Source organism: Azospirillum sp., from assembly GCF_050789165.1.
The window spans coordinates 1-56,310 of the sequence record NZ_JBOZRT010000005.1 but is presented as its reverse complement, the minus strand read 5'-3'; the positions used below and the strand labels follow the sequence as shown (position 1 = coordinate 56,310).

The window sequence follows — 56,310 nt, the reverse complement described above, 5'->3', positions numbered from 1 at the left end:
GGCGCGTCGTGCCGGATGTCCGGAAGCCCATGGCGCAGTTCGCTTTCCAGGAGCGCCACCTGCTCCGCGTGCTGGCACAGGCGCTGGCCCGCCGGCGTGCCGGTGCAGGGGCTGCCCCGCACCACCAGGATCGTCCCCAGCCGCTCCTCCAGGAGCTTCACGCGCTGGGACACCGCCGAGGGGGTGACGTGGAGCTGCTGCGCGGCCCGTTCGAAGCTGCCGGTGCGGATGACGGCCGCCAGCGCGGCGAGCAGCGCGTAATCCAGCATGGATTGAATCGGCTTTCTGTTCGGCGTGAACGTTTTGTTCCGTCATCCCCGCGAAGGCGGGGATCCATAATTTTCAATGCGTTATGCCATGGCAGTTATGGATCCCCGCCTTCGCGGGGATGACGATGAAGGACGTTGCGGCGGCTTGGGAAAGCTCATTAGCGTTCCTTAACTCAGGAAAGGACCTTTAATTATTCTAATCCAGGCGGCCGTGCTAGCGGAAGGACATCGCCACCGGAAGGGTCCGCCATGCTGTCCGCCTTCGTTCCCGGCCTGCTGCTGGGCCTCAGCCTGATCGTCGCCATCGGCGCGCAGAACGCCTTCGTGCTCCGCCAGGGCCTGCGTGGCGAACACATCCTGGCGGTCTGCCTGACCTGCGCGGTGTCCGACGCCGTGCTGATCGTGGCGGGGGTCGGCGGCTTCGCCCAGGCCAACGCCTGGGTGCCCTGGCTGGAGACGGCGACGCGGTACGCCGGTGCGGCCTTCCTGCTGGCCTACGGCCTGCGCAGCTTCCGGGCGGCGGTCCGCGCGGACGGCGCGCTGACGCCGGCGGCGGCGGTTCCGCCCGGCCTCGGCGCGACGCTGGCGACCTGCCTCGCGCTGACGTGGCTGAATCCGCACGTCTACCTGGACACGGTGGTGCTGGTCGGCTCGGTGTCCACGCAGTTCGCGGCGGGCAAGCACGCCTTCGCGCTCGGGGCGATGACGGCGTCCTTCCTGTTCTTCTTCGCGCTGGGCTACGGCGCGCGCCTGCTGCGGCCCGTCTTCGCCCGGCCGGGGGCGTGGCGGGTGCTGGATGCCGGCATCGGCACCGTCATGTGCGCGATCGCCGCAACGCTGGTGGTGCGGGCCTGACGGTTGCGGCTGCGCGCCGGCTGCGCTATAGGGGGCACCGCGTTTCATCCGAGTTCGGATATTTTGCCATGACCACAGACACTTTGGCGGCCGATCGGGCCCACGTCCGCCGCGCCACCGCCATCGGCGGCTTCGCGATCCTCCTGTGGTCGACGCTGGCGCTGCTGACCACGCTGTCGGGGGACATCCCGCCGTTCCAGCTGGTCGCCATGTCCTTCGTCCTCGCCTTCCTGGTCGGCACCGCGGCGGCGGCGGCGCGCGGGCGCAGCGTGGTGGCGCCGCTGCGCCAGCCCTGGCCGGTGTGGCTGCTGGGGGTGGGCGGGCTGTTCGGCTACCACTTCTTCTACTTCCTGGCCTTCCGTCTGGCGCCGGACGCGGCGGTCGAGGTCAACCTGCTGAACTACCTGTGGCCGCTGCTGATCGTGCTGTTCTCGGCGCTGCTGCCGGGGCACCGGCTGACCGCGGGGCACGTGCTGGGCGGGCTGCTCGGGCTGGCCGGGACGGCGCTGCTGGTGACCGGCAAGGGGCGCGGCCTGAGCATCGAGGCGGCCTACCTGCCCGGCTACGCGTCGGCGGCGGCGTGCGCGGTGGTGTGGTCGGCCTATTCGGTGCTGTCGCGCCGCTTCGGCCACGTGCCGACCGAGGCGGTGGGCGGCTTCTGCCTCGCCACCGCGGTGCTGGCGGGGCTGTGCCACCTGGCGTTCGAGGCGACCGTGGTGCCGGGGGCCATGGAATGGCTGGCGGTGCTGCTGCTCGGCACCGGGCCGGTGGGCGCGGCGTTCTTCGTCTGGGACCACGGGGTGAAGCGCGGCGACATCCGGGCGCTGGGCGCCCTGTCCTACGCGACGCCGCTGCTGTCCACCTTTCTGCTGATCCTGTTCGGCCGCGCCGAGGCGGGCTGGACCGTGTGGGCGGCCTGCGGGCTGATCGTCGGCGGCGCGGTGATGGCGAGCTGGGACATGCTGCGGCCGCGGGGATGATGGGGAGCGACGGAGGACTCCGGCGCCAACCGCATCCCGACGGTCAGGGGCATTTCACGTTCAGGAAGTTCTCCGGGAAACGGGCCTGCGGATAGCATCTTTTGTCGATCTTCGCGCGAGCCAGATTCCTGGCCTTCCGGAAATCCGCGCGGCTGAGGTCGGCTCCGCCGAAATCTGCTCCGGCGACGTCCGCGTCGTCGAAGATCGCCCCGCTCAGCCCGGCGCTCTTGAAGCTGGCTTTTCTGAGATTCGCGCCGGTAAAGTTCGCCACGTGATCGTAGCGCATCCAATCCCACCAGCAATCCTTCGAGGTCAATTCTTCCGACCAGCCGTGCTCCTTCTCGTCGTCGCATGAGCTGTTCGGGTCGGCATGGTGATTGCCGCTCTTGGATTGTCCGAAAGCCATCCAGTCGCCAAAGGACGTCCCGTCGAAAAAGGCACCTTCGAAGTTCGCATAACGCATATCGGCACCCAGCAGCACCGCTCCGGAAAACCACGCGCGCTGGTATCCGGTGCTGCCATGAAAGTTCGGGCGAACGAGGGTGAGGTGCCTGAAGTCCACCACGCGGAAGCGGTTGTCGTCGCTCACGGTGCGCCAGCCAAGGACATTGATCGCGGCCTGCACGTCGGGCGTGATGTTCGCGTAATGCACGGCGTCCTGGCGTTGAACCAGAGGCGGTTCCTGTCCGGCGTGCTGCTGCACATACAAAAGGAGGGTTGGGAATACGGTTTGGTCGAGATCGGCCGAAACCGTGACGATGCTTCCCATGGAATATATGGCGGAGGTCTTGTCCACGACCGACTCATGGGAGAGCCTGGAGATATAGGAGTCCAGCTGAGATATGGAATCCTTCCTTAGCCGGTCTGCCCGGTCCTGCGATTCCTTGCTGGCCTTTTCCGATCCCTCATCAATGTCTTTGTAGACGCCATAGGAAAAGGCAATGACCGCCCCAACGGCTGTGGCCGTCGCGGAAAGGATGGTTCGATGGCGATCTTCCGCCTCGCCGCGCTCCTTGTCCGTCGCGTATGTCCTGTCTTTCGTCAATCGCGCGGGAACATACAGATACATGACCGCGTAAAGTGCGGAAAACACCGCCACGCCGATGAAGAGATAAACCACCATGGCGCTCTCGCTTGGCTCGTCGCGATCGCCAAGCTTTTCATGAATCAGGCGTGGTCGCAATAATACGCTGTATATTGGTCTTTAGGCGTGCCTTACGCATACGCCGCTGGGGCGGTGAATACTGTGGTATGTTTGCGAACTCTTGAGGAGCGTGGCCACGCGCCGTTACCCCGGCTCCCAGCCCTCCGGGGCCATCTCGAACCCGGCGAACTCGAACGCCGGGGAGACGGTGCAGCCGACCAGGACCCAGCCCTCCAGCGGGCGCGCCGCCTGCCAGGCGTGCGGCGGCACCACGGCCTGCGGGCGCTGGCCGCCCGGAAGGTCCATGCCCAGCACGTGCCGCGTCACCGTGCGGCCATCCTCGCTGACCGACAGCTCCAGGGCACCGCCGGCGTGCCAGTGCCACATCTCCACGGCGTCCACCCGGTGCCAGTGCGAGCGCTCGCCGGCGCGCAGCAGGAAGAAGATGCCGGTCTTCACGCCGCGCCCGCCGTCCCCGGCGGTGTGGCGGTAGGTCTCGACGTAGTGGCCGCCCTCGGGGTGCGGCTGCATCCCGAGGGTGGCGATGATGCGCTCCGGCGTCAGCGGCTCCGTCATGGTGTCGACCTGGGCGTCAGGCCGGCGGCATGGTGCGGCGGAAGCTGTCGCGGTCCGAGGCCTTGTCGAACCACGCCGTGAGCTTCGGCCGGCCGGGGCGCCAATCCTCGCTCGCGAAGCGGAAGTCGAGGTAGCCGAGCGCCGCCAGGATCGCCAGCGTGCCGATGGTCGGGTTCGGCGGCAGCATGTCGGCGAAGGAGTTCAGCGTGTCGCAGGCGCGGGCGACGGCGACGCGCTGCCGCTCCATCCAGGAGGGCGACTTCTCGCCGTCCGGGCGGTTGCCCTCCAGGCGGCGCAGGATGGCGGCGTCGCAGATGCCGTCGGCCAGCGCCTGCTGGCGCAGCGCCGACCAGCGCGCCGGGCCGGGGGCCGGGAACAGCCGCGGGCCGTCGTGCAGGGTGTCCAGGTACTCGCAGATCACCGGGCTGTCGTACAGCGTCGGGCCGGCCGGCAGGATCAGCGCCGGCACCTTGCCCAGCGGGTTGTCGTTCGGCAGGTCGGTCTCCGGCGACCAGGCGTCGGTGTTCTCCAGCTCGATCGCGGAGTCGAGGCCGCATTCGATGGCGACCATCATCACCTTGCGCACGTAGGGCGAGGTGGCGCTGTAGCGCAGCTTCATGGGGTGTGTCCCTCCCGTTGTCGGACGGGGATCTTAGAGCACGAGGGAAGCGGCGGAAACCCTCAGAACCGGTCCTTGCGGCCGCGGATCTCGGCGAACACCGCCACCGGGTCGGCGCCGGCCATGCCCACCGCCGCCTGCACGGCCGGATCGTCGGCGCGCAGGAACGGGTTGGTGCGCTTCTCCGCGCCCAGGTCGGCGGGAATCGTCGGCTCGCCGCGCTCGCGCTGCCCCGTGATCGTCGTGAGGCGGTCGGCCAGCTCGCGGTTGTCCGGATCGACGGTGACGGCGAAGCGGGCGTTGGACAGCGTGTACTCGTGCCCGCAGTACACGCGGGTGTCGTCGGGAAGCGCCCGCAGCCTGGACAGCGAGTTCCACATCTGCGCCGGGGTGCCCTCGAACAGCCGGCCGCAGCCCAGCGCGAACAGCGTGTCGCCGCAGAACAGCGCGCCGGCATCGGCGAAGTGGAAGGCGATGTGTCCGGAGGTGTGGCCGGGCACCGCGATGACGCGCGCCGCGTGCGAACCGAACGATGCGGTCTCGCCATCCTCCAGCGCGATGTCCATATCCTGGATGCGGTGGGAGTCGGCGCGCGCGCCGATGACCGGGCAGCCGAAGCGTTCCTTCAGCGTCCGGTTGCCGCCGACGTGGTCGGGGTGGTGGTGGGTGTTGAGGATGTGGGTGAGGCGCCAGCCGCGCCGCTCCAGCTCCCGCAGCACCGGGGCCGCGTCGCCGGGGTCCACGACGCCGACATTGTCGCCGTCGCGGATCAAATAGATGTAATTGTCGTTGAACGCCGGAACGAGGTGGATTTCCATGGTCCTGCTGTCCTCCCCTTGGATCTGCGCCAAACCGTGAGCGTCATGTACACCGATATTGTCGACCTCCGGGAGTTCTACGAGTCCAGCCTGGGCCAGGTGGCGCGGCGCATGGTGCGCCGGCGCATCCGCCAGATGTGGCCGGACCTCCGGGGGCAGATCGTGCTGGGCGTCGGCTACACCACGCCGTTCCTGCGCCCCTTCCGCGACGAGGCCGACCGGGTGCTGGCGGTGATGCCGGCCTCGCAGGGGATCAGCTTCTGGCCGCGGGAGGGGCCGAACGTCGTCTGCCTCAGCGACGAGGCGGAGCTTCCCTTCGGCGACATGTCGGTGGACCGCGTGCTGCTGGTGCACGGGTTGGAGGGCACCGAGCAGCTGCGCCCGATGATGCGCGAGATCTGGCGGGTGCTGGCCGGCGGCGGGCGGCTGCTGGCGGTGGTGCCGAACCGGCGCGGGCTGTGGGCGCGCGCCGACTGGACGCCGTTCGGCCACGGCTTCCCCTATTCGCCCTCGCAGCTCAAGCAGGTGCTGCGCGACACCATGTTCGTGCCGGAGCGCACCGGGCACGCGCTGTTCATCCCGCCGGTGCGCTCGCGCTTCCTGCTGCGCTCCGCCCCGGCGTGGGAGGAGGTCGGCGAGCGCTGGTTCAAGGCCTTCGCCGGCGTCACCATGATCGAGGCGTCCAAGCAGATCTTCGCCGGCGTGGCGCGCCGGGCGCAGCCGGTGAAGCGCCGCCTGATCGTGCCGCTGCCCGGCGGCGCCGCCCCGGCGGCCCGGCGCCTGCGGCCGGACGGCGCGTAGGCTCCCGTCCCGGTCGGCAGGTATGCCGTTTGCTGGCCCCGGCCATGAGCGTAGGTCCGCCGTGGCATCGCGCCCGTTTCACTAAAATTTAATTAGATGCCTAATTTATAGGCTGGGTGCGCAGTGACGGGCCTCCGGCCGGTTGGGAGAAGGGCGATGTCGTTGAACAACGTGCGGGTTGTGAACAAGATCCTGCTGACGCTTGCCTTGGTGGCGGTTCTCGCCCTGGGCTTGACCGGCGCGGCGCTTGTTGCGCTGAAGGGCATGGACCGGAACTACACCAAGCTCCTCGACGGCGAGGCCACGGCCTCGCTGTGGCTGGCGCGGTCCAATTCGCTGCTGAACGCCACCGCGCGCGACGTCTACCTCATGATCGCCGAACAGGACGAGGCGAAGGTGCGCAAGGCGGCCGAGGCGCTGGACAGCGACGCCCGGGGCACGATCGAGCGCATGGAGAAGGCCCTGGTGGCGCTGCCGGACCTCCGCGCCGACGCGCAGACCCTGCGCCAGAGCATCGAGGGGCTGAAGCGCGTCGCCGACGAGGTCAAGCTGGACGCCCTGAAGAACAACGACGCGGCGGCCCAGCGGGTCGTGGCGGAGCGCTTCGACCCGGCCTACATGGACGCCCGCCTGATGTTCCGCGCGCTGATCGACCGCGTCGACCGGCAGCTGCAGGCCGCGTCCGACCAGGTGACCGTCGACGCCAACGCCGCCAGCACCTGGATGCTGATCGTCGCCGGCGTCGGCGTGGTGGTCTGCTTCGGCGTGGCGATCCTGCTGGCGCGCCGGACCATCGCCGCGCCGATCGAGCGGATCACCGTGACCATGCACGACCTCGCCGCCGGCAAGCTGGACGTCGCGGTGGACGGCGCCGAGCGCGGCGACGAGATCGGCGGCATGGCCCGGGCCGTCCAGGTCTTCAAGGACAACGCGGTGGAACGCGTCCGCCTGGAGGCGGCGGCGGCCGAGGAGCGCCAGGGCAAGGAGCGGCGCGCCGCCGAGGTCGAGCGGCTGATCCGCTCCTTCGAGCAGAGCGTGAGCGGCATCCTCGCCACCGTGGCCTCCGCCACCACCGAGCTGGAGCGCACGGCCGAGAGCATGACGGACACGGCCCACCGCACCAACGAGCGCGCCACGGCGGCCGCGGCGGCGGCCGAGGAGGCCTCGACCAACGTGCAGACCGTGGCGTCGGCGACCGAGGAGCTGACCGCGTCCATCGGCGAGATCAGCGCCCAGGTGGCGCGCTCCACCTCCATCGCCAACCAGGCGGTGGGTGAGGCCGACCAGACCAACGCCCGCGTCCAGGGTCTGGTGGAGCAGGCGCAGCGGATCGGCGAGATCGTCCAGCTGATCAACGACATCGCCAGCCAGACCAACCTGCTGGCCCTCAACGCCACGATCGAGGCGGCGCGGGCCGGCGAGATGGGCAAGGGCTTCGCCGTGGTGGCGAGCGAGGTCAAGCACCTCGCCAACCAGACCGCCAAGGCGACCGAGGACATCGGCCAGCAGATCGCCGCCATGCAGGGCGCCACCAACGGCGCCGCGCAGGCGATCGGCGGCATCGGGCGGACCATCGCCACGGTCAGCGAGGTGGCGACCTCCATCGCCTCGGCCATCGAGGAGCAGGGGGCGGCGACCTCGGAGATCGCCCGCAACGTGCAGGAAGCCGCCGGCGGCACCCGCGCCGTCAGCACCAACGTCGCCGACGTCAGCGAGGCGGCGACGCACACCGGCGCGGCGGCCTCGCAGGTGCTCGGCGCGTCGGGCGAACTGGCCCGGCAGGCCGATCACCTGAAGGGCGAGATCGAGCGCTTCCTCTCCGGCATCCGCGCCGCGTGACCGGCTGTCCGGGACGCGCATGTATCCCTGCGCTCTCCTTAACCGTCATCCCCGCGAAAGCGGGGATCCAGCGAGTCCGGCAACTCCTTGATTGTGCAACGTTCCCTGGATCCCCGCTTTCGCGGGGATGACGGGAATGGTGACGTGGACGGGATTGCGCAAAGCCCCATCGGGGGAGGGGCCTTCACGTCTTACCCCCGCATCTGCCGCAGAACCTCGCCGACCCGGTCGCCGAGGCCGGTGACGCGGCTGGTCAGGCCCTGCGCCAGGGAGCCCAGCTGCTCCAGCGTGTCGGTAGCGCCGGCGACGGAGCGCTCGGCGTCGGCGATGCTGCGGCCGGCCCGCGCGGCGTCGTCGCGCGAGCGGCCCAGGTCGCTCGACACCGCGGCGGTCAGGCCGGCCTGCTCGCCGATGGCCGAGGCGACGGTGTCGTTGATGCCCTGGATCGACTGGATGGTGCCGTGGATGCGCGACAGCGCGTCGTCCACCGCCGCGGTCTCGCGCTGCAGGTTGGCGACCTGCTCGGCGATCTGCTTGGTGGCGTCGGCGGTCTGCCGCGACAGCGCCTTCACCTCGTTGGCGACCACCGCGAAGCCCTTGCCCGCCTCGCCCGCGCGGGCGGCCTCGATCGTGGCGTTGAGGGCCAGCAGGTTGGTCTGGCTGGCGATGGCGTTGATCAGCTTGACCACGCTGGCGATCTGCTCGGCCGCGGCGCGCAGCGAGGTCATCACCGTGGTCGCGCGCTCGGAATCGGTGGTGGCGGCGGCGCTGATCTCGCGGGCCTTGGCGGTGTCCTGGGCGATGCGGTCGGCGGTGGCGGTCAGCCGCTCGACGCTGGCGGCGATGCTGCCGACCGAGGTCTCCAGGGCCCGCGCCGCGGCGCCGGCCTCCGCCGACTGGCGGCGCACCTCGCCGTTGGCGCTGCGCACGCCGCCGACCGCCTGGTCCAGGCGCCGGGCGACGTCCGCCGCCTCGCCGACCACGCCGCCGACGTCGCGCTCCAGCCGGCCGGACAGTTCGCGCAGCAGCTGGCCGCGCTGCGCTTCGGCCACCTCGGCGCGGATCATCGAGGACGCCCACTGCCGGGCGATGCGGGCGTAGCGCTTGGCCTGCTCGACCGGGCCGGCGACGCCCAGGCTGCCGATGCGCTGCCCGTCGAGGTCGAGCGCGCAGTTGAAGCCTTCGCGCATGATGCCGCCGGAGCGCGCCGCCTCGTCCTTGCTGACCGCGCGCTCGTCGATGCGGCGCGCCATGATCTCCGCGGCGGTGGCGTGCGTCTGGCCGACGCGCTCGCGGGCCGAGGAGGCGATGATCGTCCCGCCCGGGCCCATGAAGGAGACGGTCACCTCCAGTTCGCGGGCGATGTGGTCGCAGATGTCCTGGGCGATCTTCGCGCTGAGTTCCACGGCGTTGCTCCCTATGCGTATCGTGGTGCTACTTTAGTCGGTGCGCGTTAACGGCGTGTTGCGGTTGTACGCAAAAGGAGCGGCGATGGGAAAGGTGCGTGTGCTGGTGCTGCCGGGCCTCGGAGGGTCGGGGCCGGACCACTGGCAGAGCCGGTTCGTGCGGGAGAATCCCGGCTTCCAGCGGGTCGAGCAGGCGGACTGGGACCGGCCCGACCGCGCCGCCTGGATCGCCGCGCTGGAGGACGCCGTGACCGCGGCGCCCGAACCCGTGGTGCTGGTGGCGCACAGCATGGCCTGCGCGCTGGTGGCGCACTGGGCGCGCGAGGGCTCGGCCGGCCGTGTCGCCGCCGCCATGCTGGTGGCGCCCTCCGACGTGGAGTCGGACACGCGGGTGCCGCCGGAGGTGCGCGTCTTCGCGCCGATCCCCACCGACCCGCTGCCCTTCCCGGCGGTGGTGCTGGCCGGCCGCAACGATCCCTATTGCGCCGTCGAGCGCGCCTGCGGTTTCGCGGCGCTGTGGGGGGCGGACTTCATTGACGCCGGCGACGTCGGCCACATCAACGTCGCCTCCGGGCACGGCCCCTGGCCGGAGGGCGAGCGGCTGCTGAAGGACCTGATCAAGCAGGCGGAGGGGTGACCCCCCTCTCCCCTCGAGGGAGAGGGGCTTTGGCTCACCCCGCGTTGCGTCTTCCCTGCGCCAGCAGCTGCCCGACCAGCGCCCGCAGCGCGCCCGGCCGCACCGGCTTGTAGAGCACCGGGCAGCCGGCGGCCTCGGCGGCGGCGCGCACGGCCGGGCTGCGGTCGGCGGTGACCAGGGCCGCGGGCACCGGCACGGCAAAGCCGGCGCGCAACGCCTCCAGCGACTCCAGCCCGGTGATGCCGCGGCCGAGGTGGTAGTCGGACAGGATCAGGTCCGGCACCCGGCCGTCCAGCGCGGCGCGCGCCTGTTCCGCCGTGGCGCCGGTGATCACGCGGCACGACCAGCCGGACAGCAGGTGCTCGGTCGCCTGGGCGATGGCGGGCTCGTTCTCCAGGCACAGCACCAGGGCGCCCTGCATGTCGCGCCCGCGGGCGCGGGGGGCCAAGGTGCGGACCACCGCCGGCTCGGCGCTGAGGGGCACCTGCACGGCGAACACGCTGCCCCGGCCGACCACCGAGCGCACGGTGACCCGGTGGCCGAGGATGGTGGACAGCCGCTCGACGATGGCGAGGCCGAGCCCGAGGCCGCGCCCGCGGTCGTCGGCGCCGTGGTCGATCTGGCGGAACTCGACGAAGATCTCCTCCAGCTTGTCCTCGGGAATGCCGGGGCCGGTGTCCCACACCTCGATGGACAGCGTGTTCCCCCGGCGCCGGCAGCCGAGCAGCACCTTGCCCCGCGCCGTGTAGCGCACCGCGTTGGACAGGAAGTTCAGGAGGATGCGGCGCAGCAGCGTCGGGTCGCTGCGCACCACGGCGCAGCACGGCACCGCGCGGAAGGCCAGTCCGTGCTGGCGCGCCATCACCGCGAACTCCTCGGAGAGCGGCTTCAGCAACTCGTCGATGCGCAGCGCCACCGGGGTGGGCGTCACCACGCCGCTGTCCAGCTTCGACACGTCCAGCAGGTCGCCCAGGATGTGCTCCACCGAGCGCAGGGACGCATCCACCTGCGCCACCGCCGGGTCGGCGCTGCGCTCGCCCAGCGCCGAGAGGAACAGCCGCGCCGCGTGCAGCGGCTGCAGCAGGTCGTGGCTGGCGGCGGCGAGGAAGCGCGTCTTGGAGCGGTTGGCGCGCTCCGCCTCGGCCTTGGCTTCGGAGAGGGCGGCGGTGCGCTCGGCGATGCGGCGTTCCAGGCTCTCGTTGGCTTCCTTCAGCGCGGCGGCGGCGCGGTGGCGCTCGGTGACGTCGGTGTAGACGGCGACGAAGCCGCCGTCCGGCATCGGGTTGGTGGCGATCTCCAGCACCGTGCCGTCCGGGCGCTCGCGGGTGTAGACGTCCGGCTTGCCGTGCCGGCGCGGGTCGGAACGGCGGGCGAGCAGCGTCTCGATCTCGCCGTTGCGGCCGTACTCGCCGCGCTGGGCGATGTAGGCGACGATCTCCTTCAGGCCGGTGCCGACCTGCACGCTGCCCTCCGGCAGGTCGAGCAGTTCGAGGAAGCGGCGGTTCCACATCGCCACCCGGAACTCGCCGTCGAAGGCGCAGATGCCCTGGCCGACGTTCTCCACCGTGGCGCGCAGCAGCTCGTGCTGCTTGAGGATGGCGCGCGAGGCGACGTCGATGATCGAGCGCGCGTCGGTGCGCGACAGCCGCCGGTCGGACAGCAGCCCCGCCACCACCACGCGCGCCGAGGCCGAGCCGATGGCGCCGGCCAGCAGCCGCTCGGTCATCTGGATCGCCTCGCCGTCGGTGCGCGACAGCAGGGCGGTGGAATCCTGATGGCGCGCCGCCAGCAGCGCGCGGAACGCCGCGTCCGCCTTGGGCGCGCCGACGTAGCGCACGGCGAGGTCGTGCAGGTCGGCCAGCGTGGCGCGCTTGGGCGTCGGCGCCTCCTCCTCCGGGGCGCGCTGCAGCGAGACGAAACGCGCCGCCTGCCGCGCCTCCAGCGCCGACTGGTGGGTGAGCAGCGACAGCACCACGAACAGCACGACGTTCGGCCCCAGGCTCCACAGCGCGGCGTGCGCCAGCGGCGTCAGGCCGTCCACCGCGGTCAGCGCCGCCGGGCTCAGCATCTCCAGGCCGAAGGGAACCGCGCGCAGGGCCTCCGGCGCGATCCAGCCGGCGGCGGCGAAGGAGGGCAGCAGCATGGTGTAGGCCCAGCCGAGGAAGCCCACGCAGATCCCGGCCACGGCGCCCGTGCGGTTGGCGCGCGTCCACAGCAGGCCGCCGAGCAGCGCCGGCCCGAACTGCGCCACCGCCATGAAGGACAGCATGCCGATCGCCGACAGCGGGAAGGCCGAGCCGATCAGCCGGTAGACGCCGTAGGCCAGCACCAGGATGGCGATCACCGCGGCGCGCCGCACCGCCAGCAGCACCGGCACCGGGTCGGCGCGCCAGCGGTTCTGGCCGACGCGCAGGCTCATCAGCAGCGGCAGCACCACGTCGTTGCAGATCATGGTGCTGAGCGCGACCATCTCCACCAGGATCATGCTGGTGGCCGCCGACAGGCCGCCGATGAAGGCGGCGAGCGCCAGCAGCGGCCAGCCTTCGTGCAGCGGGACCGAGACCAGGAAGCTGTCGGCGTTCACCCCGCCGGCCGGGAACAGCGTCACGCCGGCCAGCGCCACCGGCACCACGAACAGGTTGATGGCGACGAGGTACAGCGGCAGCAGCCGCGCCGCCCGGCGCACGTCGCCGGGGTGGGTGTTCTCCACCACCGCCACGTGGAACTGCCGCGGCAGGCAGAGGATGGCCAGCGCCGAGAGCGCGCAGGCCACCCACCAGTCGGCCTCGGCGAAGGGCTCCAGGCTGAGCAGCTGGTCGGCGACCGGGCTGTCGGCGGCCTCCAGCAGCCCGGCGAGGTCGCCGAACACCGCCAGCGTGACGCCCAGCCCGACCGCCATGGCGGTGGCCAGCTTGACCACGGATTCGGTGGCGATGGCCATCATCAGGCCGCGGTGGTGCTCGTTGGCGTGGATGCTGCGCACGCCGAACAGCACGGCGAAGGCGGCCATCAGCAGCGCCACCAACAGCGTCGTGCCGCCGGGCAGCGCGCGCAGCTCGACGCCCAGCGCCTTGCCGGCCAGCACGTCGAAGCTGATGGTGATGGCCTTGAGCTGAAGCGCGATGTAGGGCAGCAGCCCGATCACCGCGGTGACGGTGACCAGCGCCGCCAGTCCCTGGCTCTTGCCGTAGCGGGCGGCCAGGAAGTCGGAGATGGAGACGACGTTCTCCGCCTTGGCGATGCGCACGATGCGCGCCAGCAGCGGCCAGCCCAGCCCGATCAGCAGGATCGGGCCGACGTAGATCGGCAGGAAGTCGAAGCCGTCCGTCGCCGCCCGGCCGATGGCGCCGTAGAAGGTCCAGGACGTGCAGTAGACGCCGAGGCTGAGCGAGTAGAGCCACGGGTTGCTGCCCGCGCCGGCGCTGTCGGCGGTGCGGTCGCCGTACCAGGCGATGGCGAACAGCGACGCCAGGTAGGTCAGCGACAGGATGAGGACGATCGAGTGGTCCATGCGAGCACTATAGCTCAAAAACAAAAATCCCTCCCCCAGCCCCGCTGGGGGAGGTTAGGAGGGGGCGGCGGCTTCGCGGGAAGGCCGTTGCCCCCATCCTGACCCTCCCCCGCCGGAGGCGGGGGAGGGGAAAAATTCAATCGTTGGCGTAGATGTCTACGTCCTTGGTCTCGCGGACGAACAGCAGGCCGATGACCAGCGTCGCCGCGGCGATGATGATCGGGTACCAGAGGCCCGAGTAGATGTCGCCGGTGGCCGCCACGATGGCGAAGGAGGTCGTCGGCAGGAAGCCGCCGAACCAGCCGTTGCCGATGTGGTAGGGCAGCGACATCGAGGTGTAGCGGATGCGCGTCGGGAACAGCTCGACCAGCATCGCGGCGATCGGCGCGTACACCATGGTCACGTAGATGACCAGGACGGTCAGCAGGACGATCGTCATGAAGGTGTTGGTCTGCGCCGGGTCGGCCTTCGGCGGGTAGCCGGCGGCCTTCAGCGCGTCGCCGACGCTCTTCTCAAAGGTGGCACCCGCGGCCGGAGCGGCGGCGGCCGGAGCCGGGCCGTGGCCGACCGACACCGACGCCGGGGCGGCCGGCGCGGCCGAGGCGTTGAAGGACGGGATGACCGTGCTGCCGACCTTGACCTGCGCGACGGTGCCGGCCGGGGCGGTCTCGTTGGTGTACGGGATGCCGCGGCGGACCAGCGCGCTCTTGGCGATGTCGCACGAGCTGGTGAACTTCGAGGTGCCGACCGGGTTGAACTGGAACGAGCACTCGTTCGGGTCGGCGGTGACGACCACCGGCGCGGTGGCGATGGCCTGCTCCAGCGCCGGGTTGGCGTAGTGGGTGATCGCCTTGAAGATCGGGAAGTAGGTGACGATGGACAGCAGCAGGCCGGCCATGATGATCGGCTTGCGGCCGATGCGGTCGGACAGCGAGCCGAAGATCACGAAGAACGGCGTGCCCAGCAGCAGCGCCGCGGCGATCATCAGGTTGGCGGGCTGCGCGTCGACCTTCAGCGTCTGCGTCAGGAAGAACAGCGCGTAGAACTGGCCCGTGTACCACACCACGGCCTGGCCGGCGACGAGGCCGAACAGGGCGAGCAGCACGACCTTCAGGTTCTTCCACTGGCCGAAGGACTCGGTGAGCGGCGCCTTGGAGGTCTTGCCCTCCTCCTTCATGCGCTTGAAGGCCGGCGACTCGCTCAGCTTCATGCGGATCCACACGGACACGCCGAGCAGCACGATCGACAGCAGGAACGGGATGCGCCAGCCCCAGTCGTCGAAGGCTTCCGGCGACATGGAGACGCGGCAGCCCAGGATCACCAGCAGCGACAGGAACAGGCCCAGCGTCGCCGTGGTCTGGATCCACGAGGTGTAGGCGCCGCGGCGGCCGTGCGGGGCGTGCTCGGCCACGTAGGTGGCGGCGCCGCCGTACTCGCCGCCCAGCGCCAGGCCCTGCAGCAGGCGCAGGCCGATCAGGATGACCGGGGCGGCGATGCCGATGGAGGCGTAGCCGGGCAGGATGCCGACGATGAAGGTCGAGGCGCCCATGATCAGGATGGTCACCAGGAAGGTGTACTTGCGCCCGATCAGGTCGCCCAGGCGCCCGAACACCAGCGCGCCGAACGGACGCACCGCGAAGCCGGCGGCGAACGCCATCAGCGCGAAGATGAACGCCGCGGTCGGGTTCACGCCCGAGAAGAACTGCTTGCTGATCACCGCCGCGAGCGAGCCGTACAGGTAGAAGTCGTACCACTCGAACACGGTGCCGAGCGAGGAGGCGAAGATCACCTTCCGCTCCTCGGCGGCCATCGGCCGCGTGGCGTCGGCCGTGGTTGCTGCATAGGCCATTGCGTTGTCACTCCCTCACCGTTTGGTCGGGAACGCCGGTCCTTGTCCGCACGGCTTAAGCCGTGCGGCGGACGGTATTGTAGGCGTACGTTCCATCTATCAAACCATTTGCAGGAAATGCCCGGCGAATCATCCTGGACCTTGGTCGGGGGTGGTGGCGGGGTTGGCTCGGGCGATACTGCGCGGGTCAGGACAGAGCAGGGGTATCGTCCGGATCATGCGCATCGCGTTGCTTGCCGATCTCCACGCCAACCGGGAGGCCGTGGAGGCCTGCCTGGCGCACGCCGCGCGGGCGGGGGCGGAGCGGTACGTGTTCCTCGGCGACCTCGTGGGCTACGGGGCGGACCCCGGCTGGGTGGTGGACACGGTGATGGAACGGGTCGGGCGCGGCGACGCCGCGGTGTACGGCAACCACGACGAGGCGGCGCTGCTCGGTCCCTCCGAGCGGATGAGCGGCGACGCCCGCGCCTCGGCCGAGTGGACCGCCGCGCGGCTGACCGAGCCGCAGCGCGCCTTCCTCGCCGGCCTGCCGCTGAGCGTCGAGGACGGCCCCTGCCTGTACGTGCACGCCAACGCCTGGGACCCCGGGCGCTGGGCCTACGTCCGCGGCACGGCGGAGGCGCGGCGCAGCCTGGAGGCGACGGAGCGGCGCGTCACCCTGTGCGGCCACGTCCACCAGCCGGCGCTGTACCACCAGGCGCCCGGCGGCCCGGCGATCCGCTTCGAGCCGGCACCGGGCGCGCCGGTGCCGCTGGGCGGACGGCGGCGCTGGCTGGCGATCCCCGGCTCGGTCGGGCAGCCGCGCGACGGCAACCCGGCGGCCTGCTGCGCGGTGCTCGACGCCACCGCCGGCGTGCTCACCTTCCACCGCGTGCCGTACGACCACGAGGCGGCGGCCGACAAGGTGCGCCGCGCCGGCCTGCCGCCGCGGCTGGCGGCGCGCCTGCGCGAGGGAGGGTGACGTCATGGCCCCGGTCGTCCTGTCCCCCGGCTCCATCGTCGACGGCTACCGCCTGGAGGAGCGCCTGCACCAGGGCAGCATGGCGGCGCTGTGGCGGGTGACGCGCGTGGATGCCGGACAAGCCCCTCTCCCCTTGAGGGAGAGGGGTTGGGGAGAGGGGGGCGCCGGCGACAGCCGGCCCGAAACCCTTCCGCCGCCTCCGGCGGCTACGGCCCCTCATCCCAACCCTTCTCCCTCAAGGGGAGAAGGGCTTCAGAGCGGAGCGCCCGAACCGCTGGTCATGAAGGTGCCGCTGCTGCGCTACGGCGACGACCCGACGGCGATCCTCGGCTTCGAGGTGGAGCAGATGCTGCTGCCGCTGCTCGACGGGCCGCACGTGCCGCGCTACGTCGCCTCGGGCGGTTTCGAGACGCAGCCCTACATCGTCATGGAGCAGCTGCCCGGCGAGCCGCTGTCCGCCGCGCTGGCCGAGGCGCCGCTGCCGGCCGGGCGCGCCGCCGACCTGGGCGCGCGGGTCGCGGCGGCGCTGCACGACCTGCACCGCCAGCACCTCATCCACTTCGACGTCAAGCCGTCCAACATCATGTTCCGCCCGTCCGGCGAGGCGGTGCTGATCGATTTCGGCCTGTCGCGCCTCGACGGCCGACCCGACCTGATCGCCGAGGAGATGCACACCCCCGCCGGCACCGGCGCCTACATCGCGCCCGAGCAGGTGATGCGCGTGCGCGACGACCCGCGCAGCGACCTGTTCGCGCTGGGCGCCGTGCTGTACGAGCTGGTGACCGGCCGCATGCCGTTCGGCAGCCCGCAGACGGTGCGCGGCCTGCGCCGCCGCCTGTACCGCGCGCCGGTGCCGCCGCGCGCGCTGAACCCGGACTGCCCGCCCTGGCTGCAGGAAATCGTGCTGGGCTGCCTGGAGGTCGATCCGGCGGCGCGCTGGCAGTCGGCGGCGCAGGTGGCGTTCCTGCTGAAGAACCCCGACCAGGTGACGCTGACCGCGCGCGCCGAACGGACGCGGCGCGACGGCGCCTTCACGGTGGCGCGCAGCTGGCTGCGCTGGCTGGCGCGCACGCCGGCGATCCGCCCGTCGGTGTCGGAGCGGCTGTCGCGCGCGCCGATCATCGCGGTGGCGGTCGACCTGTCGGAGGGCGAATCGGACCTCAGCGAAGCGCAGCGGCGCACCGTCGGCATGCTGCTGGGCTGCGCGCCGGGGGCGCGGCTCGCCTGCCTGATGGTGCAGCGGGTGCCGCGGATCGGCATGGACATCAACGTCGACAAGGAGGGCAACAACCGCCACGTCGGCGCGCTGGTGCGCCTCAAGCACTGGGCCCGGCCGCTCGACGTGGCGCCGGAGCGCATCACCTACCACGTGCTGGAGGCGCCGGACGCGGCGGCGGCGATTCTCGACTACGTGCGCGGCAACCACGTCGACCATCTGGTGGTGGGCGCGCGCGGGCATTCGGCGCTGCGGCGCTATCTCGGCAGCGTGTCGTCGCCCCTGGTGGCGCAGGCGCCCTGCACGGTGACCGTGGTGCGCCCGGCCGAACGGCCCGGCGTCGCGGCGGCGGAGGAGGGCGGGCCGGGCACGGAATAGCCGCTTCCCCTCCCCAAGCCAGCGCCGGACAAAAAGAAAGCGGCGGGCCGCGAAGCCCGCCGCTCAGGCTGGTATGCGCTCTCTAGAACATTCGAGGCACCCCTAGCAGGCCACGAAGCGACGCGATTGGCAATCGGAGAAACGGACTATCTGCAACGCCAACGGTGCAACCGTGACCGTTGCCGGGTTGCGCTGTTGGAAGGAGGAACCGGATCCACGCGGGAGCTTCGTCCATGAACGCCTTCGGTTTCGCCGTGCTTTTCGTGCTGGCGCTGGCCATCGGCACCGGCGTCGTGCTGGAAACCGGCTTCAGCCGCAGCGCCGACGACACCTTCGCCCGCCAGAGCGCGCGGGTGGGCGAGGGCGGCTCGATCGAGGCGCGCCACTTCTCCGGCAGGTAGCCGCTACTCCGCGGGGTGCGGCCGGGCGGCCGGGGGCGGGTCGACTCGGCCCTTCCTGACCTGCTCGTCGTACCAGCCGCGGTGATGGTCCTTGGCCCAGTTCTCGTCCACGTGGCCGGTGCCCATGGCGTCGAAGGCGCCCTCCATGCCGACCGAGCCGATGTAGATGTGCGCCAGGATGATGGCGATCATCAGCGCCGCCAGGGCGCCATGGATGACGTGGATGATCTGCATGCCGCCGATGCCGGTGAACGCGAACGGCGCCAGCAGCAGGAACCCGGTCACCGCCAGCGACCCGCCGCCCAGCACAACGGCCCAGAAGATGCCCTTCTGCCCGGCGTTGAAGCGCCCGCATTCCGGATGCTCGCCCGACTTGGAGAACAGGCCGCCCAGGGTCTTCAGCCAGACGAGGTCGGCCTTCTCCGGGATGTTGTCGCGGACCCACAGCACGATCATCAGCAGGATGCCGAGCACGAACGGCACGCTGAGGAAGTTGTGGATCGCCTTGCCCGACTGGGCGAGCGTGGTGAACGCCGGGTGCCCGATCAGCGGGATCAGCAGCGGCCGGCCGAAGGTCACCACCAATCCGGTTAGCGCCAGCAGCAGGAAGCTCGTCGCCGTGGTCCAGTGGGCGAATCGGTCGATGGCGGCGAAGCGCGGCACGGTGCGCCCGGCGCGCCCTTTCCCGATCCGGATGGTGCCGCGCACGAGGTAGAACACCAGCAGCAGCCCCGCCATGCCGAGGATGGCGATGGCGGCGCCCCAGCGCAGGATCACCGTGCGGTACTCCCGCCATTCCCGCCCCTCCGGCTGCACCAGCACGGCGAGCTTGGAGTCGGGGATCGAGACGATGCCGACCTCCTTGTCCTGGTGCGGCGCGTACAGCTCCACCTGATCCTTGGAGGTCGGCGAGTTCGGGCCGGGAGCCTGGTTGAGCTGCGCCTGCACGGCCGGCGCCGCCAGCAGCAGCGCCGCGAGGAGCAGGAAATGCCTTAGGTGGCGCATGGTATCGTCTCCTCGCTCCGTTCCGTGTCCGCTTCATTCTCTTTCCGTCATCCCCGCGAAGGCGGGGATCCATAACCGCCAAGGCATGCCGCTTCGGGAATTATGGATCCCCGCCTTCGCGGGGATGACGGTGTGGGGGCGTTCTGGTTCGTTGTAAGGTCAAGTGGTTCAACCCATAGTGCCTATAACCCACTAGCTGCCGCCGGTACCGACCCGCCCCGGTGCCAGGGCGTCGTCGCGGTTCCGGGAGACGTAGGCGGTGGCCCAGCCGTGCGCGCCGGAGCCGTAGCCGCGGCGCACCACGCGCTCCTTGTAGATGTCGGCCAGCACGTCGCCGTCGCCGGCCATCAGCGCGCGGGTCGAGCACATCTCGGCGCACAGCGGCAGCTTGCCCTCGGCCAGACGGTTCTTGCCGTACTTCTGGAACTCCTCGGGGCTGCCGTCGGCCTCCGGGCCGCCAGCGCAGAAGGTGCACTTGTCCATCTTGCCGCGCCCGCCGAAGTTGGTGGTCTGCGGGAACTGCGGCGCGCCGAACGGGCAGGCGTAGAAGCAGTAGCCGCAGCCGATGCACAGGTCCTTGCTGTGCAGCACCACGCCGTCGGCGGTCTGGTAGAAGCAGTCCACCGGGCACACCGCGGCGCAGGGCGGGTCGGTGCAGTGCATGCAGGCCATGGATATCGAGCGCTCGCCCGGGTCGCCGTCCCTGAGCGTGACGACGCGGCGGCGGTTGATGCCCCAGGGCACCTCGTGCTCGTTCTTGCAGGCGGTGACGCAGGCGTTGCACTCGATGCAGCGTTCGGCGTCGCAGAGGAACTTCATGCGGGCCATGGACGGAACCCTCCCGTTACGCCGGTTCGACGCGGCACAGCGTCACCTTGGTTTCCTGCATGAACGTCACCGGGTCGTAGCCGTACGTCGTCACGCCGTTGCACGGCTCGCCCAGCACGATGGGGTCGGTGCCCGGCGGGTAGGCGCCGCGCAGGCTCTCGCCCTGCCAGTAGCCGGAGAAGTGGAAGGGCATGAACACGGTGCCCGGCCCGACGCGGTTGGTGACCAGCGCGCGCACCTTGGCCTTCGCGTTGTTCTCCGGTCCGTAGACCCAGACCCAGCCGTCGTTGCGGATGCCGAGGCGCTGGGCGTCGGCGGTGTTGATCTCGGCGAACATCGACTGCTGCAGCTCGGCCAGCCAGCGGTTGGAGCGCGTCTCCTCGCCGCCGCCCTCGTACTCGACGAGGCGGCCGGAGGTGAGGATGAACGGGAACTTCGCCGGGATGTCCTTGTCCTGCACGCTGGCCTGCAGCGACTTGGCGAGCTGCGGAAGGCGGAAGTCGCGGCGGTCGGGGATGGCCGGGTACTGCGCCACGAGGTCCTTGCGCGGGGTGTAGATCGGCTCGCGGTGGATCGGCACCGGGTCGGGCAGGTTCCAGGCGCTGGCGCGCGCCTTGGCGTTGCCGTGCGGCGAGCAGCCGTGCTTCAGCGCCACGCGGATGATGCCCATGGACAGGTCGGTCTGCCAGCTCACCTCATCGATCTTGTCGCCGCCGATGGCCTGGATGACGCGCATCTCCTCCGCCGTCAGGTCCTTGTCCCAGCCCAGCTTCTTCAAGACGGCCATGGTGAACTCGGGGTACCCGTCCTGGATCTCCGAGCCCTTGGAGTAGGAGCCATCGGCCAGCAGGCTGACGCCCTCGCGCTCGACGCCGAAGCGGGCGCGGAAGACGCCGCCGCCCTCCATGACGTGCTTGGAGGTGTCGTAGAGGATGGCCGAACCCGGGTGCTTCAGCTCCGGATGGCCCCAGCACGGCCAGGGCAGGCCATAGTACTCGCCCTTGCAGGGGCCGCTCTCGGCCCGCATGGAGATCTTGTCGAAGTCGGCCTGGTGCTTCATGTGCAGCTTCAGGCGCTCCGGCGACTGGCCGGTGTAGCCGGTGGACAGGCAGGACCGGTTGATCTCCCGCAGGATGTCCTCCGGCACCGGGCGGGTGCCCTCCACCGTGATGTGCTTGAACATGTCGTCGGCGAAGCCGAGCTTCTTCGCCAGCAGGTAGATGATCGTGTAGTCGTCCTTCGATTCGAAGATCGGCTCGACGAGCTTCTCGCCCCACTGCATGGAGCGGTTGGAGCAGGTGCGCGAGCCGTCCGTCTCGAACTGCGTGCAGGCCGGCAGGATGTAGGTGCCGCCGCGGCGGCTGGGGATCGCCGCGAAGGTGGTCGGGTGCGGGTCGGCGATGACCAGCAGCTCCAGCTTCTCCAGGCCCTTCACCATGTCCGGCATGCGGGTCACGGTGTTGCCGCCGTGGCCGAAGCACATCATGGCCTTGAGGGTGTCCGGCTGCTCCAGGTCCTTCCTGTCGATCAGCACCGCGTCGAACCAGCGGGTGGTCGGGATGCCCTTGGCCTCCATCAGCTCCTTGGAGGCGAAGCGGCCCTTCATCCACTCGTAGTCCACCTCCCACACCCGGCAGAAGTGCTTCCACGCCCCCTCCGCCAGCCCGTAGTAGGAGGGCAGGGTGGAGACGTCCAGACCGAAGTCGGTGGCCCCCTGCACGTTGCAGTGGCCGCGGTAGATGTTGGCGCCGCCGCCCTCGATGCCGATGTTGCCGAGCGCCAGCTGCAGGATCGAGAAGGCGCGGACGTTGGCGGTGCCGACCGTCTTCTGGGTGGCGCCCATGCACCAGATCAGCGTCGACGGCCGGTTCTTCGCCATCGCCTCGGCGACGCGCTTCAGCTGCTCGCCGGGGACGCCGGTGACGCGCTCGACCTCCTGGGGGGTCCACTTCTTCACCTCGGCGCGGACCTGGTCCATGCCGTAGACGCGCTGGCGGATGTACTCCTTGTCCTCCCACCCCTGCTCGAAGACGTGCCAGAGGATGCCCCACACCACCGGGATGTCGGTGCCCGGACGGATGCGCACGTACTCGGTGGCGTGCGCGGCGGTGCGGGTGAAGCGCGGGTCGATGACGATGAAGGGGGCGCGGTTGCGCTCCTTGCCGCGCAGCATGTGCTGCATGGACACCGGGTGCGCCTCGGCCGGGTTGCCGCCGATGATGACCAGGCACTTGGAGTTCTGGATGTCGTTGTAGGAGTTGGTCATCGCCCCGTACCCCCACGTGTTCGCCACGCCGGCGACCGTGGTGGAGTGGCAGATGCGCGCCTGATGGTCGACGTTGTTGGTGCCCCAGAACGCCGCCAGCTTGCGGAACAGGTACGACCCCTCGTTGGAGAACTTGGCCGAGCCCAGCCAGAACACGCTGTCCGGCCCGGACTTCTGCCGGATCTCCATGAGCTTGTTGCCGATCTCCTCGATAGCCTGGTCCCAGGAGATGCGCTTCCACTCGCCGTTCTCCAGCTTCAGCGGGTACTTCACCCGCCGCTCGCCGGTGGTCAGCTCGCGCACGGACGCGCCTTTCGCACAATGCGTGCCCTGGCTGATCGGGCTTTCCCAGCCCGGTTCCTGGCCGGTCCACACGCCGTTCTGGATCTCGGCGATCACCGTGCAGCCGACCGAGCAGTGCGTGCAGATGTTCTTGCGCGTCACCGTCTCGGCGCCGGGGATCGGCCCGGCGGCCTCCGCCTTGCGGATCATCGCCGCCGGCAGCGCCGAGAGCGCCGCCATGCCGCCGGCCGCGAGGCCGGAGCTGTGCAGGAAGCCGCGCCGGCTCACCCCCTCGCCGGTCCCGGCGGTCAGGGAGCGCTTGAGGTGCCCGCGCGGGGCGGTGCCGGAGGAGCGCTTGGTCAGCATGGCGGGCCTACAGGCGGTTGAGGGCGTAGAAGCGCTTGACGTGGTCGGTTTCGGCGTAGCGCGGCTTGACCTGCTTCTGCGGCGTCTCGGCGGCCTCGGCCGCCGGCGCCGCGCTCAGCGCCGCGGCTCCGGCGGCGCCGAGGCCCAGGCCCTTCAGGAGGTCGCGCCGGTCGATGCCGGTGGTCTTGCCGGTGGTCTCGGTGGTCATGGGGCGGTCCTCGGTGCCAGGGCGAAGGCATCGCGCTCGATGCCCAGGAACAGCCGGCCGACGGTGCCCACCGGCCGGTACAGGCGCGCCGCCCCGACGCTTTCTAGGTCGGCGAAGAAGTAGCCGGCCCAGGGGGCGAGGTGGCGGTCGAAGAAGCGCTGCTGGGTGGGCAGCGGCGCGCACTCGATCAGCGCCGCCATCACCTCGCACAGGGTGGCGATGTGGTCTTCCGGCTCGGCGACGCCGGGCGCGCGCTCGAAGCCCAGCACGCGCAGGTCGCCGCGCACCGCGGCCAGCGGCCGGTCGTTGAGGCAACCGGACAGGTAGTAGGAGCCGTAGGGAACGAGTTCGCCGCGCACCACGCCGATGAACAGCGCGTTGAACTCGCGCTCGGCGTCGTCGGCGCTGGTGAACCGTGCGGCGGCGGCCAGCGCGTCGAGCGCGCGGCCCAGCGGGGTGGAGTCGCCGCTCAGCCCGGCGAACGCCGTCAGCAGGGCACGCGACGGCGGCCGTGCCAGCACCTGGGCCAGCAGCGTGTAGGCCTGCGCCCGCAGGCGGTCGGCATCGTCGACCATGGTCCCTTGGGCAAGCGCCGCCATGTCTGCGCCGTTTCTGTTTTTCCTGAAACCGTCAACAGCGCTAAGTCTCTGATGTTTCGCTGTCCTTTTCGGGTGGGTCGCCGGCCGCGACCTCCTCTTCCGGCATATCGCCGAAGACGGCGTTCAGCAGGTCGGCGACCGTGTCGGTCGCCCGCAGCGCGCCGTAGCCGGGTGCGTTGCAGTCCCAGTCGTACTCGGCGAAGCCGCGGAAGTTGGCGATCGCCGGGTCGCTGACCCAGGCCCTGCGCAGCGCCAGCCGCGCCAGCTCCACCGGCACGTCGGGGGCGAGGAAGCGGGTGTAGTCGCTGTCCGCCCCCAGGCTGTCGATGGGCGGCAGGGGGGACGGCGGCTCGCGCTCCGGCTCCCCGGCGACGGGTTCGGGCAACGGCGGTTCGGGCGCGGCGGGCTCGGGCGGCGCGTCTTCGCCCTCGCGCTTCAGGCGCGACCAGCGGGACAGGAAGCCTTCCTCGTCAGCCATGTTCGCGCTCCAGACGGGGGCGGCGGGCCAGCGCCTCGGGGTCGGCGCGGTCGCGCGTGCGCTTGTGGAAGGGGCGGTCGACGTGGTGCCGCTCGACGAAGGCGCGCATCCAGGCGGCGAGGTCGGGCGGCAGCGGCAGCGCCTCGATCAGGTCGTCGCCGGCGTCCGAATGCGCGTCGATCTCGCCGGGGTCGACGGTGACGCCGAGCAGCCGCAACCCCGGCTCCCCGCCGTCGCGGCGCAGGATGACGAAGGCCGCCGGCCGCGGGCCGTCGAGGTTGTGCCGGTAGTTGTCGGTGTCGCTGGCGAACAGCGCGACGTCCGCCGCCCCGGCGTAGCAGCGCGCCCAGCCCTCGCCGGACTCCAGCACCGTCCACGGCGCCACGTCCGGCCGGCCGGGCAGCAGGGCGACGGCGCTCCAGCGCTCCGGCTGCCAGGGATTGCCGGTGCGCCGCCGCTCCACCACCACGCCGACGGTCCGCTGTTCGATGCTGTCCATGCTGGGGAAACAGCGGCGCGGGAAACTTGCTCCCTCCGCCTGTTGTTCAGGCGTGTGTTGGTCTTTCCCGAGGGAGTCCGTCCATGCGCGCCATCCTGCCCTTCAGCGCGGCCTGTCTGCTCCTGGCGTCCGTTGCCGCCGCCCAAGATGGCCAGAAGGACACTCTGGCCAAGGACCCCGCCGTCCGCGAAAGCCAGGAGCCGCAGCCCAACCCCCAGGGCATCCGCTCGCCCACCCACGAGACCAGGGGCGACACCCAGGCGGCCGAGCTGGCCGCCGCGCTGGCCGCGGTGCGCCGGGCGCCGCCGGATCTCCAGGGCACGCCGGTGCCGCGCCCGAACCCGCTGGCCAGCGAGCCCGACGACCCGCAGGAGCCGACGCGCTCGCAGAACCCGTCGGACCTCACCAGCCAGGAAACGAAATAGCGCCTATTCGGCGCGCACGGCTCCCACGAACAGGATGCGCTCGAAGGTGCGGTTCAGCACCTTGGAGTGGAAGTTCTGCATCTCCGCGCCCTGGCCGTGGTGCACGGTCTGCCCCGGCTTCACCGCCGTGCGCGGCGCCGCCAGCCAGCGCTGCGCGTTGCCGTCCTTCAGAAGGATGTAGGTGTAGGCGTTGGCGTCGAAGGTCTCGACCACCGTGCCCTTGTAGGGCATCGGCTCGCCCGGCGTCTGCGCCGGCACGCCGAGGATCTGGCCGGCGTCCTGCGGCGTCGGGTGGCCCGCCGGCGGCGCGGCGGCGGCCGGCAAGGCGCCAAGGACAAGGGCGGCGGTCAGGGCGGCAAGGGTACGGGTCATGGCGGTCTCCGCGGCGGTGGGGCGGACTGTAGGCGCGAAACGGCCGGCCCGCCATCATACTTCCGGGTGTGGCGCGGCTCACAGCGGCGCAGGCCGGCCCGGGCGCAGGCTGCGCGCTCCGCTTCACCCGACGGAGACGCCCCGTGGTCGCGGCCCGCACCGCCCTGTTGCTCGCCCTCCTGTTCGTCGCCACCGCCGCCTACTCCGGGGAGCGGCTGGAATGGCCCGACGGACGCGCCTACGACGGATCCCTGCGCCACGGTCGTCCCGACGGCGACGGCGTGCAGGTGTGGCCCGACGGCCGGCACTACCGCGGCACGTGGCGCGACGGCGTGCCGGAGGGCTTCGGCACGCTGACCCTGCCGGACGGCCGGCGCTACGTCGGCCGCTTCGCGCGCGGCCGGCCCACCGGCGAGGGCGAGTTCCTGTCGCCCACGGGCACCCGCTACCGCGCGCGGGTCGAGCCGGACGGCACCTTCGCGCCGGGCGCCATGCTGGGCGGGGCCAAGCCCGCGCCCAGGGCGGCGTCCAGGATGGCCTCCAGGCCCAGCCCCCCTGCCCAAGCCGACACCCTGGAGGCTTGGCTGCGCCGTCCCTGAATTCACGTCGTACCGATAATCGTTCGCGCACGCTTCGCTTGTGATCCGCAGTCACGATTATCCGAAGTCCATGTTGTCTCGGGCCACGCACCGTTTAGAATAGTGGTGTGGTGCGGCTATTTTGCAGTTGTGTTGCCGGCATGTTTTTACGCGCCTTGCCTTCCCCTGAAATTTTGCTGCGGTGCGTCTTGGCGGGCCTGCTGCTGGCCGGCGGCTATGGGGCCGCGTGGCTGGCGCTGTACGAGCTGGGGCAGTGGGGCGTGATGGTCGGCGGCTCCTGGCCGTGGTTCGTCCCGGCGGCGCTGCGGCTGGCGGCGTTCCTGGTGGCGCCGCTGCCGGCCCTGCCGCTGCTGATCGCGGTGGAGCTGCTGGTCGGCGCGCTGTGGGCGCACTGGTCGCTGGTCGCGCCCACCGCGGTCGTCGTGCTGCGCCACCTCGCCCTGCCGGCCGGCGCCGCGCTGGTCGCGGTGGTGTGGCGGGCCGGCACCGCCGGGCGGGTCGAGGGGATGCGCGGCGCGCTGTGGCTGCTCGCCGCCATGGTGCTGGCGCCGGCCGCCTCGGCGTTGTCCGGCACTCTGGCGGCGGCGGCCGAAGTGCCGTCGGTCGGGGTCAGCACCGGCCTGTTCGCCGTCTACTTCGTCGAGGAACTGGCCGCCGTGCTGAGCTTCACGCCGGCCCTGCTGGTGCTCGCCGGGCGGCTGCGGCCGCCCGACGCGCCGTTGTCCGAGAGGCTGATGCACGCCAGCGGCGTCCTCGCCGCGTGCGTCGCCGTGCTGGTGGCGACCGAGCTGTGGGCGCTGCCGACGGAAGCGGCGGTCGCCGCGTCGCTGCCGCCGGTGGCCTGGGCGGCGCTGCGCTTCGGCCTGCCCGGCGCGGCGCTGGCGGTGGCGGCGGCCAACAGCCTGCTGGTGGTGGCGGCGCAGGGCGGGCCGCCGGTGGCCAGCGATGGCCTGATCCTGGTGGCGGGCTTCGGCCTGGCCCTCGGCGCCGTGGGGCGGCGGATCCGGCGCGGGGGCTGGCTGGCGCCGCTGCTGCTGCTGCTGGCGGTCGTGCCGGCGCGGGCCGAGGAGCGCCCGTGGCGGGTGGTGACGCTGGCCTTCGAGTCCGACGATTACGACAGCTTCCGCGCCTTCCGCCGCCGCCTGCTGGAGGACGGGCGGCCGGTCGAGTTCCTCGCCCGCTCGCTGGGCGGCGACATCCGCCGCATGCCGGCGATGATCGAGGAGATCCGCGCGCTCAGGCCCGACCTCGTCTACACGCAGAACACCACCATGGTGACGGCGCTGGTCGGGCGCGGCGCCACGCCGGATCCGGCGCGCTATCTGACCGACGTGCCGGTGGTGTTCAGCTTCGTCTCCGACCCGGTGGGCGCCGGCCTCGTCGCCGCTCCGGCCGGGTCGGGGGAGCCGCTGCGGTCGCGCCGCAACGTCACCGGCACCATCCACGTGCTGGACGAGGCGACGCTGCTGCGCAGCCTGCTCGCCTACCGCGCCAGCGTCCGGGTCGCCGTGCTGTACGACGGGGTGGAGCCGAGCAACCTGTGGCGGGTCGAGGACCTGAAGATCGCCGCCAGGGGGCTGCGCACCACGCTGGACTTCGTGCCCTTCCGCACCGACCGGACCGCCGCGACGCCGGAGGGGCTGGCGCGGCTGCTGGAGGGGGTGGCGGCGCGCCGGCCGGACATGCTCTACGTGATTCCCAACGCCGGCCTCGCCCCGCACCTCCGCCCGCTGTTCCGGACCGCCGAGCGGCTGCGGTTGCCGACCTTCTGCGCGCTGGAGACCTTCATCGACGCCGGCTGCATGGCCGGCGTCATGCCGCCCCTGGCCGAGTTGGGCCGGCAGACGGCGGAGATGGCGCTGGCCATCCTGCACGGACGGGCGCGGCCGGGCGACATGGCGATCATGGTGCCGCAGCGCTTCAGCTTTTTCGTCAACCTGCCGGTGGCGCAGCGGCTGGGCGCCTTCCCGTCGATCCAGATCCTCACCTTCGCGCGTCTGGTCGATCACCCGCCCGGCGATTCCCGTTAACGCCCAAGTAAGGCTGCGCGTGCTCGTCTGTGTACGGGAGAACGATGCACAGCGACAGGACGCGATGATTCCGATGGCCATGCCCAACGCCGAAACCTACCGGCAACGCTTCGTCGCGTTCTACGAGGGACTGGCGCTGGTCTATCCCGAGGTGTTCAATGGCGGCACGCAGCGCATTGGCTCCACCTTCCCGATCGCCGGGGCCGGCGGGCTGGACGCGCAGACCTTCTACATGAAGCCGATCCTGTCGCTGCTGTTCGACGACGAGGTGGTCGTCGACCTGATGGCGCTGGCCCGCGCCGTGCAGCGCCAGGGCACCCTGCCCGACGCGCCGCGCCGCCGGCTGGAGCGGGTGCCGAACCTGCGCCGGATGCTGATGACGGCGACCGAGGCGGCGATGACGCTGACCGTCCAGGTCGGCCGCTGGGAGAGCGGCACCGACCTGTTCGCCAACGTGCTGGTCAACACCGAGGCGATCCTGCAGATCTGCGGCCTCACTGGCGCGGTGTTCTCCGCCGAGGCGCTGGAGGCGGAGCCGGACGCCGGCCTGATGGACCAGTCGGCGATCGACGCCCTGTTCGCGTGAAGGAACGGGCGCCCCGCGGGCGGCGGTGATCCCCAAAGACCCGGATCCCACACGCGACGGGACCGGCGCGCGGACGCGCGCCGACCTCTGCCACTGGATGGCCGATCCCTTCGGCAAGACGTTCCACCCGTTCAGTCTGAGCTGGGTGGCATCGCGTGTCCTCACCGCTGAGCCAGGCCGCGTCCGTTCCCCGTGCGCCTACCCCCGGATCACAAAGGTCAGCTCATAACCTTGCCGGAATTGCGGATCGAAGGTCCGCGCTTGCACGATCTGCAGCATGAAGACGGAAGCAAATCGCTTAAAATTGTCTTGAACATGCCGCGAACAGCTGCGGTATCCGAGCGCGGATCACGGTCTTCGCATCAACACTACACCCACATCCAACAAACTGATGACAAATAACTTCAATGGAAGTAGCTTGGGTGCAAGATGTAACAGTAAGAGCAAAAAAATGAGCGCTTCGGGTGAGCGCGCGGTTCCGTCTCTGTTCAGCAAAGACGATATCTTAACTGCGCGGGGAATTGGTATCGTTGCTGTAGTTCTCGGACATATTGGCGTATTCTATAGCATCCCAAATATGTATTTCTGGCATATACCTCTGTTCTTTTTCCTTTCAGGGGTCGGTTTTTTATCTCAGCATTCGTTTTTGAAGACCATCCGCCATGTGATCGTGGATATCCTGTTGTACTTATGGGTTTGGACTGTCATTTACGGCGTGGTTTTGTGGGCGCTGGATCCGCTAATGCCTGAGGCAAATTTTGTCTTTGCAAATGAACCCTGGCTTAGCGTTATGTCCGTATACATCATCACCTTTAATAGTCATGCCATCGGCTTCTTAGCGCCATGCTGGTTTCTTCTGGCGTACGCCGCTGTGGTGGTGATCTGTGCCCCGGTCATGAGGGTGGTGCCTAGATATTTGTTGACCCCGCTGGGCGTCCTGGCTCTGGTGGCTGGATGGCAGCTTGGAACAGTGGACGGGCTGGCCTTGGGGGCATGGCGCCGTGTGCTGGTTGGCCAATCTCTCTTGGGGGCGGGTTACTGCCTTTTGGGCGCGGCGTTCTTCAGCTCTGCAAAAGCTCAGGCGCTGGCAACCAGGCCCGTAACGGCCATGGTCTCGCTTCTGGCGATCGTATGGGTGCTTTCGGCGATCCAGCCAAAACCCTTGAACATTGCTTGGCTGGCGCTCGACCCGAATATCCTGGCTGTGTGTGTGGTCACGTTTGCAGGCATACACCTGGCGCTGGTGCTTGCGCGTTCTTTGCAGAATTTTGCCCCACTGCGAGTGTTGGGGCGGGAGAGCAAAGCGATTATGACGCACCACCTGCTAGGGTTTGCGCTCATCAACGTCTGCGTCTTGGCTCTTGGACGGATAAAACTCGATGGGCTGCATGCCTACAGCCTTTTCCGCCCGGAGGTCATGTGGCCCGCTTACCTCGTGGTCGGTCTGCTGCTACCATTAGGCATCGTGCGAGTTTCCAGCCGGTTGTCCGGTCCGCTTCGGTTATGATCCCGATTGATCGAGCATTGTGCCTGATACCGCCGAGCGGAATCACTGACACACCTCCTTACCGTCATGGCCGGGCCTGTCCCGGCCATGACGATGAAGAGAGCGATGTGCCAGTGCTTTGGCCCTGCGGTATCAGATCCAGCGCTTGCGGCGCTTGAAGCTCTTGAGGTTCTTGAAGCTCTTGCGCTCCTCGTTGCCGCCGCCGAGGTAGAACTCCTTGACGTCCTCGTTGTTCTTCAGCTCGTCGGCGGTGCCGTCGAGCACCACCTTGCCGTTCTCCATGATGTAGCCGCTGGCCGCCGCCTGCAGCGCCATGCGGGCGTTCTGCTCGACCAGCAGGATGGTGACGCCGAGGTCCTTGTTGATGCGCCGGATGATCGAGAAGACCTCCTTCACCATCAGCGGCGACAGGCCCATGGACGGCTCGTCCATCAGGATCAGCTTCGGCCGGGCCATCAGCGCGCGGCCGATGGCCAGCATCTGCTGCTCGCCGCCCGACAGGTAGCCGGCGAGGCCCGTGCGCTCCTTCAGGCGCGGGAAATAGTCGTAGACCATGTCCAGGTCCTGGCGCACCTGCCCGTCGCGGCGCGTGAAGGCGCCCAGGCGCAGGTTCTCCTGGCAGGTCATGTCGCCGATGATGCGGCGGCCCTCCATCACCTGGAAGATGCCGCGGCGGACGATCTGGTCGGGGTCGATGCCGTTGATGCGCTCGCCGTCGAAGACGATGTCGCCGCGCGTCACCTCGCCGTCCTCGGTCTTGAGGAGGCCGGAGATGGCCTTCAGCGTGGTCGATTTGCCGGCGCCGTTGGCGCCCAGCAGCGCCACGATCTCACCCTGCGGGACCTCCAGGCTCAAGCCCCGGAGCACCAGGATGACGTCGTTGTAGACGACCTCGATGTTGTTGACGGAGAGCAGCAGCGGCTTGGCCGGCGCCGGAGCGGCAGCCGCCGCGGGGAGTTCGGCCTGGGCGATGGTCATGCGGCACCTGGATCGGGAAGAGGTCTTGCTAGCCCCTCTCCCTTCGACGGGAGAGGGGTTGGGGAGAGGGTGGCAAGTAGCTATCCCCTCTCCCCAAACCCCTCTCCCGCAAGGGGAGAGGGGCTTTATGGACTTACCAGCCCAGCCACTCGAGCTTGCGCGGGACGTCCACGGTGGCGATCTTCTCCAGCTTGACCGCGCCGGACTTGACCAGCTCCTCCACCGAGGCGCCGGTGTCGCCCTTCACGTTGGCGCGGTACAGGTTGACCTGCGTCGTGCCGCGGTGGTCGGCGTCGGTCCAGGTGGACGGCACGCAGACGCTGTCGAGGCCGGCCGGCACCCAGTCCTTCTTCTGGTACATGCCCTTGCGGATGTTCGGGCCGGTCACGCCGCCGTTCTTCGCCGCCCAGTCCATCGCCTCCTTCATGTAGAAGGCCGAGCAGATGCCGGAGACGTAGTGCACGGGCCGGTAGACGTTGCCCGACGGATCGGAGATCTTGGAGATCTCCTTGACCGTCTTCATGCCCGGCGTGTCGCCGCCCCAGATGGACGCGGTGCGGACCGGGAACACCACGCCGTTGGCGGCCGAGCCGGCGGCCTTGGCGGCGTTCTCGTCCATGCCCCAGACGTTGCCGAGGAACTGCACCTGCGCGCCCACCGTCTGGCAGGCCTTCAGCACCGAGATGTTCGAGCCCGCGGTGTTGCCGAGGTAGGCGTAGTTGGCGCCGCTCTGCTTCAGCGTCAGACACTGCGCGGTGTAGTCGCCCGGCGTCAGCGCGAACTGCACCGCCGGCAGGACGTCGAAGCCCAGCTCCTTCGCCAGCTCCTCGCCGGCCGCCTTGGGTGCGTTCGGGTAGGGGTGGTTGGCGCCCATGTGGACGTACTTCGGCTTGCCCGAGCCGCCCTTGGCCTTCCAGTCGTCCGCCGCCCACAGCAGCATGGCGCGCAGCGCGTCGGAGTAGGACGGGCCGTAGAAGAAGTTGTACGGCGACGGCTTGGAGCCGTGCGTGCCCTTGCCCGACGGGTCGGTCAGGTGGCCCGAGTAGGAGCCGGAGAAGTAGGGGATCTCGTCCTTGGTGACGAAGCCGGTCAGCGCCTCGGTGTCGGCGGTGCCCCAGCCCTGGATGGCGGCCACCTTGCCGGCGCCGGCCGACCAGCTCTTGTACTGGCTGATGGCGCGCGGCGCCTGGTAGCCGTAGTCCACCGTCTCGACCGCCATCGGCGTGCCGCCGATGCCGCCGTTCTTGTTGATGTAGGCCAGCGCGTCCGCCACGCCCTGGCCGAACGGAACGCCGACGTCCGACGTGGCGCCGGACTGGTCGGCGAGATGGCCGACCGGGATCTTCTGCTGCGCCATGGCCGTGCCGGACACGGCCAGCAGGGCCACGGTGGCGAGAAGAGTCGTCTTCATCATGTGCGCTTTCCCCCTGTTATGCTTTGCGTCGATTGGTCGGTGTAGAGAACGGCCTAGTGCGAGAAAGGATAGAGCTTCCAGTAGGCCTTGATCTGCTTCCAGCGGTGGGCCAGCCCGTCGGGCTCGAACACCAGGAAGAGGATGATGACGATGCCGATCGCCATCTCGCGCAGGAAGGCGACGGCCTCGCGCAGGTTGAGCGCCTGGTCGATGGCGGTGCCGGACAGCGCGGTGGTCAGGTACTGCATCAGCTCCGGCAGCAGCACCATGAAGGCGGTGCCCATCAGCGAGCCCATGATCGAGCCCAGGCCGCCGATGATGATCATGCCGAGGAACTGGATCGAGAAGAGGATGGTGAACCCCTCCACCGACACGAACTGCAGGTAGTGGGCGTACAAGGCGCCGCCCATGCCGGCGTAGAAGGCCGACAGGCCGAAGGCCATGGTGCGGTACTTGGTCAGGTTGATGCCCATGATCTCGGCCGACAGGTAGTGGTCGCGCACCGCCACCAGGGCCCGCCCGTCGCGCGAGCGCATCAGGTTGGTGGCCAGGATGTACATCACCACCATGTAGACCAGCACCACGTAGAAGTAGCTGTGGTCGGTGTCGAAGGCGAAGCCGAACAGCTCCAGCGGCATGGCGATGGTGCCGGCCACGCCGCCGGTGAACCAGTCGGCGCGGGCGAAGAAGTCCTGCAGGATGTACTGCGCCGCCAGCGTGGCGATGGCGAGGTACAGGCCCTTCAGGCGGGCCGCCGGCACGCCGAACACCATGCCGACCGCGGTGGTCATCAGCGCCGCCAGCGGGATGCACGCCCACACCGGGATGCCCCAGCGGTTGTTGAGCCAGGCGGACGCGAAGGCGCCGAAGCCGAAGAACGCCGAGTGGCCGATGGAGATCTGCCCGGTGAAGCCCACCAGGATGTTCAGCCCCAGCGCCGCGATGCCCAGGTAGCCGATCTGGATCAGCTGGTTCAGCCAGAAGCGGTCGAGCACGGCCGGGGCGGCCAGCAGCAGCAGCACGCCGAGGATGGCGAAGTTGCGGCTGGTGACGGTCGGGAAGATGGTGGTGTCGGACCCGTACGAGGTCTTGAAGTCGCCGGACGGGATGAGGGTGGTGGTCGCCATGATCTCGGCCGCTCCTTACACGCGCTCGATGTCTTTGGTGCCGAACAGGCCGTAGGGCTTGATCATGAGGATCGCGATCAGGACGTAGAAGGGCGCGATCTCGTACATGTTGCCCCAGTTCAGCCACTGGCTGTCCACGTAGTGGGCGAGGTTCTCCAGCAGGCCGACGATGAGGCCGCCGAGCACCGCGCCGATGACGCTGTCCAGCCCGCCGAGGATGACCGCCGGGAACACCTTGATGCCGAAGAAGGACAGCGCGGACGACACGCCGTTGACGACGCCGACGGTGACGCCCGCCACCGCCGAGACCATGGCGGAGATCGCCCAGCTCATGGCGAACATCTGGCGGACCGAGATGCCCAGCGACTGCGCGACCTGCTGGTCCCAGGCGGTTGCCCGCATGGCGAGGCCCATGCGCGAGTATTTGAAGAACCAGCCGAAGCCGGCCATGATCAGCAGCGAGATCACCAGGCTGACCACGTAGACGGTCTGCACCTCCAGCCCGAGGACGTTCATGGTCGGGCTGGCGAAGATCGGCGGGAACGGCTTGGCGAACACGCCGAACATCCACTTCATCAGCGCCTGGAAGACGATCGACAGGCCGATGGTCACCATGATGACCGAGATGATCGGCTCGCCGATCATCGGCCGCAGCACGACGACCTGCAGGATCACGCCGAACACCAGCATGAAGACCAGCGTGATCGGGAAGCCGATCCAGAACGGCAGCTGCCACGAGGTCAGCAGGTACCAGCAGGTCCAGGCGCCGATCAGCAGGAACTCGCCCTGCGCGAAGTTCACGATGCGGCTGGCCTTGTAGATCAGCACGAACGACATGGCGACGACGCCGTACAGCGCGCCGACGATCAGGCCGTTGATGAGCAGTTGGAGCAGAAGCTGCATTGTTGTTTTTCCTCCCCGTCCGCTCAGGCCGCCACGGGCGCCGGCTTGCGGCTCGGCGCCGGCACGCCCAGGTCGATCACCTTCAGCACGGTGCGGATGCGCTGCTTGGTGCCGTCCTGGAACGTGATGGTGGTGTCGACGTCGATGGCCTTCTGGTCGGCGTAGATGGCGTCGATGATGGTGCCGTACTTGTCGTTGATGACGTTGCGCCGCACCTTGCGGGTGCGCGTCAGCTCGCCGTCGTCGGCGTCCAGCTCCTTGTAGAGCAGCAGGAACTTGGAGATCCGCTGCGCCTCCGGCAGGCCGGCGTTGACCTTCTCCACCTCGGCGCGCACCATTTCGTACACTTCCGGCTTCGATGACAGGTCGGAATAGGTGGTGAACGAGATGCGGTTCTTCTCCGCCCACTTCGACAGGATGGAGAAGCGGATGCAGATCATCGCCGCGAGGTAGTCGCGCTTGTCGCCGAGGATGACGGCCTCCGCCACGTACGGCGAGAACTTCAGCTTGTTCTCCAGGTACTGCGGGCTGAAGCGGTCGCCGCGGGCGGTGGTGGCGATGTCCTTGATGCGGTCGATGATGACCAGATGCCCCTTCTTGTCGAAGAAGCCGGCGTCGCCGGTGTGCATCCACCCGTCGCGCAGATCGGCGTTGGTCGCCGCCTCGGCGCGGTAGTAGCCGGCGAACATGTTCGGGTGCCGGGTGACGATCTCGCCCACGCCGTTGTGGTCGGGGTCGATGACCTTCACCTCGATGCCGCTGTCGAACGGCACGCCCACCGTGTCGAAGTCCACGTCGGTGCCGCGGTGCACGGTGTAGGCGCCCATGGTCTCGGTCTGGCCGTAGATCTGCCGCAGCGGCACGCCCAGCGCCTGGAAGAACTTGAAGGTGTCCGGCCCCAGCGCGGCGCCGCCGGTGGCCGCCGAGGTCAGGTTGGTGAAGCCGAGGCGGTCGCGCAGCGCCTTGAACAGGATCTGGTCGGCCAGCCAGGACCGCTTGCCCTGCTCCAGCGCCTCCAGGCCCAGCTTCATGCCGTAGTCGAACATCTTCTGCTTGAAGGGCGAGGCGTCCATCACCTTGGCGCGCACGTCGGCGGCGATCTGCTCCCACAGGCGCGGCGCGAACAGCACGAAGCTCGGCCCGATCTCGCGGAAGTCGTGCATCATCGTCTCGGCTTCCTCGACGAAGTTCACGCGCATGCGCGAGACCATCGCCATGCCCACCGCGTAGATCTGCTCCATGATCCACGACAGCGGCAGCACCGAGACGTACTCGTCCTCCGGCCCCTTGGGGTCGGCCGACAGATAGCTGGCGCAGTGCCGGATCAGCCGCCCGGCCGGCAGCATCGCCAGCTTCGGGTTGGAGGTCGTGCCCGACGTCGTGCACAGCACCGCCACGTCCTCGCCCGTGCCCTCGGCGACCAGCCGGTCGTACAGGCCCGGCTCGCGATTCAGCAGGTCGTTGCCCATGGCCACCAGGTCGGTGGCGGGCATCAGGCGCGGGTCCTGGTACTTGCGCATGCCGCGCGGGTCGGAATAGACGATGTGCTTGACGGTGTGGATGCGCTCGCCGAGGTTCAGCAGCTTGTCGACCTGCTCCTCGTCCTCCGCGAACACCACCTTCACGTCGGCGTAGGTGATGAGGTAGGCGACCTCCTCGTCCAGCGCGTCGCGGTAGATGCCCAGGCTCATGGCCTGCGCGGCGTGGGCGGCGATCTCGCCCATCACCCAGTCCGGCCGGTTGTCGCCGATCAGCCCGACCACGTCGCCCCGGCCGACGCCGAGCTGGCGCAGGCCCAGCGCGAAGGCGCGCACGCGGTCGTGCATCTGCGCCCAGGTGATCGGGTGCCAGATGCCGAAGTCCTTCTCGCGCATCGCCACCTCGCCGCCATGGTCGCGGGCGTGCAGGGCGAGCAGCTTGGGCAGCGTGTCGTGCAGGCTGAGATCGGGAAGCGGATGGCTGGTCATCACGCGACCTCCTCGGTTGCGGCTTCTTCTTCGTCCTCCTCGCCGAGGTAGGCCTGCTTGACGCGCGGGTCGGCGAGCACCGCCTCGGGCGAGCCCTCGGCGATCTTCTTGCCGAACTCCAGCACCATCACGCGGTGCGAGATGTCCATGACCACGCCCATGTCGTGCTCGATCATGACCACCGTCATCCCCCACTCCTCGTTGAGGTCGACGATGTAGCGGGCCATGTCCTCCTTCTCCTCGAGGTTCATGCCGGCCATCGGCTCGTCCAGCAGGATGAGGTCGGGCTTGAGAGCCACGGCGCGCGCCAGCTCGACCCGCTTGCGCAGGCCGTAGGACAGCGTGCCGGCGGTCGCCTTGCGGACGTGCTGGATCTCCAGGAAGTCGATGATCTCCTCGACCTCGCGGCGGTGCGCCAGCTCCTCCTTGCGGGCACCCGTCAGCCAGTACAGCGACCCGGTGAGGAAGTTGTTCTTCAGCAGGTGGTGGCGGCCGACCATGATGTTGTCGAGCACCGTCATGTGCCCGAACAGCGCCAGATTCTGGAAGGTGCGGCCGATGCCCAGCGACGCCCGGTGGTTCGGCGTCATGTCGGTGATGTCGCGGCCATTGAAATAGACGCGCCCGCTGGTCGGGCGGTAGCGGCCGGAGATGCAGTTGACCATCGAGGTCTTGCCGGCGCCGTTCGGGCCGATGATCGAGAACAGCTCGCCCTTCTCGATGCGGAAGCTCACGTCGGTCAGCGCGCGCACGCCGCCGAACTGCAGCGACACGTCGCGCGCTTCGAACATGGCGGTGGTGGGGGCGGTGCCGGCGTTCATGCGGGCCTCCGATTCGCGGTGGCCGGGAGGCGGAGGCAGGGCAAGCGGCGCGGCTGCGGCGCACCGGTCGCAACGGGACTGAGGGCTGCGGAACTGAGCAACGTGTTTCTCCCCGAACGGCGCCTGGCCTTGTTTGCTGTGGCCCGACCGGCCGCTGGGCGGTGGTCGGGAAGGCGCTTCGTTTGCTTGTTGGCGGCGACGATACACGATCCGTACGGTACCGTACAGTGTGGTGTTGTGATCAATCGTCGCAGCGGATTGTGCGCATGCGCACCGGTGCGCGGCCCGCGCAAACGCAGGCGCGGAGCGGGATTCGGGGCGTGGGGATGGTCAGAATCATGCGCGGTCCTCCCTGGTCGGCTGCCTTGGCGCCGGCCCCGTGGAGGGGCGGCCGCTGGCGGCACTTCTGTGCGGAACGCCCGCTGTGCGGAGGGTCCGCAGTTTGTTTCATCATAGGTTTCAACTGTAACGATCCGCAACCGAAATCACCGGACGGTGCCTTGCGTCGACCGTTCCCGTGCCCGGATGCGCGCGCTAGAGTGCCGGCCGCGAAACGGATGGACAACACGGACCATGGTCGAGGAAGCGACGGAGGCGGCGCGGCCGGTCCCCGAGGACTACGGGCTGGAGGCCGGCGACCTGCGCCTCTGGTATTCGCCGGGGCGGGCCGGGGTGATCCTGATGGTGGCGGCGACGCTCGGGCTGGCGGTGGAGCGCGCGTTCGACGGCGCCGCGCACACGCTGCCGCAATGGCTGGGCGCGGTGGTCGGGTTCTTCTACGGGGCGCTGCTCGGCGGCTTCGTCGGGCTGGGGGCGATGGTGCTGCTGATCTGGTGCGACCCGCTGTTCGGCCGCGTCTGGCCGACCTACGGGCGCCTGCGCCGCTACCGCGAGGCCCTGGCCGAAGCCCGTGCCGCGGAACGCCACCACCACCACGCTTAACCCACAAGCCCCGCGGGAGGGAGGGCGGCGACCGCTGTTGTAGACGTATGGATGTCCGCAACGGCAGGGGGAACCGTCATGCCCTTTTCCGATCTCGCGCGCGCGCTGCTGCTGGCGCTGGCCGTCATGCTGGCGACCCCACCGGCGCACGCCGCGTCCTGCCCCGACCCGAACTCGCTGGCGGTGATCGGCGGGGTGGAACTGTCCGACCTCGACGACCTGATCGAGCGCCCGGTCGTCAGCGCCGAGGGCCATCTGGTCGGTGCGGTGCGCGACGTGGTGCTCGACCCGTGCGGCACGCCGGCCTCGCTGGTGGTGGCGCTGCCCTACACCCACAAGGACGTCGCCATTCCCATCGACCGCGTGCGCTACAACCCCGACAGCGAGGTCCTGCGCCTCGACGGCCTGACCGACGCCGCCGTCGCCGCCCTGCCGCCGACCGATGGCGCGGCGGTGTCGCTGGATCGGAAGTAGCGTGTTGCCCCCTCCCCATCCCTCCCCCTCTTCGAGGTGGAGGGAACTCCGCCGCTTCGCCGGCAGCCCCCTCCACCTCGAAGAGGGGGAGGGATGGGGAGGGGGCCAGATGATGAGGTATGTTATGAGCCCCTATCCGCCGCCGCAGGAACCCGACAGCCCGATTCCGGCGCCGATGCCGTTGCCCGACCCGACCGGCCCCGACGTCCCGCCCGACGCGCCGCCGGTCCCCGGCGAGCCGCGGCCGCCGACGGCCGGGTGAGCAGGCGGAGCGTCAAAACGGTTGCCGGGCGGGCCGGGATTTGCTAGGATTATGGTCCTCAAGGGGCGTCGTGCGTCCGCGGCGGGCGAGGGTGTGAACTGAACACCCCCTGCACACTGTTCCACGGTGTTCCACACTGTTCCATTCCGCCCCTTATCCCAGCCCGACGCGCGTCCGCAGCGCCGGGTCGCGGATGGTCAGCTCCTGCCCGGACAGGTCGTCGGCGTCCGGCGTGCACAGGTAGACGATGGCGCGCGCCGGGTCCTCGGGCCTGGCGAGGTCCTCGCGCTTCAGCTTGCTGACCTCGTTGATGCCGGAGGCGCGGATCTGCACCTGCATCTCGGTGTCGACCACGCCCGGCTGGAAGCCGAAGACGCGCAGTCCCTCGCCGCCGTACTCCAGGGCCAGCATGCCGGTCAGCATCGCCAGCCCGGCCTTGCCGGCACAGTAGGCCGACCAGCCCTCGACCGGCCGGTGCGCCGCGCCGGAGCTGATGTTGACCACCGTGCCGCGCCGCGCCAGCAGGCTGGGCAGCGCCGCCCGCACCACGTTGTACGAGCCGCCCAGGTTGATGGCGATGTTGCGGTGCCACGCCGCCGGGTCGGTGTCGCCGAGCCGGCCGATGGGATCGACCACGCCCGCGTTGTTGACCACCACGTCGATGCCGCCGAACCGCTCCACGGCCGCGCGCACGACGGCCTCGACCGCGCCCCAGTCCGACACGTCGCAGGCGTGCATGCGGTGCGGCTCGCCCAGGCCGGTGTCCGGCACGCCGCGGGCGAGGCCGACGACGGTGGCGCCGGCCGCGGCCAGCGCCTGGGCGGCCGAGAGGCCGATGCCCCGCGAGGCTCCGGTGACGAGGGCGACCTTTCCCTGCAGGTTCGGCATCACTGACTCCACGTTGAGGATGGCGGAAGCGGCTCGACGGCGGCTCCCGGTCCGCTAGATTGTGTGCTCACCCGCCACGAGACAAGAGCGACCGCCATGCTTCCAGCCGCCCCCGTCCTTGCCCCCGTTCTCGGCCGCGCCGAAGCCGGCTTCGACGCCTCCGTCGGGCGCCTGTGCGACCTGCTGCGCATCCCCAGCGTCAGCACCAAGCCCGACCACGCCCCCGAGGTGCGCCGCGCCGCCGACTGGCTGGTGGCCGAGCTGGCGGCGCTGGGCTTCGACGCCTCGGTCCGGCCGACCGCCGGGCATCCCATGGTGGTCGCGCACCACCCCGGCCCCGGTGGCCCAGGCGGAGGGGACGTGCCGCACATCCTCTATTACGGCCACTACGACGTGCAGCCGCCGGAGCCGCTGGAGCTGTGGGACAGCCCGCCGTTCGAGCCGACCATCGTCGAGGGGCCGCACGGCCCGCGCGTCGTCGCCCGCGGCGCCGTGGACGACAAGGGGCAGGTGATGACCTTCCTTGAAGCGTTCCGCGCCTGGCACGCCGTGCACGGCACGCTGCCGATCCGCGTCACCGTGCTGCTGGAGGGCGAGGAGGAGACCGGCAGCCCGAGCCTGATGCCCTTCCTGCGCGCCAACGTGGACGAGCTGAAGGCGGACGTCTGCGTCATCACCGACACCAACTCCTGGACCATCGACACCCCGGCCATCACCACCCGGCTGCGCGGCCTGCTGTACGTCGAGGTGACGCTGCACGGGCCGAGCCATGACCTGCACTCCGGCCTGTACGGCGGCGCGGTGCTGAACCCGATCAACGCGCTGACCCGCGTCCTCGGTCAGATCCACGACGAGCAGGGGCGGGTGCGCTTCCCCGGCTTCTACGACGGCGTGCGCGAGCCCTCGGCCGAGGAGCTGGCGATGTGGCGCGAGCTGGGCTTCAGCGAGGCGGACTTCCTGGCCGGCGTCGGCCTGAAGACCCCGGCGGGCGAGGCCGGACGCTCGGCGCTGGAGCGGCTGTGGGCGCGGCCGACCTGCGACGTCAACGGCATCTGGGGCGGCTACACCGGGGCCGGCGCCAAGACGGTGATCGCCGCCAAGGCCAGCGCCAAGCTGTCGTGCCGCCTCGTGCCGGGGCAGGACCCGGACGCGGTGCTGGCCGGCCTGCGCGCCTTCCTCGACGAGCGCACGCCGCCCGACGCCCGCTGGGAGATCCAGAGCTTCGGCCAGTCGCCGGGGCTGCAGGTGCCGACCGACTCGCCCTACCTGCGCGCCGCCATGGCCGGGCTGGGTGACGTCTACACCAACCGTCCGGTGCTGATCGGCAGCGGCGGCTCGATCCCGGTGGCCGGCTACATCAAGGACGCACTGGGCTTCGATTCGATCTTCGTCGGCTTCGGGCTGGAGGACGACCGCATCCACTCCCCCAACGAGAAGTTCGAGCTGAAGTGCCTGAAAAACGGCATCCTCGCGCACGTGGCGATGCTCGCGCGCTTCGCCGAGCTGCGGCGATGAGCCGGCTCGACGCCCCGGCGACCGCCCGCAACCGCGACCCGATCCTGGCGGTGCTGCGGCGGGTGCTGCCGGCGCGGGGCACGGTGCTGGAGGTCGCCGGCGGCACCGGCCAGCACGCGGCGTATTTCGCCGCGGCGCTGCCGGACCTCGTCTGGCAGCCGACCGACCCCGACCCGGCGCACCGCGCCAGCATCGCGGCGTGGACGGAGGGCCTGCCCAACGTCCGTCCGCCGCTCGCCCTCGACGCCGCGCGCCGGCCCTGGCCGGCGGAGCGGGCGGACGCGGTGCTGTGCATCAACATGATCCACATCGCCCCCTGGGCGGCGTGCCTGGGGCTGCTGGCGGGCGCGGCGGAGGTCCTGGCGCCGGAAGCGCCCCTGGTGCTCTACGGCCCCTACCGCCGCGGCGGGGCGCACACGGCGCCGAGCAACGCCGCCTTCGACGCCGACCTGCGCGCCCGCAACCCGGAGTGGGGCGTGCGCGACCTGGAGGCGGTGGCGGAGGCCGCCGCGGGCTTCGTGCTGGACGAGGTCGTGGAGATGCCGGCGAACAACCTGACGGTGGTGTTCCGCCGGGCTTAGCGGTCCACCACCGCGCGCACCAGCTGCGCCGGGGTGGGGGCGGGAGCCGGCGCCGGCACCGGGACGGGCGCCGGCAGGCTGCGGGCCGCCGGCTTCGGCTCCAGGCGCTTCACCGTGCTCTCCAGGCGCTTCACCGTGCTGGAGTTGGCGGGCGCGATCGACGCCGGGGCGGGCGTCGACGCGCTGGCTGACACCTCGTCGTAGATGCCCGGGTGCACGCGCACGGTGCCTTCCGGCTCCACCGTCGCCGTCCAGTAGACGAAGCGCACCGGCACCGCCGACGGCAGGCCGACCGTCTTGGTCTGGCCGCTGTCCAGCTGCTTCTGGATGGCGGCGGAGTCCAGCTTGGCGGGGCGCAGCAGCGTCTCCGCCACCATGCGCGCGTCGGCGAGGCGCACGCAGCCCGAGCTGGCGGCCCGCAGGTCGCGGTCGAACAGCCTCGGGTCGTTGGTGCCGTGCAGGAAGATGCCTTCGCCGTTGGTCAGGTTGAAGCGGAAGCGGCCCAGCGCGTTGTCGTCGCCCGGACGCTGCACGATGCGGATGCGGCCCGGATCGACCGACCACCAGTTCACCGTCTCCGGCGCCACCTCGGCGCCGTCCAGGTAGACGATGGCGTCCTTGATGCCGGGCGTGCCCTTTTTGCGCAGAATCGGCAGCTTGTCCTCGGTCAGCACGGTGGGCGGCACCGTCCAGGTCGGGTTGATGGTCACGCTGGTGACGCGGTCCTGCAGCAGCGGCGTCTGCCGGCTCGGCCGGCCGACCACGGCGCGCATGGTGAACTGCAGCTTGCCGCGCTCGACGTAGGTCACCGTCTGGCTCGGCAGGTTGACCAGCAGCACGGTGTCGGGAACGTTGGACTGGAACGTCTTCATCGCCGCCGCGGCGCCGCGCATCAGCGAGGCGGCCTCCTTCGGCGTGCGGTCGAGCGCTTGGCGCGTCACCTCGCCGACCTTGCCGTCGGGCATCAGGCCTTCCGACAGCTGGAAGGCGCGCACCCCGGCCTCCAGGGTGTCGTCGAAGCTCTCGGTCCACTGGTCGGCGGTCAGGAAGCCCAGCTCGATCAGGCGCGTGGCGACGCGGCCGACGCGGTCGGCGCTCTTGGCGCGCTGCTGCAGCATCAGCGGCTGCGGCGCCGGGCCGGCGGGCGGCGCGAAGGTGCCGTCGACCTGAAGCTCGCCGGGGCCGGACGGCGTGTAGCCGCCCTCCGGCTGCACCGGGCCGGGCACCAGCACGTCCACCATGCCGCCGTCGCCCTTCTTCAGCACCATGCCGTAGCCGACGCGGGTGGCCTTGACCTTGGGCGCGGTCTCCAGCTCGGTCGCGCGCTGCTCCAGGCGGGCCAGCCACGATCCCACGAGGTCGCGGGCGGAAGGGCCGTGGTTCTGCGCCGGGGCAGCGAGCGCGGAGGAAACGGGCGCCAGGAGGCCGGCGACGAGGCCGGTCGTCAGTCCCAGCCGCCGGACGGAGCGTGCGCAGGAGCGAAGAGCGTTCAGCATGGCCGGAGCATCCCACGACACATCTAAAAATGCAGCTAACGCGGCGACGGTTTGTCGCGGGGCAGGTCTGCCTTGAACGCGGGTGTGGCGCAAGTGACATATCCGGGACGTCTCACAAACCATTGGTAAAGTTTTGTTAATCGCTTGCGGCATAAATCGGGCGACCACACCAGCCCCGGGCCCATCATGCCGCGATCGCCGTTCGGTTTCGTCCTGCCCCTCCTGTTGTCGTTCGCGGTCGCCGCGCCGCTGTCCCTGACGCCGCTGGAGGCGGCGGCGAAAACCAAGACCAAGACCGCGACGAAGGCGGTGGTCCACAAGGCGACCGTCAAGAAGAAGAAGAGCCGCAAGGCGGGCAAGGCGGCTGCCGTCGCGGGCTTCCATCCGGTGCACGCCTCGGTGCTGATGGACGCCAAGACCGGCCGCGTGCTCGAGTCGAGCAACGCCGACACCGCCACCTACCCGGCGTCGCTGACCAAGATGATGACGCTGCTGCTGACCTTCGAGGCGCTGGAGCGCGGCGGGCTGCGCCTCGACCAGGAGCTTCCGGTGTCGCGCAACGCCTGCAACCAGAAGCCGTCGCGCCTGGGCGTCGTGCCGGGCGGCACGATCCGGGTGGAGGACGCGATCCTGGCGCTGACCGTCAAGTCGGCCAACGACGTGGCGGTGGTGCTGGCCGAGGCGCTGGGCGGCAGCGAGCAGGCCTTCGCCGAGAAGATGAACGCCAAGGCGCAGGCGCTGGGCATGACCAGCACCACCTTCAAGAACGCCTCGGGCCTGCCGAACCGCGAGCAGCGCACGACGGCGCGCGACATGGCCCGGCTGGCCCGCGCGGTGACGCTGCTGCCGCCGCGCTACTACGCCATGTTCGGGCGCACCAGCTTCACCTGGAACGACACCGTGGTGGCCGGCCACAACCGCCTGCTCGGCAAGGTCGCCGGCTACGACGGCATCAAGACCGGGTTCGTCAACGCCAGCGGCTTCAACCTCGCCGGCAGCGCCAGCCGCGACGGCCAGCGCCTGATCGCCGTGGTGCTCGGCGGTTCCACCGCCTCCATCCGCGACCGCGAGGTCGCCGAGCTGCTGGAGAAGGGCTTTCGCACCACCAAGGACACGGTGGCGGCGCGCTGAGGCGAACCCTCGCGCGCTTTCGCTGTTGAACCCCCACGGGCGCACTGGCAGCCGGTGGGGGAATGGTCGACACGGCACGCACTTCGGACCTCGGCGCGGAGGCGGACCGCCGTCGGACGGTGGTCCAGGCGCTGCTGCGCTACGGCACCGGCCTGCTGATCCTGGCGCTGCTGGCCGCGGCGCTGGTGATCCTCAACCGCTGGCTTGAGCACACCAGCGTCGCCGACATCCGCCGCGCCATCGCCGGCATCGGCAGCCGCCAACTCGCCTGGGCGGCGGTGGCGGCGGCGGTCAGCTACTGGCTGCTGACGCTGTACGACGTGCTGGCGCTGCACCACCTGCGGCGCCGGCTGCCCTACCGCTGGATCGCCTTCACCGCCTTCACCAGCTACGCCTTCAGCCACAGCCTGGGCTTCGCCAGTATCATCGGCACCACGGTGCGCTACCGGCTCTACGCGCCGCTCGGCCTGGGCGGGGTGGACGTGGCGCAGGTGACGCTGTTCGTCGTCACCACCTTCACCCTCGGGCTGACGGTGGTGATGCCCATCGTCATGCTGCTCGACCCGACGGCGCTGAAGGCGCTGCACATCGCGCCGGAGGCGGCGACACTGTTCGGCGGCGGGGCGCTGGCGCTGCTGACCGCGTACGTGCTGGCCGGCGCCTGGATCCGCCGGCCGTTCCGCATCCGCGGCCACGCCATCGCCTTCCCGAAACCGTCGGTGGCGGTGGGGCAGTTGCTGCTCGGCCTGTGCGACCTGTCGTTGGCGGCGGCGGTGCTCTACCTGTGCATGCCGGCCTCGGAGGCGGTCAGCTACATGGACGTGGTGGTCGCCTTCGGGCTGGCGCTGGTGGCCGGGATCATCAGCCACGTGCCGGGCGGCCTGGGCGTGTTCGACGCCATCGTGCTGGTCAGCCTCACCCCGGAGATGCCGGGCAACGACGTCATGGCCGGGCTGCTGGTGTTCCGCCTGATCTACTATCTGGCGCCACTGGTGCTGGCCGGCCTGATGTTCGGCGCGCTGGAGGCGTTCCAGGCCCGCCACCGCATCCGCAGCACGTCGCGCGGGCTGAACGCCGTCGTCAGCCCGGTGGTGCCGCTGGTGCTGGCCGCCTGCACCTTCATGACCGGCGCCTTCCTGCTGTTCGCGCGGGCGACGCCGGACGAGGTGCTGCCCTCGCCGTTCAACGCGGTGTCGCTGCCGTTGGTGGAGATGTCGCACTTCACCGGCAGCGTGGTCGGCGTGCTGCTGATCCTGCTGTCGCACGCCATCCAGAGGCGGCTGCACGCCGCCTGGGTGGTGTCGCTGGTGCTGCTTGCCACCGGGTGCCTGTCGTCGCTGCTGATGAAGGGCGGCGACTGGCGCGAGGCGGTGGTGCCCGGCCTGATCTTTCTGGCGCTGCTGCCGGCGCGCGCGGAGTTCTACCGCCGCGGCGCCATCCTGGCGCAGTGCCTGTCGCCGGCGTGGTTCGTCGCGGTCGGCGTGGCGCTGGCCAGCGCGCTGTGGCTCGGCCTGTTCTCCTACAAGCACGTGCAGTTCGGCGACGAGCTGTGGTGGCACTTCGCCCTGCACGGCGACGCCTCGCGCTTCCTGCGCGCCTCGGTCGCGGTGGGGGTGATCGCGCTGGCCGCCGCGGTGATCCATCTGGTCGGCGCGGCGTCGCGCGGTCGGGCGGCCGACTGCTCCTGAGCCAGGAACCATTGCGCCGCCATCCGGTTGACCCCATATGCTGCACTGCAACATAATGCGGGTTCAACCCGCGACGAGAATGCGGGTGAAACCCGTGGAAGGATGGCTTCCTTGCTGAACCTCGGCCAGACCACCGAAAAGCTCGCCAAACACCGCCGCCAATGGCAGGCCCTGAAGAACGCCGCGGCGCAGGCGAAGCGGATGCCCGGCGCCGAGGCCGGCCCGCTGGGCGAGGTGACGGACTTCGGCTCCAACCCCGGCAACCTGCGCATGCTCACCCACGTGCCGGCGCGGCTGCAGCGCTCGGCGCCACTGGTGGTGGCGCTGCACGGCTGCCTGCAGACGGCGTCGGGCTACGGCTATGGGGCGGGGTGGGTGGACCTCGCCGACCGCTTCGGCTTTGCCCTGCTGCTGCCCGAGCAGCGGCGCGACAACAACGCCAATGCCTGCTTCAACTGGTTCGAGCCCAGGCACACCCGCCGCGGCTCCGGCGAGGCCGAATCGATCCGCGCCATGGTCGCGCGCATGGTCGCCGACCACGGCCTGGACCGCGGCCGGGTCTACGTCACCGGGCTGTCGGCCGGCGGCGCCATGACCTCGGTGATGCTGGCGACCCATCCGGAGCTGTTCGCCGGCGGCGCCGTCGTCGCCGGCCTGCCGTACGGCGCCGCGGGGACGGTGGGCGAGGCGTTCGACGCCATGTTCCAGCCGCGCAGCCGGCCGCGGCAGGCGTGGGGCGACCTCGTCCGCTCCGCCTCGTCGCACGGCGGGCCATGGCCGCGGGTGGCGGTCTGGCACGGCGACGCCGACGCCACGGTGCTGCCGCGCAACGCCGACGAGGTGGTCAAGCAGTGGCTCGACCTGCACGCCCTCGGCCCCGTCCCGGATGTGGAGCGCACCGCCGGTGTCCACACCGAGCGGGTCTGGCGCAACGCCGCTGGCGAGCCGGCGGTGGAACTGCACACGCTGTCCGGCATGGCGCACGGCGTGGCGGTCTGCCCAGGTGAGGGCGACGGACGCTGCGGCCGCGCCGGGCCGTTCATCCTCGATATCGGCGTCTCCTCGACGTGGCGGATCGCCGAATCCTGGGGGCTGACCCAGGGCGTGCCGGAGGTGGAGGCGCGGCGGCCGGCGCCGGAGGCGAAGCCGCAACCGCAACCGCAACCGTCCCATGCGGAGCATGCGCTGGGCGCGAAGATCCAGTCCGTCATCGCCAGGGCGCTGGAGGCGGCCGGCCTGATGAAGCGCTGACGGAACGTCCGCCCGCCCTCGCGCGTTGCTGACGCCACAAGGCTTCAGGAGCGTTGAGATGGACATCGACAAGAAGACGATCGCCGGGGCCGCGGCCGCCGTGGCCGTCGGCGTGGCAGGGGCCGTGGCCTACACCGCTCTGAAGGGCGGCGGTACCGCGAAGAAGGAGCGCCCGCCGCAGGGCCAGGGCAAACGGAAGGGCGAGGCGCCGCCAACGCCCACCGGCCCGATCAACCTCAATCATGCGACGCCGCATGACCTCATGTCGCTGAAGCACATCGGCAAGGCGCGCGCCAAGCGCATCCTGCACGCCCGGCCGTTCAAGTCGGTCGACGATCTGGTGAGCCGCGGACTGGTGCCGGCCGAGGTGCTCGCCCCGGTGCGCGACCGCCTGACGGTCTGATGGGAACGCGGCAGGGTGGCCGCATGGCCGCCCTGCCGCCGCACCGCTTGCCCGCGGCGGGGTGTCGCACCACACTCTGCCGATGCCCTATTCGCACGACCTTTCCCCGCGGACGCAGGACGTCCGCTTCGCCGAGTTCGTCGGCCTCATCGCGCTGTTGATGGCGATGACCGCGCTCTCCATCGACATCATGCTGGTGGCGCTGCCGGACATCGCCGGCACCTTCGGCGTGCTGGAGCCGAACGACCGCCAGCTCATCATCACCGGCTACATGCTGGGTTTCGCGGTGGGGCAGCCGTTCCATGGGCCGCTGTCCGACCGGTTCGGGCGCAAGCCGGTGCTGGCGGTGGGGCTGGTGATCTTCGCCGTGGCGTCGCTGGGCGCGGCGCTGGCGCCGAGCTTCGGCTGGATGCTGGCGTTCCGCGCGCTCCAGGGATTCGGCGCCGCGGCGCCGCGGGTGGTCGCCATCGCCATCGTCCGCGACCGCTTCGTCGGCCGCGACATGGCGCGGGTGATGTCCTTCGTCATGATGGTGTTCATCATCGTTCCCGTGATCGCCCCGGCGATCGGCGAGGGGATCGTGATGGTGTCCGCGTGGCCGTGGATCTTCGGCGCGCTGTTCCTGGTCGCCGCCGCGGCGCTCGGCTGGGCGGCGCTGCGCCTGCCCGAGACGCGGCCGCCGGAGGACCGGATGCCGCTGTCCGGCGCCGCGCTCGGCCACGCCTTCGGCAAGGTGGTGACGACGCGCTGGTCGCTCGGCTACACCGTCGCCATGGGGTTCATGTTCGGCGGCCTGCTGAGCTACGTCGGCAGCGCCCAGCAGATCTTCGTCGACATCTACGGCCTGGGTGAGCTGTTCCCGGTGGCCTTCGGCGCCATCGCCGGCGTCATGGCGCTGGCCTCGCTGACCAACACGCGGCTGGTCGGCCGGCTGGGCATGCGGCGGGTGTCGCACGCGGCGTTGCTGGTGCACGTCGCCGCCTGTCTGGTGATGGCGCTGTTGGGCTTTCCCGAGCATCCGCCGCTGCTGGTGCTCGGCGCCTTCATGGCGGTGGTGTTCTACTGCTTCGGCCTGATCGCGCCGAACTTCAACGCCATGGCCATGGAGCCGCTGGGGCACGTCGCCGGCATGGGGTCGTCCTTCGTCGGCTTCTACACCACGGCGGCCGGGGCGTTCTTCGGCTGGGTGATCGGGCAGGCCTTCGACGGCACCGTCCGGCCGCTGATCATCGGCTTCGCCGCGCTGGGCGTGGCGGCGCTGGTCACCGTGCTGGTCACCGAGCGCGGGCAGTTGATGAAGGTGCGGGACGGCGGACCTTAGGTTCTGTGGACACGGATCGAAGCCAGAGAACGATGGCCGCCACGGTGACCACAGCGAGGTGGTTCCTGGCGGCCTTCTCGTACCGCGTGGCGACGCGGCGGAACTGCTTGAGCTTGGAGACGCAGCACTCGACCAAGTGTCGCTGGGCGTAGAGATGCCTGTCCATTGGGTGTTTGCGCAATCGGGACAGGTTGTTCGGGATGACCGCGGCTGCCCCCTTCCCGGTGATCTTCTGGCGTAGGCGACGTCGCCCTTCTCCCCGGCCTCGTCGAGCAGGGCGGCCAGCTTCGGCTGCTTGGGACGGAAGGCCGCCAGTGAAACGGGTGCCTGCGGTCAGGTAAGACAATCTCCTCCCCGTTCACGAGCGCCTTGCGGCCGAAGCTCCCCGAAAAACGAGTGGAATGCCGGCCGGCGGCGCTTCCCCGCTGAATGCAATTCGAATCGAATCAATAGTTTCGATTTCTAAGTAATTGTCCATTTTGCCGCATGCTCGAAAATTCATTGCAATGACATGCATGCATGTCATCTTTGCGGGCAAAACAGATTGATATTCGCGGATTGGCGTGTCGCGAGCGGCGCATGTTCTCGAACGGAACCGGGTTATGCTTGCGCGTTCCAACTTAGCGTGGTGCGCCGGCGGCCGGCCTGACCGGCACTCAGCTCGTCGCGTATGCGCCTCCGCTTGCGCCCGACGCGGCTTTGTCACCCCCCGATTTCCCCTCCCACGCCGGGCTCCCCGCGCGTGACGGCGGCTTTCGCCCTTCCTCCGGCTTCAAGGCAGACCTCTCCATGCCCAGCACCATCACCGGCACCTCCGGCACCGATATCCTGACCGGTACCTCCGGCGACGACCTCTTCCTCGGCCTGGGCGGGAACGACACCCTGACGGGGGGCGACGGCTTGGACACCGCCGTCTTCGCCGGCACCCAGGCCGACTACGACCTGACGCAGCCCGGCGTGGTGACGCACACCGCGACGGGCGACACCACCACGCTGTCCGGCATCGACCAGTTGCGGTTCGACGACACCCTTGTGGTGCTGAACACCGCGCCGGACGCCCCGGCCGACGCCGATGCGGCGGCGAACGCCGTGACGGAGGGCGCCGCCGTCGGCACCGTCGTGGGCGTCACCGCGCGGGCCGGCGACGCGCAGGGCAATGCGCTGACCTACAGCCTGAGCGACGACGCGGGCGGGTGCTTCGCCATCGACGCGACCACCGGCGTGGTCACGGTCGCCGACGGCTCGCTGCTCGACCATGAGAGCGCAGCCAGCCACACCATCGTGGTGGCGGCCAGCGACGGCTCGCAGACCAGCACCGCCTTGATGACCATCGCCGTGAGCAACGTCAACGAAGGCCCGAGCGCCCTGGCGGATGCCGACGCGGCCACCAACACGGTGGCGGAGAACGCGGCGACCGGCACGCTGGTGGGCATTACCGCCTCGGCTCTTGATCCGGACGCTGGCGACGCCATCACCTACAGCCTGAGCGACGATGCGGGTGGGCGCTTCGCCATCGACGCGACCACCGGCGTGGTCAGCGTGGCAGACGGCAGCCTGTTGGATTACGAGAGCGCCGCCAGCCACACCATCACGGTGCAAGCGACGGATGCCGGCGGTCTCACCAGCCAACAGAGCGTCACCATCGGCATAGCCGATGCCAACGAGGCTCCCGGCACGCCGACCGATACCGACCCGGCGGCGAACGCGGTGGCCGAGGGCGCTGCGGCTGGCACCGTGGTCGGCGTCACCGCGCTCGCCCTCGACCCGGACGCTGGCGCCACGATCACCTACAGCCTGAGCGACGACGCCGGCGGGCGCTTCGCCATCGACGCCGCCACCGGCGTGGTGACGGTCGCGAATGGCGGCCTGCTTGACCGCGAGGAGGCGGCAAGCCACACCATCACCGTCCAGGCCAGCGACGGCATGCTGACCGCGACGCAGTCGATGATCATCGGCGTGAGCAACGTCAACGAAGCCCCGGGCGCCCCGGCGGATGCCGACGCGGCCACCAACACAGTGGCGGAGAACGCGGCGACCGGCACGCTGGTGGGCATTACCGCCTCGGCTCTTGATCCGGACGCTGGCGACACGCTGACCTACAGCCTGAGCGACGATGCGGGCGGGCGCTTCGCCATCGATGCGACCACCGGCGTGGTCAGCGTGGCAGACGGCAGCCTGCTCGATCATGAGAGCGCCGCCAGCCACACCATCACGGTGCAGGCGACGGATGCCGGCGGTCTCACCAGCCAACAGAGCTTCACCATCGCCGTCACCAACGTGGTGGAGGTGCAGACCTACACCGGCACGGCGGACGACGATGTCGCGACCTCCGCCGCGGCACCACTCGACCGCTGGACGATGACCGGGCTGGCGGGAAGCGACACGCTGACCGGCAGCAACCAAGCCGACACACTGACCGGCGGGGCCGGCGACGATGTGCTGGACGGCGATGGCGGCAACGACCTGTTCCTGGTGTCCGGCACCGGCGACGGCTTCGACTCGGTCATCGGCGGGGCGGGCACTGACACCATCCGGGCGAGCGCCGACGGCACCGTCATCGGGCTGAAGGGCCTCAGTGGCGTCGAGACGATCACCGCGAACGGCCACACCGGCGTGAGCATCGCCGGCGACGGGGCAGCGAACGTGCTGAACTTCGCGGGCACGGCGCTGAGCGGCATTACGCAGATCGATGGCGGGGCGGGTGACGACACGATCACCGGCTCGGGCGCGTCCGACTGGATTCTCGGTGGAGCGGACAACGACTCGTTGCTCGGCGGCGGCGGGGCCGACACGTTGGACGGTGGGACAGGCAGTGACACCATGGCCGGTGGCAGCGGCAACGACACCTACTACGTCGATGCCGCCGCCGATGTGGTCAGCGAGACGGCCGGAGCAGGCACCGACACGGTGCGCACGACCCTGTCGAGCTACACGCTGGGCGCCAACGTCGAGAACCTCGCCTATGATGGGACCGGTGCCTTCACCGGCAACGGCAACGGTCTGGACAACCGGATCGTCGGCGGCGTCAGCAACGACACGCTGACTGGCGGTGCCGGTGTCGATACGCTGATCGGCGGCCTCGGCAACGACCTCTACATGGTCGACACCGCCGGCGACGTGGTCACGGAACTCGCCGGCGAGGGCGTGGACACCGTGCAGACGGTGCTGTCGAGCTATACGCTGGCCGATCATGTCGAGACGCTGACCTACATCGGGACCGGCGCCTTCACCGGCACCGGCAACGCTGGCGACAACCGGATCACCGGCGGCACGGGCAACGATACGCTGGACGGCGGGGCGGGTGCCGACACGCTGGACGGCGGCGCTGGCAGCGACACCGTCAGCTACGCCACGGCGACGACGGGTGTGACGGTCAACCTCGCCACCGGCGTGCACGGCGGCGGCGCGACGGGCGACCAGTTCGCCGGCATCGAGGCCTTCTCCGGCTCGGCCTTCAACGACAGCTTCACCGGCGATACGGGCGCCAACAGTTTCCTCGGCGGCGGCGGAGCCGACACGCTGATCGGCGGTGCCGGCGACGACACGCTGGACGGCGGCACCGGCCTCGACTCTCTGGTCGGCGGCCAGGGCAACGACACCTTCTTCGTCGATACCGTCGGCGAGGCCGTGGTCGAGGCGAACAACGAGGGCAACGACACGGTCCGCACCACGCTGAACGCCTACACCCTGACCCCGTACGTCGAGAACCTGACGTTCGACGGCACGGGCGCCTTCGCCGGCACCGGCAACGCCCTGAACAACCGGATCACCGGCGGCGGCGGGGACGACACGCTGATCGGCGGCGGCGGCGCCGACACGCTGGACGGCGGGGCGGGCAGCGACACCGCCAGCTATGCCAATGCGACCGGCAACGTGACGGTCAACCTCGCTACCGGCGTCAACGGCGGTGACGCCTATGGCGACCAGTTCATCGGCATCGAGGCGTTCATCGGCACCGCATTCAACGACGCCTTCACCGGCGACGAGGGGGGCAACCGGTTCATAGGCGGCGCCGGCAGCGACTCCCTGTACGGCAATGGCGGCGACGACACGCTGATCGGCGGTGCCGGGGCCGACTACATCCTGGCCGGTGCCGGCAACGACGTGATTGACTTCGCCACGGACGACGACGGGTCGGCCGAGAACGCCCGCGGCGACATCGGCAACGACACGATCATCGGTGGCTCGGGCGCCAACATCCTCTACGGAGAGGATGGCCACGACAGCGTCTTCGGCGGCGGCGGCAACGACTACATGTACGGCGGCGCCGGCAACGACACGCTGGACGGCGGGGCGGGCAACGACACCATCCTTTCCGAAGCCGGCGACGACACCATCCTCTTCACCGGCGGCCAGGACGGCGTGCGCAACGGCGGCGGCAACGACGTGCTGCGCTTCGCCGCCGGCTATGAGGCGGCGAACCTGTACTACACGCGCACTGGCCTCGACTTGATCCTGCGTTTCCGCAACAGCACCGATCAGGTGCTGCTGTACGACCGTCTGCGTCCTGGCGCGTCCTATGTGCAGACGGCGGTGTTCGCCGACGGCACCTCGGTGGACCTGACGAGCAGCGCGCTGGTGGTGGAGACCACCGGCACCGCCGGGGCCGATACGCTGGACGGCTTCGCCTACAGCGAGATCATGTACGGCAAGGCCGGCAACGATTCCATCACCGGCGGCGACGGCAACGACAGCCTCTACGGCGGGGCGGGCGCCGACACGCTGTACGGCGGCCTCGGCAACGACCTGATCGACGGCAGCGTCGACGGCGACAGCGGCGCCGGGGACCTCGCCTACGGCGACACCGGCAATGACGTGCTGATCGGCAGCCGCGGCAACGACACGCTGGATGGCGGCAACGACCAGGACACGCTGAGCGGCGGCCTGGGCAATGATTCGCTGATTGGCGGTGCCGGCAGCGACGTCTTCCGCTTCGCCCCCGGCGACGGGGTGGACACCATCGTCGGCGGCCTCGGCGACGTGCTGGAGGTCACCGGCTACGACGCCGCCGCGACCTACCTGTCGCGCTCCGGCGACAACCTGCTGGTGCGCTTCCGCACAAGCACGGACACGATCGTCGTCGCCGGCCGCTTCTCCGGCGACACCGGCAGCGGCACCAGCTTCGTGCCGACGCTGCGCCTCGCCGACGGGACGATCATCGACCTGGCGCGCACCGACTTGGCGCTGGAGGTCGTCGGCACCAACACCGCCGAGACGCTAAAGGGCTACACCGGCAACGACCTGATCCGCGGTCTGGCCGCCAACGACGGCCTGTTCGGCTATGGCGGCAACGACACGCTGATCGGCGGCGCTGGCGCCGACGGCGTGTACGGCGGCGACGGCGACGACCTCATCGACTTCTCGGCCGACGGCGGCGACGACGGCGCCGCCGACGGTGGCAACGGCAACGCCGGCAACGACACGGTGATCGGCAACAACGGCAACAACATCCTGTACGGCGAGGACGGCAACGACGTGCTGTCCGGCAACGCCGGCAGCGACAACCTGCTCGGTGGCACCGGCAACGACACGCTGACCGGCGGCACCGGCAACGACACGCTGCAGGGCCAGGACGGCGACGATGTCTTCATCATCGAGGCTGGCGACGGCAACGACACCATCTACGCCGGCCTCGGCACCGACACCGTCGCCTTCGGTGCCGGCTTCAGCGCGGACATGGTGTCGTTCGTGCGCTCGGGCGGCAACCTCGTGGTCAGCTTCGCCGACCGCAGCGAGCAGGTGACCCTCAACAGCCAGTTCCAGGCCAACAGCGCGGCCGAGCGGCTGCGCTTTGCCGACGGCCGCGAGGTGGACCTGCTCAGCCCCGGCCTGGTCGTCCGCTACGACGGCACCGACGGCGCCGACACCCTGGTCGGCTTTGCGGCGGCCGACGTCATCGACGGCAAAGCCGGCAATGACGTGATCAATGGCGGCACCGGCAACGACACGCTGAGCGGTGGCGCCGGCAACGATACGCTGGCCGGACAGGGCGACAACGACACCTACCTGTTCAACGTCGGTGACGGAGTCGACTCCATCATCGGCGCTGCGGGCGACGTGCTGCGCTTCGGCGCCGGGCTCGACCCGGCCGACCTGTCCTTCGCCCGCTACGGCAACGACCTTTCGCTGCGCTTCAGCGGCCGGACGGAGGGGGTGCTGGTCTACGGCCGCTTCGCCGGTCCGGGCGCCGGCGCGACCTACCTGCAGACCGTGGTCTTCGCCGACGGCACCACCATCGACCTGAGCAACCCGGCGCTGACGCTGAACACCCCCGGCACGGCCGGCGCCGACAACTTCTACGGCCACACCGGCAACGACACGCTGCGCGGTGCGGCGGGCAACGACACGCTGGGCGGCTACGGCGGCAACGACCTGCTGCTCGGCGGCGCCGGCGCCGATTCGGCGTTCGGCGGCGACGGCGACGACATGATCGACTTCTCCGCCGACGGCGGCGAGGACGGCGCGTCCGACATCGGCTACGGCGAGAACGGCAACGACACGCTGATCGGCAACGGTGCGGCCAACCTTCTGTATGGCGGCAACAACAACGACAGCCTGTTCGGCGGCGCCGGCAACGATACCCTGGAGGGCAACGCCGGCAACGACACCCTGGACGGCGGGGCCGGCAACGACAACATCAACAGCGGCGCCGGCGACGACGTGATCCTGTTCACCGGTGGTGCCGACTGGCTGGTCAACGAGAGCGGCGCCGACACGGTGCGCTTCGGCGCCGGCTACGATCGGGCGAAGCTGTACTTCGTGCGCGACGGCGACCATCTGCATCTGCGCTTCCAAGGCAGCACCGACGACGTCACCATCGTCAACCGCTTCAGCAACT

Annotated in this window: 48 protein-coding genes and 1 pseudogene (1 of these 49 only partly in view); 24 read left to right on the top strand and 25 right to left on the bottom strand. The window is 70.1% G+C overall.

Going from position 1 to position 56,310, the window contains the following annotated elements:
• Positions 1 to 269 carry the 5' end (the start) of a LysR family transcriptional regulator ArgP gene (locus ACRWK7_RS00365; protein WP_431854176.1) on the bottom strand. 616 nt of this gene lie to the left of the window's left edge, so the window shows 269 of its 885 coding nt (coding positions 1–269); its start codon is at positions 267 to 269; the stop codon falls past the left edge of the window.
• A 249-nt stretch (positions 270 to 518) separates the two neighbouring features.
• Between ACRWK7_RS00365 and ACRWK7_RS00360 the strand changes: the two genes are divergently transcribed.
• Both ACRWK7_RS00360 and yddG read left to right on the top strand, forming a co-directional pair.
• Positions 519 to 1,124 (top strand): LysE/ArgO family amino acid transporter, encoded by a 606-nt coding sequence (locus ACRWK7_RS00360; RefSeq protein ID WP_431854175.1) that lies wholly within the window; start codon positions 519 to 521, stop codon positions 1,122 to 1,124.
• A 68-nt stretch (positions 1,125 to 1,192) separates the two neighbouring features.
• Positions 1,193 to 2,104, top strand: coding sequence for an aromatic amino acid exporter YddG (yddG, locus tag ACRWK7_RS00355; protein ID WP_431854174.1), 912 nt, complete (start codon positions 1,193 to 1,195; stop codon positions 2,102 to 2,104).
• Between the two features lie 43 nt (positions 2,105 to 2,147).
• On the opposite strand, the gene ACRWK7_RS00350 is transcribed toward yddG, so the two are convergent.
• The 4 genes from ACRWK7_RS00350 to gloB form a co-directional block, all read right to left on the bottom strand.
• Complete coding sequence (locus ACRWK7_RS00350) at positions 2,148 to 3,227, bottom strand: pentapeptide repeat-containing protein (RefSeq protein ID WP_431854173.1); 1,080 nt, start codon at positions 3,225 to 3,227, stop codon at positions 2,148 to 2,150.
• Between the two features lie 165 nt (positions 3,228 to 3,392).
• Positions 3,393 to 3,824, bottom strand: coding sequence for a cupin domain-containing protein (locus tag ACRWK7_RS00345; protein WP_431854172.1), 432 nt, complete (start codon positions 3,822 to 3,824; stop codon positions 3,393 to 3,395).
• A 16-nt stretch (positions 3,825 to 3,840) separates the two neighbouring features.
• Positions 3,841 to 4,443, bottom strand: a complete 603-nt coding sequence (locus ACRWK7_RS00340) for a glutathione S-transferase N-terminal domain-containing protein (protein WP_431854171.1) — start codon at positions 4,441 to 4,443, stop codon at positions 3,841 to 3,843.
• A gap of 62 nt (positions 4,444 to 4,505) precedes the next feature.
• Entirely contained in the window at positions 4,506 to 5,261 is a 756-nt protein-coding gene (gloB, locus tag ACRWK7_RS00335; RefSeq protein ID WP_431854170.1) for a hydroxyacylglutathione hydrolase, read from the bottom strand.
• A gap of 45 nt (positions 5,262 to 5,306) precedes the next feature.
• Between gloB and ACRWK7_RS00330 the strand changes: the two genes are divergently transcribed.
• Both ACRWK7_RS00330 and ACRWK7_RS00325 read left to right on the top strand, forming a co-directional pair.
• On the top strand, positions 5,307 to 6,062 hold the full coding sequence (locus ACRWK7_RS00330; protein ID WP_431854169.1) for a class I SAM-dependent methyltransferase: 756 nt from the start codon (positions 5,307 to 5,309) through the stop codon (positions 6,060 to 6,062).
• Between the two features lie 156 nt (positions 6,063 to 6,218).
• Positions 6,219 to 7,901 (top strand): methyl-accepting chemotaxis protein, encoded by a 1,683-nt coding sequence (locus tag ACRWK7_RS00325; RefSeq protein ID WP_431854168.1) that lies wholly within the window; start codon positions 6,219 to 6,221, stop codon positions 7,899 to 7,901.
• 191 nt (positions 7,902 to 8,092) lie between these two features.
• Here ACRWK7_RS00325 and ACRWK7_RS00320 read toward each other — a convergent pair whose 3' ends face one another.
• Positions 8,093 to 9,307, bottom strand: a complete 1,215-nt coding sequence (locus tag ACRWK7_RS00320; RefSeq protein WP_431854167.1) for a methyl-accepting chemotaxis protein — start codon at positions 9,305 to 9,307, stop codon at positions 8,093 to 8,095.
• Between the two features lie 85 nt (positions 9,308 to 9,392).
• On the opposite strand from ACRWK7_RS00320, the gene ACRWK7_RS00315 reads away from it, so the two are divergent.
• Positions 9,393 to 9,944 (top strand): RBBP9/YdeN family alpha/beta hydrolase, encoded by a 552-nt coding sequence (locus tag ACRWK7_RS00315; RefSeq protein WP_431854166.1) that lies wholly within the window; start codon positions 9,393 to 9,395, stop codon positions 9,942 to 9,944.
• 34 nt (positions 9,945 to 9,978) lie between these two features.
• Here ACRWK7_RS00315 and ACRWK7_RS00310 read toward each other — a convergent pair whose 3' ends face one another.
• Positions 9,979 to 13,455 carry a PAS domain-containing hybrid sensor histidine kinase/response regulator gene (locus ACRWK7_RS00310; RefSeq protein ID WP_431854165.1) on the bottom strand — a complete coding sequence of 1,159 codons (3,477 nt, stop codon included), beginning with the start codon at positions 13,453 to 13,455 and terminating at the stop codon, positions 9,979 to 9,981.
• A 136-nt stretch (positions 13,456 to 13,591) separates the two neighbouring features.
• Positions 13,592 to 15,304, bottom strand: coding sequence for an MFS transporter (locus ACRWK7_RS00305; protein ID WP_431854164.1), 1,713 nt, complete (start codon positions 15,302 to 15,304; stop codon positions 13,592 to 13,594).
• A gap of 217 nt (positions 15,305 to 15,521) precedes the next feature.
• On the opposite strand from ACRWK7_RS00305, the gene ACRWK7_RS00300 reads away from it, so the two are divergent.
• From ACRWK7_RS00300 to ACRWK7_RS00290, 3 genes are all read left to right on the top strand, one after another.
• On the top strand, positions 15,522 to 16,265 hold the full coding sequence (locus ACRWK7_RS00300) for a metallophosphoesterase family protein (protein WP_431854163.1): 744 nt from the start codon (positions 15,522 to 15,524) through the stop codon (positions 16,263 to 16,265).
• A gap of 4 nt (positions 16,266 to 16,269) precedes the next feature.
• On the top strand, positions 16,270 to 17,859 hold the full coding sequence (locus ACRWK7_RS00295) for a protein kinase domain-containing protein (protein WP_431854162.1): 1,590 nt from the start codon (positions 16,270 to 16,272) through the stop codon (positions 17,857 to 17,859).
• A gap of 233 nt (positions 17,860 to 18,092) precedes the next feature.
• Entirely contained in the window at positions 18,093 to 18,260 is a 168-nt protein-coding gene (locus ACRWK7_RS00290) for a hypothetical protein (protein WP_431854161.1), read from the top strand.
• A gap of 3 nt (positions 18,261 to 18,263) precedes the next feature.
• Here the strand turns inward: ACRWK7_RS00290 and ACRWK7_RS00285 are convergent, their stop codons facing one another.
• The 7 genes from ACRWK7_RS00285 to ACRWK7_RS00255 all read right to left on the bottom strand — a co-directional run bounded on the left by ACRWK7_RS00285 (position 18,264) and on the right by ACRWK7_RS00255 (position 24,791).
• Positions 18,264 to 19,265, bottom strand: coding sequence for a formate dehydrogenase subunit gamma (locus ACRWK7_RS00285; protein WP_431854160.1), 1,002 nt, complete (start codon positions 19,263 to 19,265; stop codon positions 18,264 to 18,266).
• Between the two features lie 192 nt (positions 19,266 to 19,457).
• Entirely contained in the window at positions 19,458 to 20,093 is a 636-nt protein-coding gene (gene fdh3B, locus ACRWK7_RS00280) for a formate dehydrogenase FDH3 subunit beta (RefSeq protein WP_431854159.1), read from the bottom strand.
• 16 nt (positions 20,094 to 20,109) lie between these two features.
• Complete coding sequence (locus ACRWK7_RS00275) at positions 20,110 to 23,007, bottom strand: formate dehydrogenase subunit alpha (RefSeq protein ID WP_431854158.1); 2,898 nt, start codon at positions 23,005 to 23,007, stop codon at positions 20,110 to 20,112.
• Positions 23,008 to 23,014: 7 nt separating this feature from the next.
• Complete coding sequence (locus tag ACRWK7_RS00270; RefSeq protein ID WP_431854157.1) at positions 23,015 to 23,215, bottom strand: twin-arginine translocation signal domain-containing protein; 201 nt, start codon at positions 23,213 to 23,215, stop codon at positions 23,015 to 23,017.
• Positions 23,212 to 23,814, bottom strand: coding sequence for a TorD/DmsD family molecular chaperone (locus tag ACRWK7_RS00265; protein WP_431854156.1), 603 nt, complete (start codon positions 23,812 to 23,814; stop codon positions 23,212 to 23,214). The genes ACRWK7_RS00270 and ACRWK7_RS00265 overlap by 4 nt, the downstream gene beginning before the upstream one ends.
• 40 nt (positions 23,815 to 23,854) lie before the next feature.
• Positions 23,855 to 24,292: a DUF3306 domain-containing protein gene (locus ACRWK7_RS00260; RefSeq protein WP_431854155.1), complete on the bottom strand. Its 438-nt coding sequence runs from the start codon at positions 24,290 to 24,292 to the stop codon at positions 23,855 to 23,857.
• Positions 24,285 to 24,791, bottom strand: coding sequence for a DUF3305 domain-containing protein (locus ACRWK7_RS00255; protein WP_431854154.1), 507 nt, complete (start codon positions 24,789 to 24,791; stop codon positions 24,285 to 24,287). Before ACRWK7_RS00255 ends, ACRWK7_RS00260 begins: the two co-directional genes overlap by 8 nt.
• Positions 24,792 to 24,874: 83 nt before the next feature.
• Here ACRWK7_RS00255 and ACRWK7_RS00250 point away from each other — a divergent pair, with 83 nt between their 5' ends.
• Positions 24,875 to 25,216, top strand: coding sequence for a hypothetical protein (locus tag ACRWK7_RS00250; RefSeq protein WP_431854153.1), 342 nt, complete (start codon positions 24,875 to 24,877; stop codon positions 25,214 to 25,216).
• 3 nt (positions 25,217 to 25,219) lie between these two features.
• Here the strand turns inward: ACRWK7_RS00250 and ACRWK7_RS00245 are convergent, their stop codons facing one another.
• On the bottom strand, positions 25,220 to 25,588 hold the full coding sequence (locus tag ACRWK7_RS00245) for a hypothetical protein (RefSeq protein ID WP_431854152.1): 369 nt from the start codon (positions 25,586 to 25,588) through the stop codon (positions 25,220 to 25,222).
• Between the two features lie 143 nt (positions 25,589 to 25,731).
• Between ACRWK7_RS00245 and ACRWK7_RS00240 the strand changes: the two genes are divergently transcribed.
• The 4 genes from ACRWK7_RS00240 to ACRWK7_RS00225 all read left to right on the top strand — a co-directional run bounded on the left by ACRWK7_RS00240 (position 25,732) and on the right by ACRWK7_RS00225 (position 30,310).
• Positions 25,732 to 26,187, top strand: a complete 456-nt coding sequence (locus ACRWK7_RS00240) for a hypothetical protein (protein WP_431854151.1) — start codon at positions 25,732 to 25,734, stop codon at positions 26,185 to 26,187.
• A 188-nt stretch (positions 26,188 to 26,375) separates the two neighbouring features.
• Positions 26,376 to 28,217 carry an ABC transporter substrate binding protein gene (locus ACRWK7_RS00235; protein ID WP_431854150.1) on the top strand — a complete coding sequence of 614 codons (1,842 nt, stop codon included), beginning with the start codon at positions 26,376 to 26,378 and terminating at the stop codon, positions 28,215 to 28,217.
• A gap of 79 nt (positions 28,218 to 28,296) precedes the next feature.
• Complete coding sequence (locus ACRWK7_RS00230; RefSeq protein WP_431854149.1) at positions 28,297 to 28,803, top strand: hypothetical protein; 507 nt, start codon at positions 28,297 to 28,299, stop codon at positions 28,801 to 28,803.
• Positions 28,804 to 29,254: 451 nt separating this feature from the next.
• Positions 29,255 to 30,310 carry an acyltransferase family protein gene (locus ACRWK7_RS00225; protein ID WP_431854148.1) on the top strand — a complete coding sequence of 352 codons (1,056 nt, stop codon included), beginning with the start codon at positions 29,255 to 29,257 and terminating at the stop codon, positions 30,308 to 30,310.
• 132 nt (positions 30,311 to 30,442) lie between these two features.
• Here the strand turns inward: ACRWK7_RS00225 and ACRWK7_RS00220 are convergent, their stop codons facing one another.
• The 6 genes from ACRWK7_RS00220 to ACRWK7_RS00195 all read right to left on the bottom strand — a co-directional run bounded on the left by ACRWK7_RS00220 (position 30,443) and on the right by ACRWK7_RS00195 (position 37,520).
• The gene (locus ACRWK7_RS00220) at positions 30,443 to 31,288 is read right to left on the bottom strand and encodes an ABC transporter ATP-binding protein (protein WP_431854147.1); all 846 of its coding nucleotides are present in this window, start codon (positions 31,286 to 31,288) and stop codon (positions 30,443 to 30,445) included.
• Between the two features lie 133 nt (positions 31,289 to 31,421).
• Entirely contained in the window at positions 31,422 to 32,699 is a 1,278-nt protein-coding gene (locus tag ACRWK7_RS00215) for an ABC transporter substrate-binding protein (protein WP_431854182.1), read from the bottom strand.
• Positions 32,700 to 32,755: 56 nt separating this feature from the next.
• Positions 32,756 to 33,829 (bottom strand): branched-chain amino acid ABC transporter permease, encoded by a 1,074-nt coding sequence (locus ACRWK7_RS00210; protein ID WP_431854146.1) that lies wholly within the window; start codon positions 33,827 to 33,829, stop codon positions 32,756 to 32,758.
• A gap of 15 nt (positions 33,830 to 33,844) precedes the next feature.
• Positions 33,845 to 34,732, bottom strand: a complete 888-nt coding sequence (locus ACRWK7_RS00205; RefSeq protein ID WP_431854145.1) for a branched-chain amino acid ABC transporter permease — start codon at positions 34,730 to 34,732, stop codon at positions 33,845 to 33,847.
• A 23-nt stretch (positions 34,733 to 34,755) separates the two neighbouring features.
• On the bottom strand, positions 34,756 to 36,699 hold the full coding sequence (locus ACRWK7_RS00200) for a long-chain fatty acid--CoA ligase (protein ID WP_431854144.1): 1,944 nt from the start codon (positions 36,697 to 36,699) through the stop codon (positions 34,756 to 34,758).
• Positions 36,699 to 37,520, bottom strand: coding sequence for an ABC transporter ATP-binding protein (locus ACRWK7_RS00195; protein WP_431854142.1), 822 nt, complete (start codon positions 37,518 to 37,520; stop codon positions 36,699 to 36,701). The genes ACRWK7_RS00200 and ACRWK7_RS00195 overlap by 1 nt, the downstream gene beginning before the upstream one ends.
• Before the next feature lie 573 nt (positions 37,521 to 38,093).
• On the opposite strand from ACRWK7_RS00195, the gene ACRWK7_RS00190 reads away from it, so the two are divergent.
• The 3 genes from ACRWK7_RS00190 to ACRWK7_RS00180 all read left to right on the top strand — a co-directional run bounded on the left by ACRWK7_RS00190 (position 38,094) and on the right by ACRWK7_RS00180 (position 39,198).
• Positions 38,094 to 38,462 (top strand): hypothetical protein, encoded by a 369-nt coding sequence (locus ACRWK7_RS00190; RefSeq protein ID WP_431854141.1) that lies wholly within the window; start codon positions 38,094 to 38,096, stop codon positions 38,460 to 38,462.
• A gap of 78 nt (positions 38,463 to 38,540) precedes the next feature.
• The gene (locus ACRWK7_RS00185; RefSeq protein ID WP_431854140.1) at positions 38,541 to 38,936 is read left to right on the top strand and encodes a PRC-barrel domain-containing protein; all 396 of its coding nucleotides are present in this window, start codon (positions 38,541 to 38,543) and stop codon (positions 38,934 to 38,936) included.
• Between the two features lie 124 nt (positions 38,937 to 39,060).
• On the top strand, positions 39,061 to 39,198 hold the full coding sequence (locus ACRWK7_RS00180) for a hypothetical protein (protein WP_431854139.1): 138 nt from the start codon (positions 39,061 to 39,063) through the stop codon (positions 39,196 to 39,198).
• A gap of 153 nt (positions 39,199 to 39,351) precedes the next feature.
• Here ACRWK7_RS00180 and ACRWK7_RS00175 read toward each other — a convergent pair whose 3' ends face one another.
• A complete protein-coding gene (locus ACRWK7_RS00175) occupies positions 39,352 to 40,086 on the bottom strand; it encodes an SDR family NAD(P)-dependent oxidoreductase (protein WP_431854138.1) in 735 nt (244 codons plus the stop codon).
• A gap of 96 nt (positions 40,087 to 40,182) precedes the next feature.
• On the opposite strand from ACRWK7_RS00175, the gene ACRWK7_RS00170 reads away from it, so the two are divergent.
• Together ACRWK7_RS00170 and ACRWK7_RS00165 are read left to right on the top strand one after the other, a co-directional pair.
• Entirely contained in the window at positions 40,183 to 41,601 is a 1,419-nt protein-coding gene (locus ACRWK7_RS00170) for a M20/M25/M40 family metallo-hydrolase (protein ID WP_431854137.1), read from the top strand.
• The gene (locus ACRWK7_RS00165) at positions 41,598 to 42,182 is read left to right on the top strand and encodes a DUF938 domain-containing protein (protein ID WP_431854136.1); all 585 of its coding nucleotides are present in this window, start codon (positions 41,598 to 41,600) and stop codon (positions 42,180 to 42,182) included. Before ACRWK7_RS00170 ends, ACRWK7_RS00165 begins: the two co-directional genes overlap by 4 nt.
• Here the strand turns inward: ACRWK7_RS00165 and ACRWK7_RS00160 are convergent.
• A complete protein-coding gene (locus ACRWK7_RS00160; protein ID WP_431854135.1) occupies positions 42,179 to 43,678 on the bottom strand; it encodes a L,D-transpeptidase family protein in 1,500 nt (499 codons plus the stop codon). The genes ACRWK7_RS00165 and ACRWK7_RS00160 overlap by 4 nt on opposite strands.
• Positions 43,679 to 43,864: 186 nt before the next feature.
• Here ACRWK7_RS00160 and ACRWK7_RS00155 point away from each other — a divergent pair, with 186 nt between their 5' ends.
• From ACRWK7_RS00155 to ACRWK7_RS00135, 5 genes are all read left to right on the top strand, one after another.
• The gene (locus tag ACRWK7_RS00155) at positions 43,865 to 44,809 is read left to right on the top strand and encodes a D-alanyl-D-alanine carboxypeptidase family protein (protein ID WP_431854134.1); all 945 of its coding nucleotides are present in this window, start codon (positions 43,865 to 43,867) and stop codon (positions 44,807 to 44,809) included.
• Positions 44,810 to 44,871: 62 nt separating this feature from the next.
• On the top strand, positions 44,872 to 46,497 hold the full coding sequence (locus ACRWK7_RS00150) for a lysylphosphatidylglycerol synthase domain-containing protein (RefSeq protein WP_431854133.1): 1,626 nt from the start codon (positions 44,872 to 44,874) through the stop codon (positions 46,495 to 46,497).
• Between the two features lie 111 nt (positions 46,498 to 46,608).
• Positions 46,609 to 47,748: an extracellular catalytic domain type 1 short-chain-length polyhydroxyalkanoate depolymerase gene (locus ACRWK7_RS00145; RefSeq protein ID WP_431854132.1), complete on the top strand. Its 1,140-nt coding sequence runs from the start codon at positions 46,609 to 46,611 to the stop codon at positions 47,746 to 47,748.
• Positions 47,749 to 47,806: 58 nt separating this feature from the next.
• A complete protein-coding gene (locus tag ACRWK7_RS00140) occupies positions 47,807 to 48,151 on the top strand; it encodes a ComEA family DNA-binding protein (protein WP_431854131.1) in 345 nt (114 codons plus the stop codon).
• 61 nt (positions 48,152 to 48,212) lie between these two features.
• Positions 48,213 to 49,472, top strand: a complete 1,260-nt coding sequence (locus ACRWK7_RS00135; protein ID WP_431854130.1) for a multidrug effflux MFS transporter — start codon at positions 48,213 to 48,215, stop codon at positions 49,470 to 49,472.
• A gap of 16 nt (positions 49,473 to 49,488) precedes the next feature.
• Here ACRWK7_RS00135 and ACRWK7_RS00130 read toward each other — a convergent pair.
• Positions 49,489 to 49,713, bottom strand: a pseudogene (locus ACRWK7_RS00130) (IS5/IS1182 family transposase); the annotation flags it as partial.
• A gap of 548 nt (positions 49,714 to 50,261) precedes the next feature.
• Here ACRWK7_RS00130 and ACRWK7_RS00125 point away from each other — a divergent pair.
• Positions 50,262 to 56,310, top strand: a 6,049-nt coding sequence (locus tag ACRWK7_RS00125; RefSeq protein WP_431854129.1) for a cadherin domain-containing protein, incomplete at its 3' end; no start/stop codon positions are given.

Bases quoted from the DNA above. Each gene is read 5' to 3' on its own strand.
- ACRWK7_RS00360 (WP_431854175.1), top strand. From the start codon at position 519: ATGCTGTCCGCCTTCGTTCCCGGCCTGCTGCTGGGCCTCAGCCTGATC.
- yddG (WP_431854174.1), top strand. From the start codon at position 1,193: ATGACCACAGACACTTTGGCGGCCGATCGGGCCCACGTCCGCCGCGCC.
- ACRWK7_RS00350 (WP_431854173.1), bottom strand. From the start codon at position 3,227: ATGGTGGTTTATCTCTTCATCGGCGTGGCGGTGTTTTCCGCACTTTAC.
- ACRWK7_RS00345 (WP_431854172.1), bottom strand. From the start codon at position 3,824: ATGACGGAGCCGCTGACGCCGGAGCGCATCATCGCCACCCTCGGGATG.
- ACRWK7_RS00340 (WP_431854171.1), bottom strand. From the start codon at position 4,443: ATGAAGCTGCGCTACAGCGCCACCTCGCCCTACGTGCGCAAGGTGATG.
- gloB (WP_431854170.1), bottom strand. From the start codon at position 5,261: ATGGAAATCCACCTCGTTCCGGCGTTCAACGACAATTACATCTATTTG.
- ACRWK7_RS00330 (WP_431854169.1), top strand. From the start codon at position 5,307: ATGTACACCGATATTGTCGACCTCCGGGAGTTCTACGAGTCCAGCCTG.
- ACRWK7_RS00325 (WP_431854168.1), top strand. From the start codon at position 6,219: ATGTCGTTGAACAACGTGCGGGTTGTGAACAAGATCCTGCTGACGCTT.
- ACRWK7_RS00315 (WP_431854166.1), top strand. From the start codon at position 9,393: ATGGGAAAGGTGCGTGTGCTGGTGCTGCCGGGCCTCGGAGGGTCGGGG.
- ACRWK7_RS00310 (WP_431854165.1), bottom strand. From the start codon at position 13,455: ATGGACCACTCGATCGTCCTCATCCTGTCGCTGACCTACCTGGCGTCG.
- ACRWK7_RS00305 (WP_431854164.1), bottom strand. From the start codon at position 15,304: ATGGCCTATGCAGCAACCACGGCCGACGCCACGCGGCCGATGGCCGCC.
- ACRWK7_RS00300 (WP_431854163.1), top strand. From the start codon at position 15,522: ATGCGCATCGCGTTGCTTGCCGATCTCCACGCCAACCGGGAGGCCGTG.
- ACRWK7_RS00295 (WP_431854162.1), top strand. From the start codon at position 16,270: ATGGCCCCGGTCGTCCTGTCCCCCGGCTCCATCGTCGACGGCTACCGC.
- ACRWK7_RS00290 (WP_431854161.1), top strand. From the start codon at position 18,093: ATGAACGCCTTCGGTTTCGCCGTGCTTTTCGTGCTGGCGCTGGCCATC.
- ACRWK7_RS00285 (WP_431854160.1), bottom strand. From the start codon at position 19,265: ATGCGCCACCTAAGGCATTTCCTGCTCCTCGCGGCGCTGCTGCTGGCG.
- fdh3B (WP_431854159.1), bottom strand. From the start codon at position 20,093: ATGGCCCGCATGAAGTTCCTCTGCGACGCCGAACGCTGCATCGAGTGC.
- ACRWK7_RS00275 (WP_431854158.1), bottom strand. From the start codon at position 23,007: ATGCTGACCAAGCGCTCCTCCGGCACCGCCCCGCGCGGGCACCTCAAG.
- ACRWK7_RS00270 (WP_431854157.1), bottom strand. From the start codon at position 23,215: ATGACCACCGAGACCACCGGCAAGACCACCGGCATCGACCGGCGCGAC.
- ACRWK7_RS00265 (WP_431854156.1), bottom strand. From the start codon at position 23,814: ATGGCGGCGCTTGCCCAAGGGACCATGGTCGACGATGCCGACCGCCTG.
- ACRWK7_RS00260 (WP_431854155.1), bottom strand. From the start codon at position 24,292: ATGGCTGACGAGGAAGGCTTCCTGTCCCGCTGGTCGCGCCTGAAGCGC.
- ACRWK7_RS00255 (WP_431854154.1), bottom strand. From the start codon at position 24,791: ATGGACAGCATCGAACAGCGGACCGTCGGCGTGGTGGTGGAGCGGCGG.
- ACRWK7_RS00250 (WP_431854153.1), top strand. From the start codon at position 24,875: ATGCGCGCCATCCTGCCCTTCAGCGCGGCCTGTCTGCTCCTGGCGTCC.
- ACRWK7_RS00245 (WP_431854152.1), bottom strand. From the start codon at position 25,588: ATGACCCGTACCCTTGCCGCCCTGACCGCCGCCCTTGTCCTTGGCGCC.
- ACRWK7_RS00230 (WP_431854149.1), top strand. From the start codon at position 28,297: ATGCCCAACGCCGAAACCTACCGGCAACGCTTCGTCGCGTTCTACGAG.
- ACRWK7_RS00225 (WP_431854148.1), top strand. From the start codon at position 29,255: ATGAGCGCTTCGGGTGAGCGCGCGGTTCCGTCTCTGTTCAGCAAAGAC.
- ACRWK7_RS00220 (WP_431854147.1), bottom strand. From the start codon at position 31,288: ATGACCATCGCCCAGGCCGAACTCCCCGCGGCGGCTGCCGCTCCGGCG.
- ACRWK7_RS00215 (WP_431854182.1), bottom strand. From the start codon at position 32,699: ATGAAGACGACTCTTCTCGCCACCGTGGCCCTGCTGGCCGTGTCCGGC.
- ACRWK7_RS00210 (WP_431854146.1), bottom strand. From the start codon at position 33,829: ATGGCGACCACCACCCTCATCCCGTCCGGCGACTTCAAGACCTCGTAC.
- ACRWK7_RS00205 (WP_431854145.1), bottom strand. From the start codon at position 34,732: ATGCAGCTTCTGCTCCAACTGCTCATCAACGGCCTGATCGTCGGCGCG.
- ACRWK7_RS00200 (WP_431854144.1), bottom strand. From the start codon at position 36,699: ATGACCAGCCATCCGCTTCCCGATCTCAGCCTGCACGACACGCTGCCC.
- ACRWK7_RS00195 (WP_431854142.1), bottom strand. From the start codon at position 37,520: ATGAACGCCGGCACCGCCCCCACCACCGCCATGTTCGAAGCGCGCGAC.
- ACRWK7_RS00190 (WP_431854141.1), top strand. From the start codon at position 38,094: ATGGTCGAGGAAGCGACGGAGGCGGCGCGGCCGGTCCCCGAGGACTAC.
- ACRWK7_RS00185 (WP_431854140.1), top strand. From the start codon at position 38,541: ATGCCCTTTTCCGATCTCGCGCGCGCGCTGCTGCTGGCGCTGGCCGTC.
- ACRWK7_RS00180 (WP_431854139.1), top strand. From the start codon at position 39,061: ATGAGCCCCTATCCGCCGCCGCAGGAACCCGACAGCCCGATTCCGGCG.
- ACRWK7_RS00175 (WP_431854138.1), bottom strand. From the start codon at position 40,086: ATGCCGAACCTGCAGGGAAAGGTCGCCCTCGTCACCGGAGCCTCGCGG.
- ACRWK7_RS00170 (WP_431854137.1), top strand. From the start codon at position 40,183: ATGCTTCCAGCCGCCCCCGTCCTTGCCCCCGTTCTCGGCCGCGCCGAA.
- ACRWK7_RS00165 (WP_431854136.1), top strand. From the start codon at position 41,598: ATGAGCCGGCTCGACGCCCCGGCGACCGCCCGCAACCGCGACCCGATC.
- ACRWK7_RS00160 (WP_431854135.1), bottom strand. From the start codon at position 43,678: ATGCTGAACGCTCTTCGCTCCTGCGCACGCTCCGTCCGGCGGCTGGGA.
- ACRWK7_RS00155 (WP_431854134.1), top strand. From the start codon at position 43,865: ATGCCGCGATCGCCGTTCGGTTTCGTCCTGCCCCTCCTGTTGTCGTTC.
- ACRWK7_RS00150 (WP_431854133.1), top strand. From the start codon at position 44,872: ATGGTCGACACGGCACGCACTTCGGACCTCGGCGCGGAGGCGGACCGC.
- ACRWK7_RS00140 (WP_431854131.1), top strand. From the start codon at position 47,807: ATGGACATCGACAAGAAGACGATCGCCGGGGCCGCGGCCGCCGTGGCC.